General features: G+C 73.7%; 58 protein-coding genes and 1 pseudogene (2 of these 59 only partly in view). 21 read left to right on the forward strand and 38 right to left on the reverse strand.

Annotated features, from left to right (window positions below; all coding sequences use genetic code 11):
- Both ACFY8W_RS02780 and ACFY8W_RS02785 read left to right on the forward strand, forming a co-directional pair.
- Positions 1-400, forward strand: partial view of an MFS transporter gene (locus tag ACFY8W_RS02780; RefSeq protein ID WP_391099324.1) — the end only. It extends 803 nt beyond the left edge of the window; the window shows 400 of its 1,203 coding nt (coding positions 804-1,203); its start codon lies beyond the left edge, outside the window; its stop codon occupies positions 398-400.
- Between the two features lie 33 nt (positions 401-433).
- Complete coding sequence (locus ACFY8W_RS02785; protein ID WP_391099326.1) at positions 434-856, forward strand: heme-binding protein; 423 nt, start codon at positions 434-436, stop codon at positions 854-856.
- An 84-nt stretch (positions 857-940) separates the two neighbouring features.
- On the opposite strand, the gene ACFY8W_RS02790 is transcribed toward ACFY8W_RS02785, so the two are convergent.
- Together ACFY8W_RS02790 and ACFY8W_RS02795 are read right to left on the reverse strand one after the other, a co-directional pair.
- A complete protein-coding gene (locus ACFY8W_RS02790; RefSeq protein ID WP_391099329.1) occupies positions 941-1,459 on the reverse strand; it encodes a HEAT repeat domain-containing protein in 519 nt (172 codons plus the stop codon).
- Between the two features lie 226 nt (positions 1,460-1,685).
- Complete coding sequence (locus ACFY8W_RS02795; RefSeq protein WP_391099332.1) at positions 1,686-2,318, reverse strand: type III effector protein; 633 nt, start codon at positions 2,316-2,318, stop codon at positions 1,686-1,688.
- Between the two features lie 128 nt (positions 2,319-2,446).
- On the opposite strand from ACFY8W_RS02795, the gene ACFY8W_RS02800 reads away from it, so the two are divergent.
- The 3 genes from ACFY8W_RS02800 to ACFY8W_RS02810 all read left to right on the forward strand — a co-directional run bounded on the left by ACFY8W_RS02800 (position 2,447) and on the right by ACFY8W_RS02810 (position 3,868).
- Entirely contained in the window at positions 2,447-2,878 is a 432-nt protein-coding gene (locus ACFY8W_RS02800; protein ID WP_391099335.1) for an Hsp20 family protein, read from the forward strand.
- A 100-nt stretch (positions 2,879-2,978) separates the two neighbouring features.
- Positions 2,979-3,374 (forward strand): DUF2267 domain-containing protein, encoded by a 396-nt coding sequence (locus ACFY8W_RS02805; protein WP_391099338.1) that lies wholly within the window; start codon positions 2,979-2,981, stop codon positions 3,372-3,374.
- A 113-nt stretch (positions 3,375-3,487) separates the two neighbouring features.
- Positions 3,488-3,868 (forward strand): DUF2267 domain-containing protein, encoded by a 381-nt coding sequence (locus ACFY8W_RS02810; RefSeq protein WP_391101684.1) that lies wholly within the window; start codon positions 3,488-3,490, stop codon positions 3,866-3,868.
- Positions 3,869-4,171: 303 nt separating this feature from the next.
- On the opposite strand, the gene ACFY8W_RS02815 is transcribed toward ACFY8W_RS02810, so the two are convergent.
- Positions 4,172-4,837, reverse strand: a complete 666-nt coding sequence (locus ACFY8W_RS02815; RefSeq protein WP_391099341.1) for a Tat pathway signal sequence domain protein — start codon at positions 4,835-4,837, stop codon at positions 4,172-4,174.
- 483 nt (positions 4,838-5,320) lie between these two features.
- Here ACFY8W_RS02815 and ACFY8W_RS02820 point away from each other — a divergent pair, with 483 nt between their 5' ends.
- From ACFY8W_RS02820 to ACFY8W_RS02830, 3 genes are all read left to right on the forward strand, one after another.
- Positions 5,321-6,244, forward strand: coding sequence for a TetR family transcriptional regulator (locus ACFY8W_RS02820; RefSeq protein ID WP_391099344.1), 924 nt, complete (start codon positions 5,321-5,323; stop codon positions 6,242-6,244).
- 187 nt (positions 6,245-6,431) lie between these two features.
- Positions 6,432-7,085, forward strand: a complete 654-nt coding sequence (locus tag ACFY8W_RS02825; protein ID WP_391099346.1) for a DUF6230 family protein — start codon at positions 6,432-6,434, stop codon at positions 7,083-7,085.
- Positions 7,086-7,087: 2 nt separating this feature from the next.
- Positions 7,088-7,561 carry a DUF6114 domain-containing protein gene (locus ACFY8W_RS02830; protein ID WP_391099349.1) on the forward strand — a complete coding sequence of 158 codons (474 nt, stop codon included), beginning with the start codon at positions 7,088-7,090 and terminating at the stop codon, positions 7,559-7,561.
- Between the two features lie 137 nt (positions 7,562-7,698).
- Here the strand turns inward: ACFY8W_RS02830 and ACFY8W_RS02835 are convergent, their stop codons facing one another.
- A complete protein-coding gene (locus ACFY8W_RS02835) occupies positions 7,699-8,598 on the reverse strand; it encodes a GNAT family N-acetyltransferase (protein ID WP_391099351.1) in 900 nt (299 codons plus the stop codon).
- Positions 8,599-9,044: 446 nt separating this feature from the next.
- Positions 9,045-9,395 (reverse strand): winged helix-turn-helix transcriptional regulator, encoded by a 351-nt coding sequence (locus ACFY8W_RS02840; protein ID WP_391099353.1) that lies wholly within the window; start codon positions 9,393-9,395, stop codon positions 9,045-9,047.
- A 117-nt stretch (positions 9,396-9,512) separates the two neighbouring features.
- On the opposite strand from ACFY8W_RS02840, the gene ACFY8W_RS02845 reads away from it, so the two are divergent.
- Positions 9,513-10,412 (forward strand): NAD(P)-binding domain-containing protein, encoded by a 900-nt coding sequence (locus tag ACFY8W_RS02845; RefSeq protein WP_391099356.1) that lies wholly within the window; start codon positions 9,513-9,515, stop codon positions 10,410-10,412.
- A 21-nt stretch (positions 10,413-10,433) separates the two neighbouring features.
- On the opposite strand, the gene ACFY8W_RS02850 is transcribed toward ACFY8W_RS02845, so the two are convergent.
- Positions 10,434-11,600 carry an alpha-hydroxy-acid oxidizing protein gene (locus ACFY8W_RS02850; protein WP_391099358.1) on the reverse strand — a complete coding sequence of 389 codons (1,167 nt, stop codon included), beginning with the start codon at positions 11,598-11,600 and terminating at the stop codon, positions 10,434-10,436.
- A 130-nt stretch (positions 11,601-11,730) separates the two neighbouring features.
- Complete coding sequence (locus tag ACFY8W_RS02855; RefSeq protein ID WP_391099360.1) at positions 11,731-12,312, reverse strand: Type-2Aa cytolytic delta-endotoxin; 582 nt, start codon at positions 12,310-12,312, stop codon at positions 11,731-11,733.
- Positions 12,313-12,548: 236 nt separating this feature from the next.
- On the opposite strand from ACFY8W_RS02855, the gene ACFY8W_RS02860 reads away from it, so the two are divergent.
- The gene (locus ACFY8W_RS02860) at positions 12,549-13,688 is read left to right on the forward strand and encodes a beta-propeller fold lactonase family protein (protein ID WP_391099363.1); all 1,140 of its coding nucleotides are present in this window, start codon (positions 12,549-12,551) and stop codon (positions 13,686-13,688) included.
- A 227-nt stretch (positions 13,689-13,915) separates the two neighbouring features.
- Positions 13,916-14,398, forward strand: coding sequence for an NUDIX domain-containing protein (locus tag ACFY8W_RS02865; protein WP_391099366.1), 483 nt, complete (start codon positions 13,916-13,918; stop codon positions 14,396-14,398).
- Between the two features lie 360 nt (positions 14,399-14,758).
- Here the strand turns inward: ACFY8W_RS02865 and ACFY8W_RS02870 are convergent, their stop codons facing one another.
- The gene (locus ACFY8W_RS02870) at positions 14,759-15,157 is read right to left on the reverse strand and encodes a methyltransferase domain-containing protein (protein WP_391099368.1); all 399 of its coding nucleotides are present in this window, start codon (positions 15,155-15,157) and stop codon (positions 14,759-14,761) included.
- A gap of 28 nt (positions 15,158-15,185) precedes the next feature.
- On the opposite strand from ACFY8W_RS02870, the gene ACFY8W_RS02875 reads away from it, so the two are divergent.
- The 3 genes from ACFY8W_RS02875 (at position 15,186) to ACFY8W_RS02885 (ending at position 17,683) form a co-directional block, all read left to right on the forward strand.
- Positions 15,186-15,875 (forward strand): MerR family transcriptional regulator, encoded by a 690-nt coding sequence (locus tag ACFY8W_RS02875; RefSeq protein ID WP_391099370.1) that lies wholly within the window; start codon positions 15,186-15,188, stop codon positions 15,873-15,875.
- 25 nt (positions 15,876-15,900) lie between these two features.
- A complete protein-coding gene (locus tag ACFY8W_RS02880; protein ID WP_391099372.1) occupies positions 15,901-16,773 on the forward strand; it encodes a DUF6585 family protein in 873 nt (290 codons plus the stop codon).
- 112 nt (positions 16,774-16,885) lie between these two features.
- A complete protein-coding gene (locus tag ACFY8W_RS02885) occupies positions 16,886-17,683 on the forward strand; it encodes a VOC family protein (protein WP_391099374.1) in 798 nt (265 codons plus the stop codon).
- A gap of 70 nt (positions 17,684-17,753) precedes the next feature.
- On the opposite strand, the gene ACFY8W_RS02890 is transcribed toward ACFY8W_RS02885, so the two are convergent.
- The 10 genes from ACFY8W_RS02890 to ACFY8W_RS02935 form a co-directional block, all read right to left on the reverse strand.
- Positions 17,754-19,346 carry a hypothetical protein gene (locus ACFY8W_RS02890; RefSeq protein ID WP_391099376.1) on the reverse strand — a complete coding sequence of 531 codons (1,593 nt, stop codon included), beginning with the start codon at positions 19,344-19,346 and terminating at the stop codon, positions 17,754-17,756.
- A gap of 166 nt (positions 19,347-19,512) precedes the next feature.
- Complete coding sequence (locus ACFY8W_RS02895; RefSeq protein WP_391099379.1) at positions 19,513-19,707, reverse strand: hypothetical protein; 195 nt, start codon at positions 19,705-19,707, stop codon at positions 19,513-19,515.
- 125 nt (positions 19,708-19,832) lie between these two features.
- Positions 19,833-20,504 (reverse strand): ATP-binding cassette domain-containing protein, encoded by a 672-nt coding sequence (locus ACFY8W_RS02900; RefSeq protein ID WP_391099381.1) that lies wholly within the window; start codon positions 20,502-20,504, stop codon positions 19,833-19,835.
- Positions 20,497-21,468: an oligopeptide/dipeptide ABC transporter ATP-binding protein gene (locus ACFY8W_RS02905; protein WP_391101687.1), complete on the reverse strand. Its 972-nt coding sequence runs from the start codon at positions 21,466-21,468 to the stop codon at positions 20,497-20,499. Before ACFY8W_RS02905 ends, ACFY8W_RS02900 begins: the two co-directional genes overlap by 8 nt.
- A 101-nt stretch (positions 21,469-21,569) precedes the next feature.
- Positions 21,570-22,454 (reverse strand): ABC transporter permease subunit, encoded by an 885-nt coding sequence (locus ACFY8W_RS02910; protein WP_391099384.1) that lies wholly within the window; start codon positions 22,452-22,454, stop codon positions 21,570-21,572.
- Positions 22,447-23,439 (reverse strand): ABC transporter permease subunit, encoded by a 993-nt coding sequence (locus ACFY8W_RS02915; RefSeq protein WP_391099387.1) that lies wholly within the window; start codon positions 23,437-23,439, stop codon positions 22,447-22,449. The genes ACFY8W_RS02910 and ACFY8W_RS02915 overlap by 8 nt, the downstream gene beginning before the upstream one ends.
- Positions 23,436-25,070, reverse strand: coding sequence for an ABC transporter substrate-binding protein (locus tag ACFY8W_RS02920; RefSeq protein ID WP_391099389.1), 1,635 nt, complete (start codon positions 25,068-25,070; stop codon positions 23,436-23,438). Before ACFY8W_RS02920 ends, ACFY8W_RS02915 begins: the two co-directional genes overlap by 4 nt.
- Before the next feature lie 120 nt (positions 25,071-25,190).
- The gene (locus ACFY8W_RS02925; RefSeq protein ID WP_391099391.1) at positions 25,191-26,276 is read right to left on the reverse strand and encodes an acyl-CoA dehydrogenase family protein; all 1,086 of its coding nucleotides are present in this window, start codon (positions 26,274-26,276) and stop codon (positions 25,191-25,193) included.
- On the reverse strand, positions 26,273-27,466 hold the full coding sequence (locus ACFY8W_RS02930) for an acyl-CoA dehydrogenase family protein (RefSeq protein ID WP_391099393.1): 1,194 nt from the start codon (positions 27,464-27,466) through the stop codon (positions 26,273-26,275). Before ACFY8W_RS02930 ends, ACFY8W_RS02925 begins: the two co-directional genes overlap by 4 nt.
- Positions 27,463-28,431: a zinc-binding dehydrogenase gene (locus ACFY8W_RS02935; protein WP_391099395.1), complete on the reverse strand. Its 969-nt coding sequence runs from the start codon at positions 28,429-28,431 to the stop codon at positions 27,463-27,465. Before ACFY8W_RS02935 ends, ACFY8W_RS02930 begins: the two co-directional genes overlap by 4 nt.
- Before the next feature lie 117 nt (positions 28,432-28,548).
- Here ACFY8W_RS02935 and ACFY8W_RS02940 point away from each other — a divergent pair, with 117 nt between their 5' ends.
- Positions 28,549-28,950: a hypothetical protein gene (locus tag ACFY8W_RS02940; RefSeq protein WP_391099397.1), complete on the forward strand. Its 402-nt coding sequence runs from the start codon at positions 28,549-28,551 to the stop codon at positions 28,948-28,950.
- A gap of 74 nt (positions 28,951-29,024) precedes the next feature.
- Here the strand turns inward: ACFY8W_RS02940 and ACFY8W_RS02945 are convergent, their stop codons facing one another.
- Positions 29,025-29,609 (reverse strand): cupin domain-containing protein, encoded by a 585-nt coding sequence (locus ACFY8W_RS02945; RefSeq protein ID WP_391099400.1) that lies wholly within the window; start codon positions 29,607-29,609, stop codon positions 29,025-29,027.
- A gap of 64 nt (positions 29,610-29,673) precedes the next feature.
- Here ACFY8W_RS02945 and ACFY8W_RS02950 point away from each other — a divergent pair, with 64 nt between their 5' ends.
- Entirely contained in the window at positions 29,674-30,810 is a 1,137-nt protein-coding gene (locus ACFY8W_RS02950) for an FAD-dependent oxidoreductase (protein WP_391099402.1), read from the forward strand.
- A gap of 217 nt (positions 30,811-31,027) precedes the next feature.
- On the forward strand, positions 31,028-31,807 hold the full coding sequence (locus ACFY8W_RS02955; RefSeq protein ID WP_391099404.1) for a VOC family protein: 780 nt from the start codon (positions 31,028-31,030) through the stop codon (positions 31,805-31,807).
- A gap of 181 nt (positions 31,808-31,988) precedes the next feature.
- Here ACFY8W_RS02955 and ACFY8W_RS02960 read toward each other — a convergent pair whose 3' ends face one another.
- From ACFY8W_RS02960 to ACFY8W_RS03015, 12 genes are all read right to left on the reverse strand, one after another.
- Positions 31,989-32,747, reverse strand: a complete 759-nt coding sequence (locus ACFY8W_RS02960) for a PIG-L family deacetylase (protein ID WP_391099406.1) — start codon at positions 32,745-32,747, stop codon at positions 31,989-31,991.
- Between the two features lie 48 nt (positions 32,748-32,795).
- Positions 32,796-33,689 carry an SIS domain-containing protein gene (locus ACFY8W_RS02965; protein WP_391099408.1) on the reverse strand — a complete coding sequence of 298 codons (894 nt, stop codon included), beginning with the start codon at positions 33,687-33,689 and terminating at the stop codon, positions 32,796-32,798.
- Between the two features lie 98 nt (positions 33,690-33,787).
- Positions 33,788-34,933, reverse strand: a complete 1,146-nt coding sequence (locus tag ACFY8W_RS02970; protein WP_391099411.1) for a substrate-binding domain-containing protein — start codon at positions 34,931-34,933, stop codon at positions 33,788-33,790.
- 169 nt (positions 34,934-35,102) lie between these two features.
- A complete protein-coding gene (locus tag ACFY8W_RS02975; protein ID WP_391099413.1) occupies positions 35,103-36,416 on the reverse strand; it encodes an alpha/beta fold hydrolase in 1,314 nt (437 codons plus the stop codon).
- A gap of 125 nt (positions 36,417-36,541) precedes the next feature.
- Positions 36,542-36,928 carry a VOC family protein gene (locus ACFY8W_RS02980; RefSeq protein WP_391101689.1) on the reverse strand — a complete coding sequence of 129 codons (387 nt, stop codon included), beginning with the start codon at positions 36,926-36,928 and terminating at the stop codon, positions 36,542-36,544.
- A 169-nt stretch (positions 36,929-37,097) separates the two neighbouring features.
- Positions 37,098-37,946: an ammonia-dependent NAD(+) synthetase gene (nadE, locus tag ACFY8W_RS02985; RefSeq protein ID WP_391099415.1), complete on the reverse strand. Its 849-nt coding sequence runs from the start codon at positions 37,944-37,946 to the stop codon at positions 37,098-37,100.
- Between the two features lie 215 nt (positions 37,947-38,161).
- Entirely contained in the window at positions 38,162-39,280 is a 1,119-nt protein-coding gene (locus ACFY8W_RS02990) for a molybdopterin-dependent oxidoreductase (protein WP_391099417.1), read from the reverse strand.
- A 118-nt stretch (positions 39,281-39,398) separates the two neighbouring features.
- A complete protein-coding gene (locus tag ACFY8W_RS02995) occupies positions 39,399-40,994 on the reverse strand; it encodes a molybdopterin-dependent oxidoreductase (RefSeq protein ID WP_391099419.1) in 1,596 nt (531 codons plus the stop codon).
- 106 nt (positions 40,995-41,100) lie between these two features.
- Positions 41,101-42,015 carry an ABC transporter permease subunit gene (locus ACFY8W_RS03000; protein ID WP_391099421.1) on the reverse strand — a complete coding sequence of 305 codons (915 nt, stop codon included), beginning with the start codon at positions 42,013-42,015 and terminating at the stop codon, positions 41,101-41,103.
- Positions 42,012-42,677, reverse strand: a complete 666-nt coding sequence (locus ACFY8W_RS03005) for an ABC transporter permease subunit (RefSeq protein WP_391099424.1) — start codon at positions 42,675-42,677, stop codon at positions 42,012-42,014. Before ACFY8W_RS03005 ends, ACFY8W_RS03000 begins: the two co-directional genes overlap by 4 nt.
- A 10-nt stretch (positions 42,678-42,687) precedes the next feature.
- On the reverse strand, positions 42,688-43,539 hold the full coding sequence (locus tag ACFY8W_RS03010; protein ID WP_391099427.1) for a transporter substrate-binding domain-containing protein: 852 nt from the start codon (positions 43,537-43,539) through the stop codon (positions 42,688-42,690).
- Between the two features lie 96 nt (positions 43,540-43,635).
- Positions 43,636-44,391, reverse strand: a complete 756-nt coding sequence (locus tag ACFY8W_RS03015; RefSeq protein ID WP_391099429.1) for an ATP-binding cassette domain-containing protein — start codon at positions 44,389-44,391, stop codon at positions 43,636-43,638.
- A 249-nt stretch (positions 44,392-44,640) separates the two neighbouring features.
- Here ACFY8W_RS03015 and ACFY8W_RS03020 point away from each other — a divergent pair, with 249 nt between their 5' ends.
- Positions 44,641-45,099 (forward strand): cyclic nucleotide-binding domain-containing protein, encoded by a 459-nt coding sequence (locus ACFY8W_RS03020; RefSeq protein ID WP_391099432.1) that lies wholly within the window; start codon positions 44,641-44,643, stop codon positions 45,097-45,099.
- Between the two features lie 85 nt (positions 45,100-45,184).
- Here the strand turns inward: ACFY8W_RS03020 and ACFY8W_RS03025 are convergent.
- Positions 45,185-45,499 (reverse strand): annotated as a pseudogene (locus ACFY8W_RS03025) (GNAT family N-acetyltransferase); the annotation flags it as partial.
- 170 nt (positions 45,500-45,669) lie between these two features.
- Between ACFY8W_RS03025 and ACFY8W_RS03030 the strand changes: the two are divergent.
- From ACFY8W_RS03030 to ACFY8W_RS03040, 3 genes are all read left to right on the forward strand, one after another.
- Positions 45,670-47,025: a diacylglycerol kinase family protein gene (locus ACFY8W_RS03030; RefSeq protein ID WP_391099434.1), complete on the forward strand. Its 1,356-nt coding sequence runs from the start codon at positions 45,670-45,672 to the stop codon at positions 47,023-47,025.
- On the forward strand, positions 47,018-47,656 hold the full coding sequence (locus ACFY8W_RS03035) for a phosphatase PAP2 family protein (RefSeq protein ID WP_391099436.1): 639 nt from the start codon (positions 47,018-47,020) through the stop codon (positions 47,654-47,656). The genes ACFY8W_RS03030 and ACFY8W_RS03035 overlap by 8 nt, the downstream gene beginning before the upstream one ends.
- A 100-nt stretch (positions 47,657-47,756) precedes the next feature.
- The gene (locus ACFY8W_RS03040; protein WP_391099438.1) at positions 47,757-48,188 is read left to right on the forward strand and encodes a TIGR03618 family F420-dependent PPOX class oxidoreductase; all 432 of its coding nucleotides are present in this window, start codon (positions 47,757-47,759) and stop codon (positions 48,186-48,188) included.
- A gap of 52 nt (positions 48,189-48,240) precedes the next feature.
- Here ACFY8W_RS03040 and ACFY8W_RS03045 read toward each other — a convergent pair whose 3' ends face one another.
- The 6 genes from ACFY8W_RS03045 to ACFY8W_RS03070 form a co-directional block, all read right to left on the reverse strand.
- Positions 48,241-48,957, reverse strand: coding sequence for an FCD domain-containing protein (locus ACFY8W_RS03045; RefSeq protein ID WP_391099440.1), 717 nt, complete (start codon positions 48,955-48,957; stop codon positions 48,241-48,243).
- Between the two features lie 40 nt (positions 48,958-48,997).
- Positions 48,998-49,984 (reverse strand): ornithine cyclodeaminase family protein, encoded by a 987-nt coding sequence (locus ACFY8W_RS03050; protein WP_391099442.1) that lies wholly within the window; start codon positions 49,982-49,984, stop codon positions 48,998-49,000.
- Positions 49,981-51,030, reverse strand: coding sequence for a proline racemase family protein (locus ACFY8W_RS03055; RefSeq protein WP_391099444.1), 1,050 nt, complete (start codon positions 51,028-51,030; stop codon positions 49,981-49,983). The genes ACFY8W_RS03050 and ACFY8W_RS03055 overlap by 4 nt, the downstream gene beginning before the upstream one ends.
- Positions 51,027-52,031: a proline racemase family protein gene (locus ACFY8W_RS03060; protein WP_391099447.1), complete on the reverse strand. Its 1,005-nt coding sequence runs from the start codon at positions 52,029-52,031 to the stop codon at positions 51,027-51,029. Before ACFY8W_RS03060 ends, ACFY8W_RS03055 begins: the two co-directional genes overlap by 4 nt.
- A gap of 17 nt (positions 52,032-52,048) precedes the next feature.
- Positions 52,049-52,969 carry a dihydrodipicolinate synthase family protein gene (locus ACFY8W_RS03065; protein WP_391099450.1) on the reverse strand — a complete coding sequence of 307 codons (921 nt, stop codon included), beginning with the start codon at positions 52,967-52,969 and terminating at the stop codon, positions 52,049-52,051.
- A gap of 76 nt (positions 52,970-53,045) precedes the next feature.
- On the reverse strand, positions 53,046-54,087 hold the 3' portion of the coding sequence (locus ACFY8W_RS03070; RefSeq protein WP_391099452.1) for an FAD-dependent oxidoreductase. Its footprint extends 455 nt past the window's final position; the window shows 1,042 of its 1,497 coding nt (coding positions 456-1,497); its start codon lies beyond the right edge, outside the window; its stop codon occupies positions 53,046-53,048.

The raw sequence follows: 54,087 nt of genomic DNA on the forward strand, positions 1-54,087 counted from the left end.
CGTCACCCTGGGCGGGCTCGCGATCGTCCTCGCGCTCTTCACCGTGGCCGCCCACGACAAGATCCTCGCCGCGATCGCCATCGTCCTCGTCGGGGCGCTCGGCTTCGCCACCGTGCCGCCACTGCAGAAGCGCGTCCTCGACCAGGCGCACGGCGCGCCGACCCTGGCCTCCGCCGTCAACATCGGCGCCTTCAACCTCGGCAACGCCCTCGCCGCCTGGCTCGGCGGCGTCGTCATCGCCGCCGGGCTCGGCTACACCTCCCCGAACTGGGTCGGCGCCGTCCTCGCCGCCGCCGCTCTCGGCCTCGCCTTCTGGTCGGCCGCGCTGGAGCGCCGGGCCCCCGCGCCCACGCCGGCCGAGGCGGCCGTCACCTCCGCCCGTACCCCTGTCCACCACTGACCCACCGCACCCCACACCTCAAGGAGAAGCGCCATGAGCACCACCACCGTCACCCCGCTGGGCACCGCCGACGCCGAGGTCCTGATCACCGCCGCCCGCCGCGCGGCCGAGGCCGCCGGGGTCACCGTCAGCATCACCGTGCTCGACGCCGGCGGGCACCTGCTCGCCTTCCGCCGGGACGACCGGGCGGTGCTGATCTCGGGCGAGACCAGCACCCGCAAGGCGTACACCGCCCTCCAGCTCAATGCCGCCACAGCCGACCTGGTCGACCTCGTCAAGCCCGACGGCCCGTTCCACTCGCTGCCCACCGCCCTCGACCGGCCGCTGCTCTTCATCGCCGGCGGTCTGCCGATCCACCGCGACGGCCGTCTCATCGGCGCCATCGGTGTCGGAGGCGGCGCCCCCGAGCAGGACCACTCCTTCGCCGCCACCGCAGTCGAGGCACTGTCGCGCTGAGTCCTGGTGAGAGGGGTCTTCGCCGGAACGCCCGGCCGAGGAAACTCGGCCGGGCGTTCCGGATGAACGGCTGCGAATCGGCGGTCAGAGCTCGCCGCGGCGTGCGAGCTGCTTCAGCGCGTTCTCACGGATGATCGCGTTCTCGTCGTCGCGCAAGCCCTCGAGGGCGTCCCGGGCCTCGGGTCCGGGAACGGCGCCGAGAGCCCAGATCGCCTTCACCGCAAGGGCCCGGTTCTCGTCCCAGTCCAGGTACTCGGGAACCCAGCGAGTCGCCTCGACCAGCGCCGGCACCATCCTGGGCGAGCGGAACTTGCCCAGCATCCGCACGGCGTCCTCGTGGCGTGTGTGCCAGTCGGCACGGGACAGCTCGATCAACGGCTCCAGGAACTCCTCGCCCGAGGCGTCGGCGGCGGCCTTCACGATCAACGCCATCTCGACGTCGTCGGCATCCCGGCGCTCCATGGCGTCCCGGAGCAGCCGGAGCGCCAGGGCCCCACCGTCGGACTCACCGAAGTGGGCGAGCACCTCCTCGAACGTACGCCTCCGGCCCTTACCCGGTACGAGCACCAGACCCATGACCAGATCCTGCTCCTCTGGGGTCATCGCCTGACCACCTTCCATGCGGTGATGTTCCAGCAAGATCATTCTCGGCACTGTCGGCCGCCCGGGCCGGGCATCGGTTCGGCCGGGACATGCTCCCGTCCTGCCGTGGGCAGTCCCCTCCCCGGCCCGGTCGCCGCCCTCGCCGAGCGCCTGCGCGGACGCGGTCGGATCGACCGCGGCTCGACGGCTGGGGAGCTCGCGGCATGCCGTAGCGCAACGACCGGGTTCAGGGAGGCGTGAGGGTGTCGAGCCGGGCGGCGAGGTCGGGGTGGGCAGCGGCCAGGTGCGGGCGGGTGGCGGCCAGGGGGGCGATGAGGTCGGCGGGATCGTCGTGGGCGAGTGCCGCGTGGAGCTCACCGAGCGGGCGGCGGGCGGCCGGAGGAAGGTCGGTGAGGGCGGTGATCTGGCCGGCGAGGCGGCGCAGGTCGGCGGCGTTGGTGCGGGCCCAGGTGGCGGTCGTGCGTTCGGCGGCCCGGGCCTGTCGGGTGGCCGTCACGCGCTGCTCGCCGGTGGACCCGGCCGGGCCGGGACGGCCGCGCAGGTAACGGCGCTCGGCGGCCTGGCGGCTGGCGACGCCGAGCGGGTGGGCGAGGTCGGCCCAGCTGGCGCCCGCGTCCCGGGCCGTTTCGATCAGGCCGGTCTCCCACCCGGCGAGCTGCTCGCGCACCTGCCGCAACAGCAGCAGGGAGGCAAGCGCCTGCTCCGGCCCGGGACCGGGCCCTTCGGCCGGGTCCGGGCACTCTCGCTGGGCATCGCGCAGGGCGTCGTCTATGGCGTTGAGGGCCGCCGCGGCGGCGAGGAACGACGCCGGGCTGGGGGCGTTCGTACGGGTCGTGGACGGTTGGTCGGCTGCGTTCACGGTCACCTCCCTCGGGTTGTCATCAGGTAGACGACATCGTGTTTGTCATCCATCGGATGACATGTTACAACGGTGTCAGTGAGGCGCATTGGCAGTAACTGCCCGAACCTGCTGGAGGTGTTTTCACGATGTTGATGCGCACTGACCCCTTCCGTGAGCTGGACCGGCTGGCGCAGCAGCTGATGGGCCCGGGCACGTGGTCCCGGCCGTCGGCGATGCCGATGGACGCCTACCGCGAGGCCGACGAGTACGTGGTGGCCTTCGACCTTCCCGGCGTGACCGCGGACGCGATCGACATCGACGTCGAGCGGAACATGCTCACGGTCAAGGCCGAACGCCGGCCTGTGGCGAAGGCCGACGACGTGCAGATGGAGCTGTCCGAGCGGCCGCTGGGCGTCTTCTCCCGCCAGATCGTGCTCGCCGACACCCTCGACACCGAGCACATCCAGGCCGATTACGACGCGGGCGTGCTCACTCTGCGCATCCCGATCGCCGAGCGCGCCAAGCCTCGGAAGATCTCCATCGGCGTCGGATCCGGCCGCAAGGAGATCTCCGGCTGAGACCGGCCGGACCGGTACGGAGGGCGGGGCCCGATCTCCCCTCACCCCGCCCTCCGCACTCCTCCCGGGGAGGCCGAAGAAGAAAGGGGTGCCGGCTGAGATGACCCTGCGACGCGAAGCATTCCTCGGTCACGTGACCGAACGCGGCAAGTACGACACTCCGGAGGAAGCCGAGCGCGCGGCCCGTGTGGTGCTCGCCCTGCTCGGCGCGCATCTGGTCGGCGGCGTCCGCGCCCGGCTGGCGGCGCGCCTGCCGGAGGACTTCGCCCTGATCCTCCTCAACCCGCTCCAGAGCGCCGAACCGCTGTCGCCGGAGCGGTTCGTGCGGGCGACCGCGGCCTGGATCGAAGGCGCCACCGAGCAGACCGCGACGTGGGATGTCAGCGCCGTGCTGTCCACGGTCGCCGACACCGCCGGCGACGACCTCCTCAAGGAGATCCTGCTCCAGCTCCCGGCCGGCTACGACCTGCTCTTCGGCCACACCCGGCCCACCTGACCATCCCGCACGCCGGTGCCCGGACACCGGCCACAGCAAGAAAGGCAACCACCCCAGTGATCTCCGAGCGGCACGCACTGTCCCGGCAGCCGTACGGTGCGGCATACGAGCAGATGCTGGAGAAGGTCCGTTACGAGGGCGCCTACCCCACCCGCGAGAGGGCCGACGAAGCCGTCCGCCTGGTTCTTTCCGGACTGGGGCGCCAGCTGACCGGCGACGAGCGCGTCGACCTGGCCGGCCGCCTGCCCCTGGAGGCCGCACGCGTGCTGACCGCGCAGATCCCCGACAACCAGCCGCTGACCGGCTGGGCCTTCGTCAAGGACCTCGCCGCCCGCACCGGTGCCTCCTTGGCCACCACCCGCTGGGACACCGGTTCCGTCCTCTCCGCCGTCGCCGACCATGCCGGACCCGACCTGATGGCCCGCATCCTGCACCAGCTCCCCACCGGCTACGCCCTGCTGTTCGGCCGCGCCGAACTCACCCCCGCCGCGTAGACGGCGACGTGCGTGCTCGGGGCGGGCGCGACCACCTCCGCGTCACTGTCCGGATCGCGCCGGCGGCAGCGCCCCACCGGCGTCCCGGCACATTCCCCCCTCCCGGTGGTGCGCGGCGCACCTGTCGCCGCCGACCGCCCGAACCCCCTGCCGGCCGGCGCTCGGCGCTCGGCGCCCAGCGCTCCGGGAGGGCGCGGATCATTATGGTGAAGGGGCGGCCCCGGAAGCCCTGAGGCTCCGGGGCCGCCCTCCGGTGGTGCGGAGCGGCGCTCCGCTGACGTCAGTTCACCGACGCCACCGGTTTCAGTTCACGAACACCACCGGGCTGCCGGCCTGGCTGGTGTCGAGCACCGGCCCGTACTTCGCGCTGAAGTAGCCGCTGGCCGGACAGGTGCCCGGTCCGCTGTACTTGCTGAACAACTGGTCGGTGAAGGTGAGCGAGTTGTCGGCGTTGGACGGTGTCGCCGTGAGGCTGTTCGCCCGGTAGACGCAGGTCGTCGTACCGAGGATCGTGCTGATCTTGAGGGTCGTCTGGATCGGTCCCGCGGCGCCCGCGGTGACCGTGAGCGAACCGCCGGAGGTGACGGCCGCTGCGAACGGCAAGTTGTTGACGGTGATGCTCTGCACGCCCGTGGCGCCGACGATGTTGGTGGTGCAGCTGCTGAGGGTGTGTGCCGTAACCGTCTCCGTCGCCGTGCCGGGAGCGGCCGGGTTGCCGTCCACGGTGGCGGTGAAGGCGGACGTGTTGCAGGTGATGCCCGTGCTGCCGCCCTGAGTGGTGGCGATCCTCGCCTTCGTACCGGAGGCGAGGGAGGCGGACAGGACGTCTCCGGTCGCGACGGCGGTGCCGCCGGCGCTTCCGGTGGTCAAAACCTCGCCGGCGGAGGCGGTCGCGGAGGCGGAGGCGGTCACCGCGAGCACGGCGGCGACGGCGGCGCCGAAGGCAGCGGAGAGAGCACGCTTGTCCATGGGGGTTCCTTTCGCACGAAGGCGGAGGGTGGAAGAACTCGGCGGTCGGCGTGGGTGGTTGCGCGGGTACGTGCGCACGTGGGGACGTACGCTCGGAGGGGGTACGGAGGCGCTCGCCACGCGGGGATCACGTCACGCACCCGCCGCCGGGGCACACGTCCGGGCACGGCGTACGGGCACGGGGCCGGCGTACGGGTGCGGGGAAACGGGTGCCCGGGCACGGTGAGGCAGTGGCGTGGTGACGCGGCGGCGCCATGACGGCGACGGCCGCCGCCGGAGGGATCCGGCGCCACGGATCTCCGGCAGCGGTGTCGCGATACGGGGTGGAGCGTAATACTCGGTGTGCGGTGCGCGGCGGCGGCGCATCCCGTCCCACAGGGGTGCGGCTCCGCCGGTGCTCGCCCGGAACACCGAGAGGAAAACCCACGAGGGTTGTAATCCTGTCGAGTATGTGACGTCAACAACCGCAGAAGGATGTGGCCGATGACGAGCGTTCGCGGCGCCGAGGAGGATCTGGTCCTGCCGGGGGCCCGCACGGGCCGCGAGCCCGAGCGCTCGCTGCGTCCGGGGCCGCGCCGGTTGAGCCCCGAACAGGTGGCCTCGCGGCAGCGCGAGCGGCTGCTCGACGGGGTGGCCCGCACGGTCGCGGCGAACGGCTACACGGGCGCCCGGATCAGCGACATCTGCCGGGCCGCCGGAGTGACCCGACCGGTCTTCTACGAGCTGTTCTCCGGCAAGGAGGACGCGGTGCTCGCCGCCTTCCGGGGCGGTACGGAGACGGTGGTACGGGCGATGCAGCGGGCGTACGAGGAGCGGGGCGGCGCGGTGGCCTGGCCGGCCGCGGTGCGGTCCGGCCTCGAGGTGCTGCTGACCCTGCTCGCGCAGAACCCGGCCTTCGCCACCATGGTGGTGGAAATCGAGTCGGTGGGGCCCGCCGGGCGCCGGGCGCGCTCCGAACTTCTGGCCAGTTTTCGCCGGTTCTTCGCCGACGCGCCACCCGGTCCGCCGGAGGTGGCACGGGCCGAGCTGGTGGACGCGGTGGTCGGCGCCGTCCACGCGGCGGTGTTCCGGGCGGTGGACGAGGGCCGGTTCACGGAGACGGCGGGGACACCAGGGACAGCGGGCGCACCAGGGGCGTCCGGGATGGCAGGGACAGCAGGGTCGGCCGGGACGACCGGGACGACCAGGACCGCAGGGGCTGCGAGGACGACAGAGGCGGGCGACGGGCTGCGTGGGCTCCTGGACGTGCTGGTGCACGTCGTCGTGTCGCCTTTCGGCTGCCCGGAGGTACCGGCCGGACCGGAACGACCGGACGGCGGGACCGACGGCGGGACCGACGGCGGGGCAGTCGGCGACGTCGCCGGACGTCGTCCCGGAACCGCAGCCGGAGTCGCGCTCGACTCCTGACGGAGCGTCAATAGCCATTTGTTACTGACCGGTTGACGCGCCCCGTAACCGCGCGTACGGTCCGTTTCGGTTCCCTGCGGCACCGCCGCCTCCGCACGAGTCCGGGAAGACCCAGGTGGATGGGGAACCGTCCGCGCCAGGACGTCGTCGCCGCGCTCCGTTACCCCAGTCATGTCAGGAGCGACGCATGGCCCTGCCCGAAGGCACCACCGCACCCGGGTCGACGCCCGACCCGGCCGATTCCGCAAGACGCGGCGGCGTCCGCTACCGCCGCGCCGCTCTGATGGGCGTTCCCGCCCTCCTCGCCGCCTCGACCCTGGTGGTGCTCACCGCCCAGGGCGCGCTCGCCGCCCAGTTCGCCATCTCCGGAATGCCGTTCACCGTGACCGCCGACTCCCTCGAGGGCCGCGGCTTCGGACAGTTCGGCGCACTGGACAACATGGCCGAGGGGAGCCCGAACGCGGGCGACACCGGCGGCCAGGTGCTGGTCATCGTGACCGCGTTCCGCGAGGCGAAGCTGACCAACCTGTGCCAGAGCGTGGAGCTCGGCGGCACGCACCTGCTGATCACCGCGGGCAACAAGGGCATCCCGGTCAAGGCCTCCGGCCTGACCACCGACTCGACCGAAATGGCCGCGAAACTGGCCGAGTTCGAGAACATCGAGATCGGTGGGGACGCCAGCACCTTCGACAAGCCGCCGGTCAAGGGCCCGCTGGGCTCGTTCGGCCAGCAGGCCGACACCGTCAGCATCAAGAACGTACGGCAGAACAACTACGCCACCACCGCGACCCGGTTCACCCTGCCCGATCTCCACATGGGCTTCAGCTCGAGGGGCTGCTGAGGATGACGTCGGGCACGGACGAGGCCGCGCCGCCGACCGGGGAGGACTCCCGGCGGGCGGCGCGGCCTGACGGCCGCCGGCACCCGTGGCGGACGTTCCGGCGCTGGCGGCACCGGCGTCCCTTCGGGGCGGGCCTCGCCCTCGCGCTCGGCGGCGCGGAGATCCTGCTGACCCAGCGGGCCAGCGTCTCGGTGATCCTCACCGCCGGCGCCGACAGCCTCGCGGGCTACGTGCTGCCGATCATCATGACGGTCTGCGGGCTGCTCATCGTCTTCAACCCCCGCCAGCGGCTGTTCTATTCGGTGATCGGTGTGCTCGCCTCGCTCGCGAGCTGGGTCACGTCCAACCTCGGCGGCTTCTTCGTCGGCATGCTCCTCGGCCTGGCCGGCAGCTCCCTGGCCTTCGGCTGGCTGCCGGACCGGCCCCGCAGGCGGCGCCGGCTGCGCCGGGGCCACCGTCCCGAGGAGGCCGCCTAGCGCTCCGGCCGGCCGCAGATCTGATGTCGCCGGTGGGAGCCCGTACAGGAACGGGCGTGGCCACCGTTGATGGTCGTCGGCATGTGCGGTCCGGGTCCGTCCTCGGACCCGGACCGCTCACCGTGTGCTGCTCCTCGCTAGCCCGCCCGGCCCGCCGGGTGGAAGTTGACACGTTCACGGACGACGGGGAAGCCGGCCTTGGCGAAGTTCGCGGCCATGGGGAAGTTGGCCTGGTCGGTCGCTCCGCCGATGAACTCCGCGCCCTCCTCGGCGAGGACGTGGGTGCACTCCGCGAGGAGGTCGTAGGCGTAGCCGCGACCGCGATGTTCCGGAACGACCCCGATGAAGGCGATGGTCGGGCCGGAGGGGTTGTGGGCCGGGATGTGGATGCCGGCCAGGTCGCCCTCCTCCGTGTACGCGGTCTGCCACCACTCGCGCGGCGAGGGGCACCAGTGGAAGAAGTCGAGTTCCTCCTGGGCGGCCCGGTCGATGCCGCCCTCCTCGACGGCCCGGAGGGCGTGGGCGTCCAGGGTGACGGAGTGGATGCGGCGCAGCGCGTCGAAGAACACGGCGTCGTCGGGTTCGGCGCGGAACTTCAGGCGTCCGGGCCGCTCGGGCAGCCCCCGCTCCGGGGTCCAGCGGTACAGGAAGCGTTCCACCAGGGGTTCGTACCCTGCGGCTCGTGCGGCGGCGAAGCGCGCCTCGGCAGCGGCGCGCAGGTCGGTCTTCTCCCGCCAGCCGCCGGGCAGGTTGATCTCGAGTTCGACCTGCCAGGGGGCGGAGCGCAGGAGTTCGGCTCCTGCCTCCTCCTCGCCCTCGGCCACGTCGAACCAGTTGATGTTGACGGGCTCCGAGTCGTCGGGGCCGCCCCACCACGCGCCGCGTGCGACGACCTCGCCGTCGCGCAGGGCGACGCGCTTCCACTCGGGGCGGAACCGGGTGCGCCGATGGCCTTCACGGGCGCCCATGGGGTCGGGGAGTGCGTCGAAGAGATGGGCGTCGCTCGCGGAGAGCGAGCGGATGACCGTACCGGTCATGAATTCCTCCGGGATCAGGCTGCTGGGAGCGCTCCCGGTCAGAACTGACGAACCACGCCGGGACAGCGGAAGAGGGAGCGCTGGATGGGTGTGAACTGCACGGCACTCGCCTCCTTCCCGTTCGTCTCTGGGCGTCGAGCCACACAGTACGTGGTCTTCCGTGGGTCCGTCCACGGATATCCGCGCCCGTGAAGGAGGGCTTCACGGGGCGATGCGGAGCGCTCTCCGAGGCACCGGAGTCCCTGGGCCCTCGGCGGACTGCCTGCGGAGGGATGTCCGGTACCGCCGCGGCCCGCCGTCACACCCACTTTTTTGTGGGTACTTGTCGCGCGACGGGCCACGGGAGAGCCTTGTGGTGGCCGAGGGAACGGACAGCGGAAGGAGGATGACGAGGCGTCATACGCCTCGGGAGCGTCGGAAGAGTCGCTCACGGAGCGTCGGGAGCCTCAGGAGACGGCTCGCTCCGCGGCCAGCCGGTCGAGCCGGCGATGCCCCCACTCCGAGACCGCAGCCAGCGCCACGGAGAGCTCGCGGCCCTCGTCGGTCAGCGAGTAGACGGTCTTCGGCGGCACCACGTCATGGGCCTCGCGGTGCACCAGACCGTCCGACTCCATCTCCCGCAGGGCCTGGGTCAGCACCTTCTCGCTGATCGCCGGAACCTTCCGGCGTAGTTCGCCGGGCCGGTGCGGGCCTGACTCCAGCAGCCAGAGCAGCAGGGTCTTCCACTTGCCGTCGATCACCGCGACGGCGGCCGTGACCCCGCACACGTCCGTGTCCCTGGCTCGCACGCGCCCCATCGTCCTCGTCCGTCCCTTCCTTCGGCATGCCGGTCTTCTCCGGCTCGATTCGGTTACCGCGACCACCGCGGCCACCTCGATCGCCTTACCCATTCTCATTTACAAGGGAGTTCAGCCATGTCTTCTTCCCCGCAGTCCGTCACGGAGCCGGCCGCCGTCACCGTGATCGGTCTCGGTCCCATGGGCCGGGCGCTGGCCGGCGCTTTCGTGGCCGCCGGTGTGCGCACCACCGTGTGGAACCGCACTCCTGGTCGCGACCGGGAGCTGGTCGAGCGCGGCGCCATCGGGGCCGCGAGCGCCGCGGAGGCGGTCGCCGCGAGCCCGCTGACCGTGGTCTGCCTGGTCAACTACGACGCCTCGGACGCCGTGCTGCGCCAGGAGCCGGTCGCGGCCGCGCTCAAGGGCCGCACCCTGGTGAACCTCACGGCCGACACCCCGGAACGGGCCCGGGACACCGGGGTCTGGGCGGCCGGGCACGGCATCTGCTACCTCGACGGGGCGATCATGACGCCGACTCCGACCATCGGCACCCCGCACGCGGTGTTCCTCTTCAGTGGTCCCGAGGAGCTGCACCAGGAGCACCGGCCGGTGCTCGACGCGCTCGGCGGCACGCACACCCACCTCGGCGAGGACGTCGGCCGGGCCGCCGCGTACGACATCGCGCTGCTCGACATCTTCTGGACGGCCATGGCGGGGTACGTGCACGCGTTGGCCGTGGCGGGCGCCGAGGGCATCTCGCCGCGCGAACTGGCCCCGTTCGCGCAGGGCATCGGCGCGATCCTGCCGCCGCTGTTCCAGGAGTGGGCGGAGGACGTGGAGAGCGGCGGATACACGGGCGAGGGCAACCCGCTGACCTCCGCGGTGTCGTCCATGGCCCACATCGTGCACGCCTCCGAGGCCCATGGCATCGACGCGGGCGTGATGCGCGCCGCCGAGGGCCTGGCCCGCAGGACCGTGGGGCTGGGCCATGGAGCGGACGGCTTCTCCCGGATCGCGGAGGTCCTCGGCCGGCGCTGATCCCGCGCCGTGCCCGCGCGCTCAGAGCCTGCGCAGCGCACCCTCCGCGCGCAGGTCGGCGAGGGCCGGGTAGCCGTCGACGGCCATGATCAGGTCGGTCTCGGCGAGCAGCGAGCGCAGCACGTGGACGATGCCGTCGGTGCCGTCGAGGGCCAGGCCGTAGGCGTACGGGCGGCCGACGGCGACGGCGGTGGCACCGAGCGCCAGCGCCTTGACCACGTCGGCACCGCTGCGGACGCCCGAGTCGAAGAGCACGGGCAGTCCGTCGGCGGCGGCGGCCACCTCCGGCAGCGCGTCGAGCGCGGGCAGTCCGCCGTTGGCCTGGCGGCCGCCGTGGTTGGAGCAGTAGATCCCGTCGACGCCGCCGTCCCGGGCGCGGCGGACGTCCTCTGGGTGGCAGATGCCCTTGAGGATCAGGGGCAGTTCGGTGAGCGAGCGGAGCCACGGCAGGTCGGCCCAGGTCAGCGGCTTGCCGAAGATGCCGGTCCACTCCAGGACGGCGGCCTGCGGGTCCTCTTCGGGCGCCTTGGCGAGACGGGCCCGGAAGACCGGGTCCGAGGTGTAGTTGGCCAGGCAGTGGCCGCGCAGCTGGGGGAAGTTGCCGGTGGCCAGGTCGCGGGGGCGCCAGCCGGTGACCCAGGTGTCGAGGGTGACGACGATGCCGCGGTAGCCGGCCGCCTCGGCGCGGTGCACCAGGCTCTCGGCGAGCGCGCGGTCGGTCGGGGTGTACAGCTGGAAGAGGCCGGGGGTGTCGCCGAACTCGGCGGCGACGTCCTCCAGCGGGTCGACGCCCAGCGTGGAGGCGATCATCGGGACGCCGGTACGGGCGGCGGCGCGTGCGGTGGCGAGGTCGCCGTGCCCGTCCTGGGCGCACAGGCCGATGACGCCGACGGGCGCCATGAGCAGCGGGGTGGGCAGGTGGAGCCCGAACAGCTCGACGGAGAGGTCCCGCCGTTCGGCGCCGACCATCATCCGGGGCATCAGGCCCCAGCGCCCGAAGGCCTCGGTGTTGGCCCGCTGGGTGCTCTCGTCGCCCGCGCCGCCGGCGACGTACGACCAGACGGAGGGCGGAAGCGCGGCCTCGGCGCGTCGTTCGAGCTCGGCGAAGTCCATCGGGAGCCTCGGCAGGGTGCCGAACAGCCCGTTGAGGTAGATCTCGTTCTGGTAGTCGCCGAACCGCTGGTTCATCGTGCCCCTCGCCCTCACCCTCGCGCCCGCGCTCGCCGGTGCCCCGGCGGGCCCCCGGCACGGACGCTACCTTCCGGTAGGGCGGTTGACCACGGCCCGGGACGGCGGGCCTCGATCGGTCGCGGAAGGGTCAGGCCGCGGCGGGGGCGAGGTCCTGGCGGACCACGATCGCGTTGAGCCGGATCGCGAACGGCACGGTGTCGGTCATCACGAGGGCTCCGACGCGGGCCTTGTCGCGGCCGATGGTGACGTCGATGCAGAAGGCGACGGCGTACAGGTAGGCGCCCGTCTCCTCGTCCTGGAGGGCGAAGAACACGTCACGGTAGTAACGGGTGCGCTCCGTGCCCTCCTCGTAGTACGAGAGGCCCGGCAGGCCCTCCTGGTCGGCGAGGCCCGTGAACGCGCCGACGAGCTCGCGCTCGACGGTCCCCCAGAAGGCGGCCTCCGCCGCCTCGGGCGGCAGCGCCTGGCGCACCGCCTCCTTGAGGGAGAGGACCATCACCAGGACGGGTGCCTCGTCCTGGAGACCCCAGCCGCGGACCATCCTGACGATGTCGCTGTCGGGGAGCGCGGCGGCGGCGTCGCGGATGTGGTCGAAGTCGAAGTTGACGGTGGCGGGGGCGATCGCGTCCTGGAAGGCGCGGGCCAGGGCCTCCGCCTGACCGAGGTGGGCCGGGGCCACCTCGATGACCGTCTTGAAACTGGCGGCCAAGACTCCTCCTTAAACATTTTGTTGATCGAGGGGGCGTCAGTATGCCGCAGCGGCGCCGGGCGGGTGCGGCCGGGGCGTGCGGGACGGATGCCGGGGTCAGCCGAACGGTTGACCCGCGCGGGCGGAAACGCCCTGAGCATGGGAGACGGGGCCGGACCCGTCCGCCTGGTCCCCTCTCCCCCTCGCGGCGGCTGCCCGCCCGCCGCCCGACCGCTCACGTTCCTGGGAGCCCGCCGATGAACCGATCCCGCGCCCTCGCCGTGCTGGCCGCCTCCGTCGCCCTGCTCGCGGGATGCGCGCAGGGCGGCGGCGAGCCCGCCCGGACCGCCGGGAACAGGCCGGCCGCGGCCGCGCCGGCACCCTCCGCCTCGGGTGCCGGATCCGGGACCACCGGCGGCACCACCCCATCGGGCACCCTCCTCGTCGCCGACTTCGGCTCCGACACCGTCACGTTCGTCGACCCGGCCCGCGGCGCGTTCGCCTCCGTCGAGGTCGGCACCGCGCCGTACGGGCTCGTCGTCGGCGCCGACGGCCGTGCCTGGGTCGCCACCGCCGAGGGCGTCGCGGTCGTGGACACCCGGACCCGGGCGCGCCTCGCCCTCGTGCCGTACCGCACGGCGACCGGCCCGGCGACGACGGGCGAGTACCGGGGCGGCGGCATGGGCATCGCGCTCTCCCCCGACGGACGACGGGTGTACGTCGGCGTCAACGTGCCCGGCGGCAACGGCACCCTGGAGGTGATCGACACCGCGGCCCTGGAGGTCACCGACCGGGTCCCGGTCGGCCGGCGGCCCTTCGACGTGGACGTCTCGCGCGACGGCTCCGAGGTGTACGCGACGAACCACGACTCCTTCGACGTCACCGTGGTGCGGGCGGACAGCCTGCGCACCCGCCGGATCGAGGTGGCCCCGTACGGCACCGAGGGCGGGCTCGGCTCCTGGCTGAAGCCGCACTACGCCGCCGTGCGCCCCTCCGACGGGCGGCTGCTGCTGCCCTTCGAGGGCGAGAAGCTCGTCGTGGTCGACCCGGCCACCGGGCGCTCCGAGGTCCGGCGTACGACGGCGAACACCCACCAGCACGGCACCACGGTCACTCCCGACGGCACCCTGCTCACCGTCGGCACGGGCCCCGTCGACCCGGCCACCGACCGCGGCCCCTCGCTCACCGTCCGGGCGCCGGACGGCACCGAGCGGGTCTTCCCGCTGGACGGCCCGCACGAGGACGTCGCCGTGTCCGACGACGGCCGCACCGCCTATGTGACAGGCGGCTTCACCCGCGACGGGTACTGGGACGGCCTGACCGTCGTCGACCTGACGGACGGTTCCTCGCACCGGCTCGCCGCCGGTTCGCGGCCGCTGGGGATCGCGGTCTTGTAGTCATGACGGGAAGCGCAGGAGCCGCAGGGAGGGCGGGGCCGGTCCGGGCAGGGGCCGTCGGGGAGCGCAGGGCCGGTCCGGGCAGGGGCCGTCGGGACCGCAGCAGCCACCGGCGCTGCAGGAGCCGTCCGGAGTGGTCGGTGCGGTCGGGCGCGGCAGGAGCCGTCCGGGCTGTCGGTGCCATGGTGTTGGGTGGGAGGCGCACCGGCCCCGTACGAGGAGACGCCATGACCGACCCCGCCCACCGCAACGTCCAGCCGCCCGCGGCCCAGGCCTCCCTGGGCGCGGGTGTCGTGGTGACGGACGCGGCCGGCCGCGTCCTGCTCGGGCTGCACCGCTCCGGCGTCTGGGAGCTGCCCGGCGGCAAGGTCGACCCGGGCGAGTCCATCGAGCAGGCCGCCGTGCGTGAACTCGCCGAGGAGACCACGCTCGTCGCCGACCCGGCCGACGTGTCCGTGATCGGCCTGGTGCTCGACACCGAGACCTCGGCCGAGCTGACCCGGCTGACGGCGGCGACGGTGGTCCACGCCCACACGGGCACCCCGGCCGTCGCCGAGCCCGACAAGATCGAGCGCTGGGAGTGGTTCGCGCCGGACCGGCTGCCCGAGGCCCTGTTCGTGCCCTCCGCCCAGGCCCTCGCATTCTGGCGGCCCGAACTCCCGCTTGCTCAGGGCCCGTTCCACCGATACGGCATGACGCCGCGCCGCTGAAGCGCGACCGGGACGGCGTCAGGGCCGGGTGGCCGCGGCCAGGAACATCGGCAGCGCCAGGAAGAAGCGGTCGGACGCGACCCGGCACCGCTGGTCGCTCAGCCAGGCGTCCGCGTCCGCCGCGGGGACGGCGCCCGTCGCACGGGCCGACTCCGCGAGACCGGCGACCAGCGGCAGCCCCTCCGGGCCGGTCAGGACGGCGGTGCGGACCTCGGCCGTGACGTCCGTGAACCCGGTGTCGAGGAGCAGGTTGCGGTAGCCCCGGGCGGCGCGCGGGGACGGGATCCGGTCGGCGCGGGCGTGGACGAGACGGCGGGTGAGGACGGGATCGCCGGAGTCGAGGACGAAGGCGTCCCAGTCCTAGCCGACGAGCAGGATCCGGCCGCCGGGCGCGAGGACCCGGTGGGCCTCGGCGGCAGCGTGCCCGGGCTCGGCGAGCTCGTGGTACAGCTTGTCGGCCCGGTATCCGTCCAAGCTGCCGTCCCGGAAGGGCAGTTCACCGGCGGAGGCATGATGGAACGTGAGCCCGGGGTGGCGCGCGCGGGCCACCGCGAGCGCTTCCGGGGCGAGATCGGCGCCCTCGGCGCGCACGCCCCGCCCGGCGAGTTCGGCGACGGCGCGGCCCGTGCCGCAGCCGACGTCGAGGATCCGGGAGCCGGGGGCGGCGCCGAGGAGCTCGTAGCCGGCGGTGCGCAGCCGGCGCGCCGACGGCAGGTCGTCGAAGCGATCCAGCAGGGACAGGAGGTGAGTCGTGGACATGGGTGCCACGCTGCCGGTTCATGTCGACATGAAGTCAAGCGGACCGGCCGACGCAGCCGGAGACGCCGGCATGGACTCCGGCGTCCGGATCGGCATCGGCGCGCTGGCCGACCGCTTCGGCCTCGCGACGCACGTACTGCGGCACTGGGAGAGCGTCGGACTGCTCGGTCCGGCGCGGGACGCGGCCGGCCGGCGGGTGTACGGGACGGCGGACGTCGTCCGGACGGCGGTGATCCTGCGCGCCAAGGACGCGGGGCTCGGACTGGACGCGATCCGCGCGGTGCTCACCGCCGGCGGCGACCCCGAGGCGCGCCGGGAGGTGCTGCGCGGGCGGGCCGAGGCGCTGCGGGCCGACATCGCCCGCGCGCGGGCGAGGCTGGAGCTGATCGAGTGCGCGCTCGGGTGCGACCACCCGGACATCGCCGACTGCCCGCACTTCCGGCGGATCGTCGGAGGGACCGGAGGGAACGGAGGGACCAGAGGGAACGGAGGGACCAGAGGGAACGGAGGGAACAGAGGGACCGGAGGGAACGGAGGGAACGGAGGGAACGGAGGGAAGGTACGAGTCGGTGAGACCTCAGCCACGGACCGGACCGCGGACACCGGACAGGTCGGCGAGACCGCGGACACCGCACGGGCCGTCGTCACCGATAAGGCCGCCGGTACCGCCGGCACCTTCGGCACCGCACGGACCCTGGCACGGCCCCCCGACCGCTGACATCATGCCGTCGGGGGGATGCGCTATGGAGCGGCTCGACCGGGTGACGGTGCCCCCGCCGGACGAGGCGGCGACGCGTGCCGCACGCGCGGCGGGACTGGGTGTCTACTTACGGGCTTTCCGGGCCCGGCACTGCGACGACGCACGGGCATCGGCTCGGCCGGGGCGGCGACGCCGCCGGACGCTGCTCCTGATCCTCCTTGCGGCGGCCGGTCTCGCGCTCCCGGCGGTCGCCACCCGCTTGGTGGGGGTCTGGCTCGGCGTACCGCTCTTACTGGTGCCGTTCGGCGCGCTCGGCTGGTTCCTCCGGCGCTCGTTCCGGCCGCCTCCGGCGGGGCTGCGGCCCGACGAGTACGTGTACCTGTACGAGCGGGGCCTGGTCTGTCCCGGTGAGGGAGGGGCTGCCCGGGCGGTGCCCTGGCGGGCCGTGACGGCGATGCACCAGGACGTCACCCGCACCCATGTGAACGGCTGCTACACGGGCACGCACTACGCGTACCGGCTGCTGACGGGCGGGCGGCAGGGGGTCACCGTGGGCGGGTTCCTGAACGAGGAGACGGTGGCGGGGCCCGCGGACTCGCAGATCCGCGAACTGGCCCAGATCGTCCTGGACGAGACCGTACGCCGCGCGCTGCAGCCGGCCGTGACCGCCCTGGAGGCCGGCGAGCGGGTCGCGTTCGGCGAGGTCGCCGTAGACGGGCGGGGCATCGCGCTGCCGTCCGGGACGGCGGCCTGGGAGCGGGTGCGCGGCTGCGAGTGGCGCGGGGACGGTCTGGTCGTGGTGCGGACGGCCGGGGCGGGCCGCTGGGCCCGTGAGGCGAAGGACATCCCCGATTTCCCGGTGTTCTGGACGCTGGTCAAGGAGCTGTTCCCGCACGCGCGGGAGTACCGTCGCTGAATGTTCACTCGAACACCCGTCCACCACCGTGCGTCACCGAGCGGAGCCGGGCGGACGTGGCTAGCGTGGCGTACAGACAACGACGTCAACGATCCGGAAGAGAGTCATCGTCATGACCTCACGAAATCTGGGCGCGCCGTGCTGGACCGACGCGATGTTCACCGACCTCGAGGGTGCGAAGTCGTTCTACGGCGACGTACTGGGCTGGACCTTCGGTGAGGCCTCCTCGGAGTACGGGAACTACACCCAGGCGTACAAGAACGGCAAGGCGGTCGCGGCGGTCGTCCCGCCGATGCCCGACCAGGACGGCGAGACGCACTCGGCCTGGTGTCTGTACTTCGCCTCGCCGGACGTGGCGGCCACCGCCGAGAAGATCAAGGGCGCGGGCGGCACGCTGCTGATGGAGCCCATGCAGGTGGGCGACTTCGGCTCGATGTGCCTCGCACAGGACCCCACGGGCTGTGTGTTCGGCGTGTGGCAGGCCGGTGTCCACGAGGGCTTCGAGCTGCAGGGCGAGACGGGCAGCTACGTGTGGGCCGAGGTGTTCACCCGTGAGCCGGCGAAGGCCGACGCGTTCTACACGGAGGTCTTCGGCTACTCGTCGAAGAAGATCAAGGACGAGCACATGGACTACCGGGTCTTCGAGCTCGGTGCCGACCAGGTGCTCGGCCGCATGGTGATGACCGCGGACGACTTCCCGGCCGAGATCCCCGCGTACATCCAGATCTACTTCGCCGTCGACAACTGCGACAAGGCCGTCGAGGCCGCCGAGGCGGCGGGCGGCCGCAAGGTCTTCGGCCCGATGGACAGCCCCTTCGGCCGCTTCGCGGCCCTGCTCGACCCGCAGGGCGCGGCGTTCGCGGTGATCGACGTGCGGACGACGGTCGGCGAGATGCCCGAAATGGAGTGATCTCCGCGGTGCCCCCCACGGGATGCGGGTGCCCGGGACCGCGGGGTCCCGGGCACCCGTGTGCGTGGGCTCAGCCGCCGTCGCGGACGGAGACGATGCCGTTGAAGACGCCGACGTACGCGGTGCCGTCCGGGCCGATGGTGATCGGCGCCCAGTTGTTGTCGTAGGCGGGGCCGGTGCCGGTGAAGCGGGACCAGGCGCGTGCGCCGGTGCGGAAGTCGACGGCGGTGAGGTACCAGGCGTCGATGGCGAGGAGGTGGGGGCGCTTCTCGTAGAAGTAGAGCAGGCCGTTGGCGGTGGAGAGCTTCGGCACGGTGGACGGCGAGCGGACGTCGCTCTCCCAGACCGTGTCGCAGCCGCTGCCGTCGGGCCGGACGTCGATGCGGGTGACGCCGCCGACGACGCTGCGGCCGAAGGTGAGCGAGGTGGGGTTCTCGTAGCCGTAGTTGTTCTCGACGACGAGGCTGTCGCCCCAGCTGATCAGGGAGTTGTCGGTGGTGGAGGCGCCGGCGCCGAAGACCGGGACCTTGCAGACGAGGCGGTCGGCCTCGGCGACGTCCGTACCGCGCCGGTAGACGAGCACGTTCATCCGGTCGTCGGCGTTGTCGGTGATGGCGACGTACCGCGCACCGCGCCGGCCGAAGAGGTCGGGCGTCGTGCCCGAACCCTGGTTCACGGAGCCGGGCTTGGTGCCGGTGCCGCGGTCGTAGGTCTGCCGCCACTGGACGCGGGGGGTTCCGTCGGCGTCGGCGCGGAAGCTGTAGAGGGCGTGGTCGGAGACGATGGAGACGCCGTCCTCGGCGACGGAGAAGGAGTTCTGGATCTCCTCGCCGTCGAGCCGGACGGCGCGCAGCGCGCCGGTGGCGGGATCGACCGTGCCGACCCGGCCGAGGCGGGTGACCCACCAGATGCGGCCCTGCCAGTCGGGCATCACGGAGGTGACGGGGTCGCAGACGCCGCTCGGGAAGAGGTTGGTCCAGCTGACGCAGTCGTGCGGGACGAGCGAGGTCAGGTCCCAGTCGTCCTCGACCACGAACTCCCAGGCCCCGTCGGCCTTCTGACGGTGCGCGATGCGCAGGACGTGCTGACGGGAGTCGGCGAGCACGACGCGGTCGCGGTCGTCGAGGTAGAAGTAGGCGCCGCCGGAGGTGTCCTTGAAGATCTTCTCGAAGTCGAGGCGGGTGATGGCCTCGACGGTCGACGAGCGCTGGGGCAGCTGGTACTCGGCGAGGGTGCCCAGGGTCCGCGGGTCGAGCAGCTTCAGCAGGAAGCCGCTGAAGGTGCCGCAGACGGTGACGAGGCGGCCGGCGGCGTCGAAGGTGACGGTGGCGCACTCGCCACCGAGGGCGGCGATCTTCTCGCTGTCGGCCTTCGGGTCGCGGCCCAGCGGCCCTGAGTAGGGGTGGGTGCCGCTGCCCGCGGCGTCGGCGTGCATGCCGCTGCGGCCGTTGGGTGCGAGGTACGGGTGCTGGGGCGGGGCCTCGCCGGGGACCGGTCGCGCGGTGGCGGGGGCGCCGTCGTAGTGGTCGACGAGCCGGTGGCCCGGGGCGAGCGGTATCTCGTCGGCGAGGGCGACGGGTGTGGCGAGCGCGAGGGCGGTCGCGCCCACCGCCGCGATCAGCGCGAGTGCGCGGGCTCGTCGGCGGGGTGGTCGGGTGGTCAATGCGGCTCCTCGGGTCCGTACGAAGGTCGCGCCGGCGGCCGACGCTAGGCCCGAGTGCTTGAGATGTACATGGAAATGCGCGCGGTTTCACGGGCACTTCATGACCTTGAAACGCTGGTGCGCGCCGAGGTCTGCCCTCAGAAGTCGAGGCTCGGGGCCTCGGCCCTCAGGGCTTCAGGCTGGACACCACGTTGGCGGTGGCCGCGACGCCGTTCTGGATCGTGGGGGCCATGCTGGTGCTCGCCAGGAAGAAGCCGAGCAGGGCGCAGACGATGGCGTGCGAGAACTTCAGACCTCCGTTGCGGAGGAAGATCACCGCCAGGATCAGCAGCAGCAGGACGACGGAAACGGAAATGGCCACCGGACTCACCCTCCTCGCGCCGCACCGGAATTGCGGCTTTCGGCGGACAGTGTGACGTAAGGGACGATCCGGACGGCGGTATGGCGGGGCGGCCATCCGGGTGACTTTCCGGAGCAGGCCGTTCCTCAGGCGCCGGCCAGGGCTTCTGCCAGGTCCGCCCACTCGACCGTGCGGTCGCACCAGCGTTCCAGGAGCACCCGGTCGTGGCCGACGGCGAGCAGCCCCGCGCCGGTCTCGGCGCGGTACGTCTCGACGGCGGCCACCAGGGCCGCGGTCGTCGACGCGTCGAGCATCGCGGTCATCTCGTCGCAGACCAGCCAGCGGGGGCGCAGCACCAGCGCGCGGGCCAGGCAGGCGCGCTGCAGCTGTCCGTCGCTGACCTCGTGCGGGCGGCGGGCGAGCAGGTCCTCGGTGAGGCCGACGGCGGGCACGAGTTCGGCGAGCCGCGCGGGTATCTCGCCGCGTCGCCCGGTGGCCCTCAGCGGCTCGGCGACGAGGTCGGCGAGCCGCAGCCGCGGGTCGGCGGAGAGCCGTGGCTGCTGGAAGACCACGCCGACCGCGGTGCGCTGTTCGCGCGGGGCGCGGTGGCGCCAGGCCCGTACCGGCGTGCCGTCGAGGACGACGCGGCCGGCGTCCGGGCGGTGCAGCAGGGCGGCGACCCGGGCCAGGGTGGACTTGCCGCAGCCGCTGGGGCCGAGCAGGCCGACGGACTCGCCCGCGCCGACCGTCAGCGAGACGTCGTGGAAGACCGGCGCGCGGCGCTCGTACCCGGCGGTGACGGAGTGGAGTTCAAGCACGGGTCGCTCCCAGGGGATGGTGGCAGGCGGCACCCGCCAGGAACTCCGGCCGCACCGCGCAGGCCGCGCTCGCCCGGGCGCAGCGCGGTGCGAAGGCGCAGCCCTCGGGCAGGTCGGACAGTTCGGGCGGCAGTCCGGGCACGGGGGTGAACTCCCGCTCGGGCAGGGCGTCGAGGAGTCCGCGCGCGTACGGGTGCCGGGGTCCGGGTTCGCCGAAGAAGCGGGCGGCGGGCGCGATCTCGACGATGCGTCCGGCGTACATGACGGCCACCCGGTCGGCCACCCGGCGGGCTGCCGCCAGGTCGTGGGTGATGAGCAGCAGCGCCTTGCCGCCGTCCGCGTGACGGCGCAGCTCGTCGGCGGTGCGGTCGACGAGTTCGCGGTCGAGTCCGGTGGTGGGTTCGTCGGCGAGCAGCAGCGGCGCGTCGCCGATGAGGGCGAGGGCGGTGGCGGCTCGCTGGGCGAGGCCTCCGGAGAGTTCGTGCGGGTAGCGGTCGAGGTGTTCGGCGGGGAACGCGGCACGCTCGGCGGCGGCTTCCGCCACGGCGCGCCGCTCGCGTCGCGGGGTGGCGGTGAGGGCCCGCACGGTCTCCTCCAGGTGGGCCCGTACGGTGCGCACCGGGGTGAGGTGGGCGGCCGGGCTCTGCGGTACGAGGCCGATGCGGCGGCCGCGTACGGTCCGGGCCAGCGTCCGCTCGTCGGCGGCGAGCAGGTCGAGGGCAGGACGTTCCCCGGCGCCGGCGTGCGGTCGGCCCCCACCGTGCCGGTCGCCGCCGTGCGGGCCGGGGCCGCTCGCCAGCAGCGCCGTGCCCTCCGTCTCCGCGTTGCCGGGGAGCAGGCCGAGGAGAGCGGAGGCGAGGACGGACTTGCCGCAGCCGCTCTCGCCGACGAGGGCCAGGCACTCCCCCGCCGCGAGGTCGAAGTCGGCGTCGGTGACGGCCGCGACGCTCCGGCCGCCGCGCATCCGGAAGCGTACGGTGAGGCCGCGGACGCTGAGGACGGCGTCGGCGGCGCGTTCGGCGGTGACGGCTTCGAGCGCCCGTACGAGGTGTGCGTCCGGGGCGGTCACAGCATCAGCTCCGATCGGCGGCGCGGGTTGAGCCGGTCGCGCCAGACGCCGGCGAGACCGGCGACGGCGAGGGTCGGCACGATGAGGAAGAGGCCGGGGAAGAGGGTCGGCCACCAGTCGCCGGCGAGCAGCGAGGAGCGTGCGCCCTGCACCAGGTTGCCGAGGCTGGCCTGGTGGCTGGGCAGGCCGAGACCGAGGAAGGACAAGGCCGACTCGTGCCACATGGCGTGCGGCACCATCAGCACGGCGGCGAGCCCGGCCTGGGGCAGCACGGCCGGCAGCAGGTGCCGCACGGCGATCCGCCACCGGGACGCGCCGCCCGAGATCGCCGCGTCGACGAAGGGCCGGGAGCGCAGCGAGAGGACCTCGGAGCGGACGATCCGGGCGGTGGAGAGCCAGTGGGTGACCGCCACGGAGACGATCACGGGCCAGACCCCCGGCCGGAACATGGCCACGACGAAGATGCCGAGCAGCAGGTGCGGCACGGACGAGAAGGCGTCGACGATCCGCATGACGAAGCGGTCGACGCGTCCGCCCAGCGCGCCGGCCGCGCCGCCGACGGCGGTGCCGACGACGGTGGCGGCGAGGGCGGCTACCAGGCCTACGAGGAGCGAGACGCGCAGCCCGTAGACGCAGCGGAGCAGCAGGTCGCGGCCGACGTCGTCGGTGCCGAAGGGGTGTTCCCAGGACGGCGGCAGCAGTTTCCGTGCCAGGTCGACGGCCTGTTCGTCGAGCCGGACCAGCGGCGGGACGAGGAGGACGGCGAGGGCGACGGTTCCGAGGGTCAGGACGGACGCCCACAGCCGGATCCGGCGGGTGGCGTCGGCCGGGGCGGCGGCGCGGGGCCGTCGGCGGGTGGTCGCGCGCAGCGTGTCAGCCATCGAATCCCACCCGGGGGTCGGCGAGCCCGTAGAGGAGGTCGGAGAGGAGGTTGCCGAGCAGCACGGCGGCGGTGGCGAGCACGGTGAGCGCGGCGAGCAGCGGGAAGTCCGCGGAGACGGCGGCCTGGACGGTGGCGGCGGCGATGCCGGGCCAGCTGAAGACCGTCTCCACGAGCAGGGCTCCGGTGATGAGTTCGGGCACGCGGGAGCCGACGAGGGTGAGCACGGGCAGCATGCCGGAGCGCAGCGCGTGGCCGGTGAGGACGGTGCGTTCGGCGAGACCGCGGGCGCGGGCGCCGCGGACCGGGTCCTCCTCCAGGGCGTCGCCGACGCCCTGGCGTACGTACAGGAAGAACCACGGCAGTTGGGAGATGCCGAGGACCAGGGCGGGCAGCACGAGGTGGGTGGCGACCTGGCCGGCGGTGACGGTGTCGCTGGCGGTGTCGGTGAGGCCGCCGGCCGGCAGCGCTCCGAGCTCCAGGGCGAAGATCCAGATGGCGAGCAGGCCGAGCCAGAAGGCGGGCGCGGCTTCCAGGGTGTACGCGAGGGAGCTGACGGTCCGGTCGAGGAGGCCGCCGCGGCGGCGGCCGGCCAGCGCGCCGAGCGTGGTGCCGAGGGCGATCGCGACGAGGAAGGCGGTGGCGGCGAGCAGCGCGGACCAGCCGACCCGCTCGGCGATGACGTCGGCGACGGGCTGGCGCATGACGCCGGAGTCACCCAACTCGCCCCGGACGGCCCGGGTGAGCCAGTCCCACCACTGGGTGGGCCAGGGCCGGTCGACGCCGAGGTTGGTCCGGATCTGGTCGAGGTTCTCCTGCGAGGCGGTCAGTCCCGCGGTGCCCGCGTAGGCCTTGACCGGGTCGAACGGGGAGGCGGCTGCGACGGCGAAGACCGCGAGGGTGACGCCGAGGAGGACGGGGACGGCGGCGAGCGCGCGCCGTCCCGTCATCCGTGTCATGGCCGCCCAGGGGAGGCGGCGGCTCACTCGGTGCCCGTTCCGCCGCTCTTGGGCTTCCAGTCCTCGATGTTCCACCAGGGGCCGGAGCCGAGGCCGTGGTCGTGCGGCTCGACCTGGGTGGTGAGGCCGCCGGCCGCGGTGTCCCAGCGGTCGTTCACGACGTAGAGGTGGTCGACGTGGGTGAGGAAGGTGTAGCCGGGGTTCTTGACGAGCTCGCGCTGGACGGTGTCGTACGCGGCCTTGCGCCTGGCCGGGTCGCCGGTCCGGCGGCCGTCCTCCAGGGCGCGGTCGACGGTCTTGTCGTCGTAACGGGCCATGTTGTTGAAGCCGTCGCCGCCGAGGGTGGACTTCAGGAGCAGGTACTGGTCGAAGTCGGGGTCGCCGGGCGAGCCGCCGCCGGCGAGGACCGCGTCGGTCTTCATCCGCGGTTCGATGACCTCCCAGGTGCCGGCCTGGGTGGTGATCTCGATGCCGGCCTTCTTGGCGTCGGAGGCGTAGGCGAGCGCGTGGTCCTGGCGGAGCCGGTCGCCGGAGGGGTACCAGAGCGGGAAGGCGGCCCGGACGCCGTTCCTGACGCGGACGCCGTCGGGGCCGGGCTTCCATCCGGCCTCGTCGAGGATCTTCCGCGCACCGGCGAGGTCGTGGCGGCGTTCGGTGCCCTTGGCGAACCAGGGGCTGTCGGTCGGGACGGGTCCGTAGGCGGGCCTGCCGGCGCCGTCGAGGATCTTGTCGACCATGGTCTGCCGGTCGACGGCGACGTCGAGCGCGCGGCGGACGGCCGGGTCGCCGGCGACCCGGTTGTGCGTGGGCAGGGTGACCGTGCGGTAGTCGTAGGTCGTGGCGGTGTAGGTCTTCTTCGCCTTGTCGCCCTTGAATCCGGCGGCGAGGTCGGGCGGGAGGATCGCGGCGTCGAGGTCGCCGGCGCGCAGCCGGGTGGCGCGGACGTCGTCGTCCTTGACGACGGCCATCGTGAACTTCTTCACGGCCGGGACGCCGCCCCAGTAACGAGGGTTGGCCTGGAAGGTGAGCTTCTCGCCCTTGGACCAGCCGGTGAGGACGTACGGGCCGGTGCCGACCGGCCTGGTCGTGAAGGAGCCGGTGTTGACGTCCTGGCGGCCGGCGACGTGCTCGGGCGCGATGGCGAGGACGGTGCGCTCGGCGAAGGGGGCGTACGGGTACCTGAGCGTGAAGACGACGGTGTCGTCGCCGGTGGCCCTCACGTCCTCGAGGGCGTCGAGTTCGGTCCGTGACGGGTTGTTGGTCCTCGGGTCGAGGATCGTCCGGTAGGTGAAGACGACGTCCTTCGCCGTGAAGGGCTTCCCGTCGCTGAAGGTCACGCCCCGGCGCAGCTTGTAGGTGTACGTGAGGCCGTCGGCGCTGACGGTGGGCAGCGACGCGGCCAGGGCGGGCCGCAGCCTCATGCCGGCGTCGAAGGCGAGGAGCCCGTCGAAGATCTTGGAGTTGCCGTCCTTGCCGTAGCCGAGGAGGGGGCTGAGGGTCTCGGGCTCGAAGGCGATGCCGACGACGGCGGAGTCCTCGGTGCTGCGGGATCCGGCGCCGCCGCCGGGGTTCGAGCAGGCCGCCGCCGTGAGGGCGGTGGCCCCGGCGAGCATCGCGGCGGACGCGCGTCGGACCGGTCGGGCGGCCGTCCTGGCCATGGTGTCCACACCCCTTTTGAAGATCATCTGTTATTGCGAAGACTTCGCAATTAAACAGTATGTAAAGGGGTGCGGACACATGGGCCCCTTACCGACCGCTCCTGCGGCCGCCGCGGACGCTCACCTCGGCGCCGGCAGGTCCACCAGGTCGGCGACGGTGTCCTGGTGCCGGCCGGCCGAACCCAGGGCGATCGCGTCGGACTTGGCCCGCTTGAGCGCCAGGTGCGCCGGGTGCTCCCAGGTCATGCCGATGCCGCCGTGCAGCTGCACGCACTCCTCCGCCGCGTGGACGGCCACCTTCGAGCAGTAGGCCTGGGCGACGGCGACGGTCAGGGCGGCGTCCGGGGCCCCGGCCGCGAGGGCGTCGGCGGCGGCGCGGGCCGCCGCCCTGGCGCCCACGAGCTCCAGCCAGAGCTGCGCCATCCGGTGCTTCAGCGCCTGGAAGGAGCCGACCGGCCGGTTGAACTGGTGGCGCTCCTTCGTGTGCCGGACGGTCTCCTCCAGACACCACTCGGCGATCCCCAGCTGCTCGGAGGCGAGCAGCCCGGCGCCCGCGAGCAGCCCCTGCCGGACCGCGGCGCCCCCGTCCTCGGCGCCCGCCAGCCGGACACCCGCGGCGCCGCTCGCGTCGACGACGGCCAGCGGGCGGGTCAGGTCGAGCGAGGACTGCCGGGTGACCACGGCGTCGGCGGCGTCGACGGCGTACAGCCCGTCCGGACGCGGGACGAGGAGGACGTCGGCCGCGGCGGCGTCCGCGACGGCGGGCACACGGCGGGCGGGTTCGGCCACCGCGCCGGGTGCGGTGGCGAACGGCACCGCCAGCACGGCGACGCGTTCGCCGCTCGCCAGCCCGGCGAGCAGGTCGGCCGCCGGGCCGTCCTCGGCACCGAGCGCCAGCAGCGTCCCGGTCGCCACGACCGCGCTCGTGAGATACGGCGCCGGGGTGACCGCCCGGCCGAGTTCCTCGAGGACCACGGCCGCCTCGCGGTGGCTCGCGCCCTGGCCGCCCAGCTTCTCCGGGACGAGCAGCCCGGCGGCGCCGATGCCGCCCGCGAGGGCCTCCCACAGTCCGGGGAGGTACGGGCTCTCGCCCTCGATCCGGCCGAGCACCGCCTGGGCGTCGGCCCGGTCGGCGAGCAGCGCGCGGACAGCGGCCCGCAGGTCGTCCTCGGTCTCCGAGTAGAGCAGATCCGGCTGTCGCGTCATCGGGCGAGGTCCTTCCAGGCGACGTCCTTGTCGTTGCGGGGCTCGGGCGGCAGGCCGAGGACCCGCTCGGCCACGATGTTGAGAAGCACCTCGGTGGTGCCGCCCTCGATCGAGTTGCCCTTGGAGCGCAGATAGCGGTAGCCCGCGTCGCGGCCGGTGAAGTCGACGAGGTCCGGCCGGACCATCGCCCAGTCGCCGTACAACAGGCCCTCGTCGCCGAGGAGTTCGACCTCCAGGGCGCTGATGGCCTGGTTGAGCCGGGCGAAGCCGAGCTTCATGGCGCTGCCCTCGGGGCCGGGCTGGCCCGCGACGAGCTGCTGGCGCAGCCGCTCACCGGTGAGGCGGGCGACCTCGGCGTCCACCCAGAGGTCGAGGAGCCGGCGGTGCAGGTCGTGGGTGCGCAGGCCGGGGCGGGCGCGCCAGGTCTCGGCCGCCTTGCCGATCATGCCGCCCTCGCGGGGCAGCCGGGCGCCGCCGATGGAGACCCGCTCGTTCATGAGGGTGGTCTGGGCGACCCGCCAGCCGTCGCCGACCTCGCCGAGGCGGTGGGCGTCGGGGATGCGGACGTTCGTGAGGAAGACCTCGTTGAACTCGGCCTCGCCGGTGATCTGGCGCAGCGGCCTGACCTCGACCCCCGGGTCGGTCATGTCGCAGACGAAGTAGGTGATGCCCCGGTGTTTGGGCACGTCGGGGTCGGTACGGGCGATGAGGATCGCCCAGCGGGCCACATGGGCGCTGGAGGTCCACACCTTCTGCCCGTTGACCACCCAGTCGTCGCCGTCGCGGACGGCGCGGGTGCCGAGGGCGGCGAGGTCGGAGCCGGCGCCGGGCTCGCTGAACAGCTGGCACCAGACCTCCTCGCCGACCCACAGCGGCTTCAGGAAGCGCTCCTTGACCTCCTCGGAGCCGTAGGCGAGGAGGGTCGGGGCGGCCATGCCGAGGCCGATGCCGATCCGGCGGGGATCGTTGTCGGGGGCTCCGGCGGCGGCGAGTTCGGCGTCGACGACGGCCTGGAGCGACCGCGGGGCGCCGAGGCCGCCGAGGCCCACCGGGTAGTGCACCCAGGCGAGCCCGGCGTCGAAGCGGGCGCGCAGGAACTCGGTGCGGCCGGTGGTCGCGGGCGGGTGATCGGCGAGCAACCGGCGGGTGCGGTCGACGAGTTCGGCGGAGTCGAGCGCGGTCTGCGTCATGCCCGGGATCCTTCCGGGAGGACGACGAGGCGGCCGGTGGTGACGCCCTCGGAGAGCCGCTGCACGGCGTCGGCCGCGCCCGTGAAGGGCACGCGCTCGCTCACGTACGGCTTGATCAGACCCTTGGCGGCGAGTTCGGTGAGGTTCTCGTGGCAGCGCAGGACGGCGGCCGGGTCCTTGAGGTTGTACAGACCCCAGTGCAGACCCACGATCGAGTAGTTCTTCACGAGGGCGTGGTTGAGGGCGGGGCTGGGAATGCTGCCGCTGGCGAAGCCGACGACCACGATCCGGCCCTCGAAGGCGACGAGCTTGGCGGACTGCTGGTAGGCGGCGCCGCCGACCGGGTCGTAGACCACGTCGGCGCCCCGGCCTCCGGTGGCCTCCTTGACGGCGGCGACGACGTCCTGCGCGTGCCGGTCGACGACGGTGTCGCAGCCGAGTCCGCGGGCGACGGAGGCCTTGTCGGCGCCGCCGACGACACCGATGACGGTGGCGCCGGCCGCCTTGCCGAGCTGGACGGCGGCGCTGCCGACGCCGCCCGCGGCGGCGTGCACGAGCAGGGTCTCGCCCTCCTTCAGGGCGGCCCTGCGGTGCAGGCCGAACCAGCCGGTCTGGTAGCCGATGTGGAGGGCTGCGGCCTCGGCGTCGTCCAGCGCCTCGGGCGCGGGGAGCAGCGCGGCCGCGTCGGCCACCGCGTACTCGGCGAGTCCGCCGTGCGGCAGGACGGGCGTCGCGATCACGCGGCGGCCGTCCTCGGTCTCGCCACAGATCTCGACACCGGGCGTGAAGGGCAGCGGCGGGCGCACCTGGTACTGGCCCCGGCACAGCAGCGCGTCGGGGAAGTTGAGGCCGGTGGCGCGCACCTTGAGCAGCACCTGGCCCTCGCCGGGCACGGGCCTGTCGGTCTCGTCGAGCTGCATCACCTCGCCCGGTTCGCCGTTCTCGTGCACTCGCCATGCCTGCATCCGGAGCCTCCAGGTGCCGTCGTCCGTCCTGCGTGGTCGACGGCATACTAAGCGGTCGCTTGGCTTCATGGAACCAGCCGCGCGAGACTCTTTCCGCCGCTGCTAGATTCGTCCGCCATGCGATCACGCGAGTACGACCTCGAGTTCCGCGCCACCGCCCGGCGGACGAGCGCCTGGGGTGTCGGCCTGCTGGCCGTGGCGACGCTCCTGTGGACCTGGTGCGCCCTGCTGCTCCTCACGCCGTACGAGGTCGAGGACAAGCCGAACGGCCGGAGCACCCGGGAGTGCGAGTCCCGGCTCCTGACCGAATACGGCACCGCCAACGAGGGCCTGCAGAGGGGCGACTGGTGCCAGGACGAGCGTGACTGGCCCGAGGCCCTGCTGATACTCGGGCTGTCCGTGCCGGTCTCCGTCGCCGGCACGGCGCTCTACGCCATCGGAACCGTGAGCAGCCGGATGAGCGCCCACTCCGAGGCGATGCGCGAACTGGACGGGCTCGCCGACGCCCGCGGGGCGTAGGGGCCGCGCCGTCCGTCCCCGCCCCGGTCCGGCCCCGCCCCGGTCCTGCCCCGGCCCGGGGTCCCGTCGGGCGCTCAGGAGCTCTTCGGACGTGCCCGTACGTGCATGCGCTCGCCCTGCGGCCCGTACAGGCTGAGGAACTCCACCGGCCGGTCCCCCGCCGGGCCGAACCAGTGCGGCACCCGCGTGTCGAACTCGGCCGCCTCGCCCGCGCCGAGCACCACGTCGTGCTCGCCGAGCACGAGCCGCAGCCGCCCGGAGAGCACGTACAGCCACTCGTAGCCCTCGTGGACCCGCGGGTCGGGCACCTCGGAGCCGGGCTCCTGGACGACCTTGTACGCCTGGAGCCCGCCGGGCTGGCGGGTGAGCGGGTACATCGTGCGGCCGTGACGGACGATCGGCCTGGCCTTGACGCGCGGGTCCCCGACCGGCGGGGCGCCGACCAGCTCGTCCAGCGGAACCTGGTGGGCGCGGGCGATCGGCAGCAGCAGTTCGAGGCTGGGCTTGCGCTGCCCGGACTCCAGGCGCGAGAGCGTGCTCACCGAGATGCCGGTGGCGGTGGAGAGCTCGGCGAGGGTCGCCCCGCGCTCCCGGCGGATGCGGCGGAGCCGGGGGCCGACCTCGGTGAGGACGGCTTCGATGCGTTCGTCTTCGGTCATGGCCCCATTGCAGAAACGGCAACTTCGTTTGTCAACCGCGCTCCGGGCGAGCGACGCTCGCGGCATGAGCGAACACAGCGTGCAGAACGTCCAGGACGTGCGGAACCCGCGGAACGACTACGACGTGGTGGTGGTCGGCGGCGGCGCGGCCGGCCTGAGTGCGGCCCTGGTCCTCGGCCGGGCCCGGCGCACCACCCTGGTGATCGACGCGGGTGAGCCCCGCAACGCGCCCGCCGCCCACATGCAGGGCTATCTCGGCCTGGACGGCATGGGTCCGGCCGACTTCCTGGCGGCCGGGCGGCGGGAGATCGCCGCGTACGGAGTCGAGTGGACGAAGGGCCTGGTCACGTCCGTGACGCGGGAGGCGCCCGGGCCCTCCGAGGAGCGCACCTCGGACGGCGGCCCGTCCAGCGGTTCGGACGGCGGCTCCGGCGGCCCGTCCAGCGGCTCCGGCTTCCCGTCCGGCGGCCCGTCCAGCGGCCCGTCCAGCGGCTCGTCCAGCGGCTCGTACGGCGGTCCCGGCGAGGGCTTCGCGGTGGGTCTGGCGGACGGACGGGCGGTCCGCGCGCGCCGGGTGATCGTCACCACCGGCCTGGTCGACGAGCTGCCGGCGATCGACGGTCTCGCCGAACGCTGGGGCCGTGACGTGATCCACTGCCCGTACTGCCACGGCTGGGAGGTGCGGGACCGTGCCTTCGGTGTGGTCGCGCATCCGGTGATGCCCGCGCACCAGGCACTGATGGTCTCGCAGTGGTCCGACGACGTGACCCTCTTCCTGCACACCGCTCCGGAGCCCTCGGCCGAGGACTCGGCGCGGCTCGCGGCGGCCGGTGTCACGGTCGTGCCCGGCGAGGTCGCCGGGCTCGTGGTCGAGGAGGACCGGATCACGGGCGTACGGATGGCGGACGGGCGGGTCGTGGCCCGCGACGTGGTGTTCGTCGGGACCCGGACCGTGCCCCGCGACGGACTGCTCACGGCGCTCGGCGCGGCCACGCACGAGACTCCGTTCGGCACCTTCGTCACGGTCGACGAGACGGGCCGCACGAGCGTCCCCGGCGTCTGGGCGGCCGGGAACGCGATCGGCGCGCACGAACAGGTGGTGAACGCGGCGAGCGGCGGCTACCGGGCAGCGGCCATGGTCAACGGCGACCTGCTGATGGCGGACCTGGACCGGAAGGCCGGGGCGGGGGCCGGAGCCTGAGCACCCCGGGCGGAAGGCCCGGGCAGCCGGCGGGGCCCGCTCGGCGGCGTCCGGGAGGGTGCGGCCGGGCCGGGCCCGCTGCGCCGTGCGGATGAAACCCGGCGGGCGGCGCTGCACGGACCTGACCCGGCGGCAAGGATCGGCCATGGTGGCCGGAAGACCCCGCCGCCCGCCGTCACGGCACGGCCTCCCCACCGGAAGGACGGGACTCACCCCCATGCTCGGTACGGACTTCACCACCGGCTCGCCCGACTGGCTCGACCTCGGCAGCCCCGACCCGGACGCCGCCGCCGTGTTCTACGGCCGGGTCTTCGGCTGGGACTTCTCCTCGGCCGGCCCCGACGCCGGCGGCTACGGCTTCTTCCAGCAGGACGGCAAAACCGTCGCCGCGCTCGGCCCGCTCACCGAGGAGGGCGCGAGCAGCGCCTGGACCGTGTACTTCCACACGCCGGACGCCGAGGCGACCGCCCAGGCGGCCGAGGACAACGGGGGCACGGTGCGGCTCGCCGCGTTCGACGTCATGGACGCGGGCCGGATGGCGGCGCTGACGGACCGGGGCGGCGCGCAGTTCGCCGTGTGGGAGCCGGGCAAGGTCAAGGGTCTGGAGCGGACCTCGGAGCGCAACACACTGCTGTGGGTCGAGCTGCACACCGTCGACCCGGAGGCCACCCTCGCCTTCTACCGCGCGCTGTTCGGGTGGCGCTGGGAGGAGATGGAGGCGCCGGGCATGACCTACCGGGTGATCTCGACGGCCGAGGGCGACCTGAAGGACGCCTCGTTCGGCGGCGCGGCGCCGCTCCAGGGCGGAGCGGACAAGTCGCGCTGGATCCCGTACTTCATGGTGTCGGACCCCGACACGACCTCCACGACGGTCCAGGAGAGCGGCGGTTCGGTCCTGATGCCGCCGGCGGACGTCCCGGACGTCGGCCGGATCGCGTGGTTCGCGGACCCGTTCGGCGCGCCGTTCGCGGTCCTGAAGCCCGCTCCCGGCATGTGAGCCGTCACCGACCGCGGCGCCGGTGACGACGCCCGGGACCGGTGACGACGTCTGGGGCCCGTGACGACGCCCGGCGCCCGTGACGACGCCCGGCGCCCGTGACGACGCCCGGCGCCCGTGACGACGCCCGGCGCCCGTGACGGCGCGTCGGCGCCGGACGGGCCCCGGCTGCGGCCGGCCGTCAGCGGGCGTAGACCTCGAAGGCCACCGCCGGCCGGCCGCCGAAGCGGTCCGCGGCGCGGCCGGTCGACTCGGCGACGAAGGACCGGCAGTACTCCTCCACGTCCTGCTCGGTCAGCGCCTCGATGTACGTGCGGTGGGCGCGCAGCGAGAGCACGGCGCGCTCCAGGCCCGGGCCCGCGTCGACGGCGTGGGTCGGCAGGTTGGAGCCGGCCACGGCCACCCAGCGCACGCCGTTCCACGGCTCCAGGCCCTGCTCGGTCAGCTCGGGGAAGATCCAGCGGTTGCCGGCGTCCGCCGCCGCGTCCAGGGTGGCGCGGCCGACGGCACGGTGGTCGGGCGTGTTCCAGAAGCCGCCGGGCTCCGGGCCCCAGGTGTCGCGGTGGTTGAGGGTGATGACGAGCTCGGGCCGGTGGCGCCGGATCGCGGCGGCGATGTCGCGGCGCAGCCCGAGGCCGTACTCGATCACGCCGTCCTCGTGGTCGAGGAAGTCCACCGTCTCCACGCCCACGATCGCGGCGCTGTCCCGCTGCTCCTGCTCGCGCAGCGGCCCGCAGGTGGCCGGGTCGAGCGAGTCGATGCCGGCCTCGCCGCGGGTGACGAGGACGTAGGCGACCTCCTTGCCCTCGTCGGTCCAGCGGGCGACGGCGGCCGCGCAGCCGTACTCCAGGTCGTCGGGGTGGGCGACGACGGCGAGGGCGCGCTGCCAGTCGGAGGGCATCTCGGCCAGCCGCGGGGCCTGTTCGGTTTTCTCGATCATGGACGCAGGATACGAGCCCGGGGCGGCGCCGTCCGGGTGATCTTCCGGTCAGCGCGCTCCGGCGAGGATGACCGAGCGGGTGAGGTTGCGCGGCCGGTCGGGGTTGAGGCCGCGGCGGCCGGCCAGGGCGACGGCGAGCAGCTGGGCGCGCACCAGGGCGGCGACCGGGTCGACGGCGTCGGCGACGAACTGGGCGCCGGTGGCGTCGACTTCGTCGGCGAGGCCGGGCGGCACGGGGCCGAGGCACCAGACCAGGCTGCCCGCGTCGCTGATGCTGATCGGCCCGTGCCGGTACTCCATCGCCGGGTACGACTCCGCCCAGGCTCGGGCCGCCTCGCGCAGCTTGAGCGCGGCCTCGTCGGCGAGGCCGACGGTCCAGCCGGTGCCGAGGAAGGTGAACTGGCCGTGCCGCTCCCAGGCGGCGGGCAGCGGCTCGTACAGGGCGAGTTCGGCGTCCGTGACCGACGCTTCGAGGTCGACGCCCAGGCCGGCGCGCAGGAGTTGCAGGGCCGTGGTGGCGAACCGGGTCTGGACGACTGAGCGTTCGTCGGCGAAGCCCAGGTCGAGGACGGCGTCGGCGTGGTGTCCGGCCGGGCTGTCGGGGACACCGGTGAGCGCGAGGGTCGGGATCCGCCCGGCGGCGCGGGCGAGCAGTCCGGCGACCTCGGTGGTGGTGCCGGAGCGGGTGAGGGCGACGATCCGGTCGTAGCCGCGGCCGAGCGGGGTCGGGTCGGAGGCCGGGAAGGCGTCGGTCTCGCCCTCGCCGAGCGACTCGCGCAGGGCGGCGTAGGCGCGGGCGATGAAGTATGAGGTGCCGCAGCCGACGACGGCGATCCGCTCGCCGGTGAGGGGCAGCAGCCCGGACCGCTCGGCGGCGGTCTCGGCGGCGCGCCGCCAGCAGTCCGGCTGGCTCGCGATCTCGGTCTCGACGTGAGTGGTCATGTCCGTCCTCTCCAGGCACGCCGAGACACCTTCTCGGGGCTCGGACTCGGGGCTCGGACCGATGTCTATCCCGCGCGGGAGGGCCGCACCATGAGCAATCAGTGAGCACCGCTTGGACTTTTGTACGCGACGCCGCCGCGGTCGGCCCCGCAGGAGGCACGGACCACGAGGCGCGGCCGCAGCTGCACCTGGTGGAGCGGTGAGGCGTCGCCCTCGGCCAGGCGGCGCAGCAGGACCTGTGCGGCGAGCCGGCCGACCTGGAACTTGGGCGGCGACACGGCCGTCAGCGGGGTCTCGGCGACATCGGCGAACTCGTTGTCGTAGCTGACCAGCGCGAGGTCGTCGGGGACCCGGAGGCCCGCACGGCGGGCGGCGGCGAGCACGAGCGCGGCCTCCCGGTCGCCGAAGCAGAGGGCGGCCGTGACCCGCGCGGCGCGCAGCGCGGCGACGGCGGCGTCGGCGCGCCCGGCGCTCCACCCGTCCATGGCCTCGCGCTCCTGGTGGGGCCCGGGCAGTCCGAGGTCGGCGACGGCCCGGGCGAAGCCGGACACGACGGGCGCGGTGGTGGGCGCGTCGGAGCGCACCACGAGCCCGAGCCGCCGGTGTCCGAGGCCGCGCAGATGGCGTACGGCGTCGTAGGCGCCGCCCTCGTGGTCGGTGCACACGTGCTCGGTGGGGTCGCCGGGGCCGTGGGCGGCGAGCCGCCGTTCGACGAGGACGGCGGGGACGGGCAGGGCGAGCAGTTCCTCGGCGCGCCGGCCCGGGTCGGTGGCGGTGTGCAGGGTGGGCACGAGGAGCAGTCCCCGGACGCCGGAGCCGAGGAGCCGGGTGACGGCGGCGTCCTCCTCGTCGGGGTCGTAGTGGGAGCAGGCGAGCAGCAGCCGGGCGCCGGCGGCGGTCAGTTCCTGCTCGATGCCGTGCAGGACCCGTGGGTAGTAGAAGGCGGTGTCGGGGACGAGGACGCCGACCACCGTCCGGTCGGCGCGGGCCGGTTCGGTGCGCCGGGCGGCGAAGGTGCCGGCGCCCTGGCGGCGTTCGACCAGGCCGAGGTCGACCAGCTCCTCGTAGGCCCGGCGGACGGTCGTCACGGAGAGGCCGGTCTCGGCGGCCAGGGCCCGCTCGGTGGGCAGTTTGGCGCCGGGCGGCCAGGTGCCGTCGAGGATGCCCTGGCGCAGCCGGGCCGTCAGGGCCCGGAACTTCAGCTCGCGTCCGGACGAGGGAGCGGGTATCCCGTCGTGTGCCATCGGGCCCCCTGGTGCTCCGACTGCCGACCGGTCACCGGCCGGATGCCGACCGAATGCGGAATGGTCATCGACGATCGCGGACCGACCACGGACCGGTCGTCGACCGATTGCGCGCGAATACTATCCCCGCGCCCGGGAATTGCTCCCGGGCGCGGAGTGACCGGCTCCGTCAGAGTTCGTCGCGGACGAGCGCGAGGAGCCGGTCGAGGACGCGCGGTCCGCCGGCCCGCACGCCGTCGTGCTCGAACTCGTCGGTGACCCAGGTGCGCAGGCCCCGGATCGCCCGCGCGGTCTCCAGGGAATGGGCGGTGTCCACGTACATGTCGTCGTGGTAGACGGCCGCGGCGACCGGCACCTCGTTGGCGGCGAGCCGCGCCGGGTCGTAGAGCGGCGCCCAGTCGGCGCGCGCGGCGAGGTGCTCGGCGGTCTCGCGCAGCGGGCGCAGCGCCGGGTCGGCGGTGAAGTGCCAGGGGTGGATGCTCTCGCCGGTGAACAGGACGGGCCCGTCGCCGGTGAGCGCCTTCGCCGCGTCGAACTCGGGGAACTCGGTCCGCACGCGCTGTGCGGCCCAGTCGGTCGGGCCGTGGCCCCGGCTCGGGCCCTGGGCGTAGATGACCTCGTGGAGCACCGCGTACAGCGGGTGTCCGGCGTACGAGAGCTGGGCCTGCACGTCCTCGAGGAAGGCGTCGGACAGGGCGGGACCGGCCGTCGTGGGGACGAAGGCCTCCTCCAGGAGCAGGTGGAGCTGGTGGCTGCCGCTCCCGGCGCCGAGGAGGATGCCCAGCGACTGGAAGGCCTCGGGCGTGAGCGTGCCGCCGCCGGGCAGGGCGACCTCGTGCTCGTGGAGGTGCGCGGCGATCCGGCGGACCCGCTCGACGTCGTCGGGATAGCGGGCGTAGTGGGCCTCGTTCTTGCGGCGGATCCGCGGGAACGCGGCCCGGTAGACCTCGTCGGCGGTGGCGTGCAGCGACGGCAGTCCGCCGGTGACGAGGACGGTCGCCAGGCCCTCGGGCGCGGTGCACAGGTAGTGGGTGGCGCAGAAGCCGCCGAAGCTCTGGCCGAGGACGGTCCAGGGGGCGCCTCCGGTCAGTTCGCGGCGCAGCAGCTCGCAGTCCCTGACGATGGAGTCGGCGCGGAAGTGGGCGAGGTAGGCGGCCTGCTCCGCCGGGGTGCCGCGCAGCGGCAGGGTCTGCCGGTTGGCCGGGGTGGAGTGCCCGGTGCCGCGCTGGTCGAGGAGGAGGACGCGGAACTCCTTCACGGCACGGCCGAGCCAGGCCTGCGGCCCGATGAACCGGCGCGCGCCGAAGCCGGGCCCGCCCTCCAGGTACAGCAGCCAGGGCAGGTCCGTCCGGTGCGCCTTGTCGCCCGCGACGACCTCGCGTCCGTAGAGCTCGATCGTCTCGCCGTCGGGGCGCTCGTGGTCGAGGGGGACGGTGAAGCGGCGGTCGGTGAGGACGAGACCGGGCTGGCGATACGTGGACAAGGCTTCCTGCTCCTGTTCGTGACACCGGGACCCGTGTCCGGGCCCCGTGCCGGACACCCTCGTCCGACACCCCCGCCGGGCCAGTGGATCACATGACGGGGGTGCGCCGCCGCGCGGGGGCCGGATCAGTCCTGGAGCACCGCGATGACGTTCTTCGCCGGGTCGGTGAACCAGGCGATGGCCGGGCCGTTCGTGTCCCGGCAGATGCCCTTGTCGTCGAACTCGAAGCCCGGGTAGCGCTGGAACTCGACGCCCTTGTCCTTCAGGGCGTCGACGGCGGCGTCGATGTCGTCGACCTGGAAGTTGAGGACGGTGAAGCTCGCCGGGCTGTGCTGGTCTCCCTTCGGGTAGACCAGGACCCTCGCGCCGCCGGCGAGGGTGAGGAACAGCATCCGCATGTCGCCGGAGCCCTCCTCGCCCGCCTGGAGACCGAGCGTGTCGCCGTAGAAGGCGCGGGCCGCGTCGAGGTCGTCGACCGAGAAGCTGCTGAATGCCGGGGTGCTGCCGAACAACACGGGTGGTTCTCCCTTCGGTGGGACGTCTGCTGACGTCACCTCAGGGCACACCACCGCCCGCTCGCCCGGCGGCCCCCGCCACGCGGAAACGGCCGGATGGTCCCCCGCCCGTCACCCGGGGGTGACGGGCGGGCGCGGCGCACCCGGTGGTGGTGCGGGAAGGGGCTCAGGGCGCGATCGGCAGCCGGCGCTTGTGGTCGGTGAGCTCGTAGCGGCGGACGATCGACGCGAAGGCGGCGTCGCCGACCGGCTTGCCCTCCAGGAAGTCGTCGATCTCGTCGTACGTGACGCCGAGCGCGTCCTCGTCGGGCTTGCCCGGGTCGAGGGTCTCCAGGTCGGCCGTCGGCGTCTTCCAGACCAGCTCGGCGGGGGCGCCGAGCTCGTCCGCGACGGCGCGCACGCGGCGCTTGGTCAGACCGGTGAGCGGCACGACGTCGGCGGCGCCGTCGCCGTACTTGGTGAAGAAGCCGGAGACCGCCTCGGCCGCGTGGTCGGTGCCGACCACGAGCCCGTTGTACGCGCCGGCGACGGCGTACTGGGCGATCATCCGCTGCCGGGCCTTGATGTTGCCGTGCACGAAGTCCTGGTGGTGCGCGTCGCGGAAGGCGACGCCCGTGGCCACGGTCGCGTCGAGGGCGGCGTCGCTGGCCGGCCTGATGTCCACGGTGAGGACCTGGTCGGCCCGGATGAAGTCGAGGGCGAGCTGGGCGTCGTGCTCGTCCGCCTGGACGCCGTACGGCAGGCGCATGGCGTAGAAGGTGGCGTCGTGGCCGGCGGCGCGGGCCCGCTCGACGGCGAGCTGGCAGAGCCGGCCCGTGGTGGTGGAGTCGACGCCGCCGCTGATGCCGAGGACCAGGCAGCGCAGTCCGGAGGAGGTGAGGCGCTCGGTGAGGAAGGCCACCCGGCGCTCGATCTCCGCGCGCGGGTCGAAGGTCTCGGAGACCTCCAGCTCCCGGGCGATCTGCTGCTGCAGGGCGGTGGTCTCCGGGTCGGTCACGGAATGCTCCTCGGTCATGCGGTGGTGTGCGGCGGACGTCCGTGAACGACTCTAACCCGGGCCGCCCGGACGCAACCGGGGCGGGCGGCACGGTGCCTCCGGTGCCCTCGGAGCCACGGCGCCGGGCGCGGCCGGGCCGTTTCCTCCGGGTCAGGGCCGGACAGGCCGCGGCGTCCGGTGCGGTGCGTCGCAGGGCGCCGCGTCGCGACGCAGGAAGGATCCGGAAGACACGCCTAGGGGAGGCAGTGCACCTCGACACGCTGGACCAGGTTGTTGGCGAAGCCGCCACGGTTCCAGGGCGCCGTGAGCGGCTGGGTGTGGCCGGCGGCGTCGGTGGCGCGGACGGTGAGCCGGTGCGTGCCGGGTGTCGCCGTCCAGGTGGTGCGCCAGGCGGCCCAGGCCCAGGGCCGCTCCGGATCGGCGGCCACGTCGGTGTCGGTCCAGCTCTCCTCGCCGTCGTCGCTGAGCTCGACGCGGACCACGGGCGCGTGCCCCGACCAGGCGCGGCCCGCGAGCTCGACCGGGCCGGGCCGGACGACCCGGGCGCGGGTCATGAAGTCGGGGAAGCCGGGCGGGATCATCAGGGCCCGGGGGGCGATGACGGTCACGGGCTCGCCGGGCTCGTCCGCGCGCTGCCGGAAGCGGTAGGAGACGGACTGCTGGAAGCCGGTGAACGGCGTGTCGGTGACGGTGATCGCGCGCAGCCACTTCACGGAGGCCATCCCGTACCAGCCGGGCACGACCAGGCGGAGCGGGCTGCCGTGCTGGGGCGGCAGCGGGCCGCCGTTCATCGCGTACGCGACGAGGACCCCGCGGGCCGGGTCGGCGGCGAGCGTGAGCGGCAGGGCGCGGCGGTAGTCCTGCTCGGTGCCGCGCTCGACGCCGTGGTCGGCGCCGGTGAAGACGACGTCGACGGCGCCCGCGCGGGTGCCCGCCTCGGCGAGCAGGACGTCCAGCGGGACGCCGGTCCAGTCGGCCGTGCCGACGGCCTCGACCAGCCAGGGCTGGCTGACGGGACGGGGCGCGAGTCGGGCCCGGCCGTTGCCGGCGCATTCCAGGGTGACGCGGTGGGTGACGGCGGGTCGGTCGCGCAGCGCCGCGAGGTCGAGCGAGAGCGGCCGGTCGACCAGGCCGTCGACGGTCAGCCGCCAGTCCCCGGTGTCGGCGGCCGGGATGTCGTAGTGGACCAGGACGTAGTGGAGGCCGGGCGGGCTGGTGTCGTAGCGCAGGGCTTCGAGGGGCAGGCCGTGGTTGCGGGCGGCGAGGGCCAGCTCGGCGGTGCTGATCCCCTCGTCGGGCCCGGCGACGCGGCTCGGCGCGTTGAGGTCGCCGAAGTCGGTTGTGCCGTCCATGTCCTCATGGTGCGCCGATCGCGCGCGGGCGGCACCCGGGCGAGAGGGGGTGACCCCGTCGACCGGGCCGGATGAGGAAGCGGCGGCCGGTGCACGGGGCATCCCAGGACCCGGACCTTCACGCCGGGTCGACGGTGACGACGACGGAGTGCAGTCCGGTCGCGCCGTCCGGCATCGTGCCGGTGCGCCGCTCGGTCTGCACGGCCCCGGTGCCGTCGGTTGCGCGCACGGTGAGGGTGTGGCGGCCGGGGGCGGCCTGCCAGCGGTGGAGCCACTGGCGCCAGGTGTCGCGGCTGTCCTCGGTACCGAGCCCGGCGTCCTGCCAGGGCCCGTCGTCGACGCGTACCTGGACCCGCGAGATGCCCCGGTGCTGGGCCCAGGCGACTCCGGCGACGGCGACCGGCCCGGCGGTCACGCGGCCGAAGGGGCGCGGGGTGTCGATCCGCGACTGGGTCTTGACCGGCGCCTCGGCGGCCCAGCCGCGCGGCACCCAGTAGGCGTCGTACGCGTCGAAGGTCGTCAGCTCGACGGACGAGATCCACTTGCAGGCCGAGACGTAGCCGTAGAGGCCGGGGACGAGCATGCGCACCGGGAAGCCGTGGGCGAAGGGCAGCGGCTCGCCGTTCATGCCGAAGGCGAGCAGGGCGTCACGGCCGTCCATGACCTCCTCCACCGGCGTGCCGATGGTCATGCCGTCGACGGAGCGGGCGACGAGCTGGTCGGCGGGCCCGCCGGCCGAGGGCGGGCGCACCCCGCACTCGCGCAGCAGGTCGGCGAGGCGGACGCCGAGCCAGCGGGCGTTGCCGACGAGCGGGCCGCCGACCTCGTTGGAGACGCAGGCGAGGGTGATGTCGCGCTCGACCACCTCGCGGCGCAGCAGCTCGGGCAGGGTGAGGACGCGTTCGTGGGCCACTCCCCTGCCGTGGATCCGCAGCCGCCAGGTGCCGGCGTCGACGCGCGGGACGACGAGGGCGGTGTCGACCCGGTAGAAGTCGCGGTTCGGGGTCACGAAGGGGCTGATGCCCTCGACGGGGAGCTGGGCGCCGGGCGGCACGGCGGGCGCGGGCGAGGCCGGCCGGGGCAGCCGCAGGGCGTTGCGGGAGGCCGTGGCGTGCTCGGAGCGCGTCGAGCCCACGGTGCGGCCGAGGACCAGAACGCCGGTGGAGCCGGCCGCCACGCCCGCCGCGGCGACCAGGAAGCCGCGGCGGCCCGCGCCCCGCGGGGCGGCCGGACGCGGGCGGGTGAGCCGCCGCATCAGGACGTACAGCAGGGCGGCGGCCGCGGCCGCGCCCACGAGCGAGGGCAGCGCGTCGCTCGCGGACCCGGAGTCGGGCCGGGTGACGGCGGCGAGCGCCCCGACGGCACCGACCACGGCCACGCCGGCGAGCGCGGCGGCCGTGCTGCGCAGCGCCAACCGGCCGAGACCGGCCGCGAGTGCGGCCAGCAGCACCAGGATGCCGAACTCCAGGACGGCTTTGTCGCTCTCGCCGAACGTCCGGATCGCCCATTCCTTGACGCCGGTCGGCGTGAGGTCGACGACGGCGTCCCCGACGGCCGGCACCGGCCCGGCCTCGGGCCGCACCACGACGGCGACGAGCCCGGCTGCCGCGAGCCCGCCGTACCCGGCGAGGATCCCGGCGAGCGAGGCGAGCAGCCGGTCGGTGCGGCTGTGTGGCGTGGACGGCGGACTGGCTGCGGGCGGCGTGTCGGTCATGCCCTGGATTCTCGGCACGGCGGAGGCCGGGACTGAGCACGCGGTCCGGGCCCTGCGGCAAGGCCCGCGGCCCGGTCCGCGTCAAGCGCGGCCGGGTCCGCCTCCCTCACTGCCGGTCACCGGGCTCCGGTGGGTGTTCGCCCGGGCGGGCGAGTTCCTCCACCGCCTCGACGCCCACCACCGCGCCGGTGGTCCTCTTGCCACGGCGCAGCCGGCCCTCCAGCCAGGAGGCGAAGGAGGTGAGGAGGAAGTTGAGGACGACGAAGACGACGGCCACGATCGTGAACGACGCGATGGTGTTCGCCCCGTAGTTGGCGCTCATCGGGCGGACGGAGGCGAGGAGCTCGGAGAAGCCGAGCATCGCGCCACCGAGCGCGGTGTCCTTGACGATCACGACGAGCTGGCTGACGAGCGCCGGCAGCATGGCGGTGACGGACTGCGGCAGCAGCACGTTCGTCATGGTCTGGCCCTTGCGCATGCCGATCGCCTTGGCCGCGTCGGTCTGCCCGGCCGGCAGGGCGAGGATGCCCGCGCGGACCACCTCGGCGAGGACGGACGCGTTGTAGAGGACGAGGCCGGTGACGACCGCGTACAGCGGCCGGGTCTCGGGGCTGACGTCGGTGAACTCCGAGTAGGCCGCGTTGGCGAAGAGCATCAGGATCAGGACCGGGATGGCGCGGAAGAACTCCACGACCGTCCCGGCCGCCGCCCGCACCCAGGCGTGGTCGGAGAGCCGGGCGATGCCGAACAGCGCGCCCAGCGGCAGGGCGATGACCATGGCGAGGGCGGCGGCGATCACCGTGTTCTTCAGGCCCGGCAGGATGTACGTGTTCCAGACCCTGGGGTCGGTGAAGAACGGCTCCCACTTGTCGCCCTCGAGCTGGTTCTTGGCGGCGAGGCTGTCCGCCACCCACCAGACGACCGCGGCCACCGCGACGAGGAACAGCACGGTGTAGAGCACGTTGCGGCGGCGGGCGCGCGGACCGGGGACGTCGTAGAGGACGGTGGGCTTCTCCTTCATCGTTTCACCGCCACCTTCTTGGCGACCCAGCCGAGGAACAGCCCGGTGGGCAGGGTGAGGCAGATGAAGCCGAAGGCGAAGATCGCGGAGATGAGGATCAGCTGGGCCTCGTTCTCGATCATCTCGCGCATCAGCAGGGCGGCCTCGGCGACGCCGATGGCCGCCGCGACGGTGGTGTTCTTGGTCAGGGCGATCAGGACGTTGGTGAGCGGGCCGACGACCGAGCGGAAGGCCTGGGGCAGCACGATCAGACGCAGGGTCTGGGTGAAGTTGAGCCCGATCGCGCGGGCGGCCTCGACCTGGCCGAGCGGCACGGTGTTGATCCCGGAGCGCAGCGCCTCGCACACGAAGGCCGAGGTGTAGGCGATGAGACCGAGGACGGCGAGCCGGAAGTTGATGGTGGTGAAGTCCTTGGCGCCGAGGCTGACGCCGAGGGTCTGGAAGAGGCCGAGCGAGGTGAAGACGATGATGACGGTGAGCGGGATGTTGCGGACGATGTTGACGTAGACGGTGCCGAAGCCCCGCATGAGGGGGACGGGGCTGACCCGCATGGCGGCCAGCAGCGTCCCCCAGACGAGGGAGCCGATCGCGGAGTAGAACGTCAGCTGGACCGTGGTCCAGAAGGCTCCCAGGATGTCGTAGCCCTCGAGGAAGTCGAACACGGCGGCCTTCTCAGGGAACCACGACGCCGATCTGCGGGGCCGGTTCGTTCTTGTATCCGGCGGGTCCGAGGTTCTTGTCCACGGCGGCCTGCCAGGAGCCGTCGGCGACCATCTTCTCCAGCGCCTTGTTGATCTGGGCCTTGAGTTCGCTTCCCTTCTGGACGCCGATGCCGTAGTTCTCGTTGCTCATCTTGAAGCCGCCCAGCTTGAACTTGCCCTTGAACTCGGGCTGCGCCGCGTAACCCGCGAGGATCGTGTCGTCGGTGGTCAGGGCGTCGATGACGTTGTTCTCCAGGCCGGTCAGGCATTCGGAGTAGCCGCCGTACTCCTGGAGCTGGGCGTTCGGGGCGAGCTTCGTCTTGACGTTCTGCGCAGAGGTGGAGCCGGTCACCGAGCAGAGCTTCTTGTTGTTGAGGTCGGCCGGCTTGGTGATGGAGTTGTCGTCGGCCCGGATCAGCACGTCCTGGTGGGCGAGCAGGTAGGGACCGGCGAAGTCGACCTTCTCGGCCCGCTTGTCGGTGATCGAGTACGTGGCGGCGATGAAGTCGACGTCGCCGCGCTGCAGCAGCGTCTCGCGGTCGGCGCTCTTCGCCTCCTTCCACTCGATGTCGCCCGGTTCGTGGCCGAGCTCCTTGGCGACGTACGTCGCCACGTCCACGTCGAGGCCGGTGTACTTGCCGTCCGGCGTCTTGAGCCCGAGACCGGGCTGGTCGAACTTGATGCCGACGGTGATCTTCTCGCCGTCTCCGTCGCCCGATCCGCCGCCGCCGTCGTCGCTGCACGCGGCGGCGGTGAAGGAGAGGACGACCGCGGCGGCCGCGGCGATGGCGAGCCTGCGGTTCCTGAGCGGGTTCATGGTCATCACCCCACGCTGATTACGGTGGTACGAGTACGGGTCTGTGGTGCGGTCGTCGGTACGGGTCGGTGGTGCGGGTCGGTGGCGCCGTCGGCGGTCCGGTCAGTGCTTGAGGATCTTGGACAGGAAGTCCTTGGCGCGCTCGCTGCGCGGGTTGCCGAAGAACTCCTCGGGGGTGGCCGACTCGACGATCTTCCCGTCGGCCATGAAGACCACGCGGTTGGCCGCCGAGCGGGCGAAGCCCATCTCGTGGGTGACGACCACCATCGTCATGCCGTCCCTGGCCAGCTGCTGCATGACCTCCAGGACCTCGTTGATCATCTCCGGGTCGAGGGCCGACGTCGGCTCGTCGAACAGCATCACCTTGGGCTCCATCGCGAGCGCGCGGGCGATCGCCACGCGCTGCTGCTGACCGCCGGACAGCTGCGCCGGGTACTTGTCCGCCTGGTTGGCCACCCCGACCCGCTCGAGCAGGGCCCGGGCGCGCTGCTCGGCCTTCTTGCGGTCCGTCTTGCGGACCTTGACCTGGCCGAGGGTGACGTTGCCGAGCACCGTCTTGTGCGCGAAGAGGTTGAACGACTGGAAGACCATGCCGACGTCGGCACGGAGCGCGGCCAGCTCCTTCCCTTCGGCCGGCAGCGGTTTGCCGTCGATGGTGATCGTGCCGGAGTCGATGGTCTCCAGGCGGTTGATGGCACGGCACAGCGTGGACTTGCCGGACCCGGAGGGCCCGATGACGACCACGACCTCCCCGCGGTGGATGGTGAGGTCGATGGACTGGAGCACGTGGAGCGTGCCGAAGTGTTTGTCGACGTCTTCGAGGACGACGAGTGCGTCGCCCCCTTGCGGGACGGCCATGGCACCCTCCTGGGTCCGCCCCCGTGTTGCCGCTTCCTCCCCACGTTCATGCTCCGCCCTCCACTGGGGGAGCGCACGCCGGGACCCCCTCACCGTATGCGCACGGTGACGGTGCCGCGACCGGGCGTCCGGCCGTCACGGGGAGGCGTACGGCGTCCGTGTGACGGGGCGGGTGCGGTGTCGGCGTACGGCGGGTGTGCGGCGGACACTGGAGTCGGGACGCACCGCCGCAGCACCGAGGAGGCCGTCATGAGCACCGCCGCACCGAAGGTCAGCACGCTGCCGCCCGAGCACCGGGAGCGACTCATGGCCTTCGCCGACGACGTGTACTTCGAGTCCGGTCACCGGCTGTTCGAGGAGCAGGACCGGGCGGACCGGTTCTGGATCGTGAAGACGGGCGCGGTCACCCTGGACGCCAAGGTCCCGGGGCGCGGGTCGCCGGTCATCGAGACGCTGCGGCACGGCGAGCTGGTGGGCCTGTCGTGGCTGTTCCCGCCGTATCTGTGCCAGTCCGGCGCCGAGGCGATGACGCCGGTCAGGGCGTACGAGTTCGACGGTGCGGCGGTGCGCTCGATGTGCCACACGGACCCGGGCTTCGGCGCCTCGGTGATGTTCTGGGTGGGCCAGATCCTCGCCCACCGCCTCCAGGTGACCCGGGTCCGCCTGCTCGACCTGTACGCCCCGCACGGCAGCGGGATCCTGGCCTGAACGCGCGACGGTCGGGGGCCTCACCGGCCCCGGACCGCCGGTCCGGCCTGCCTAGGGCAGCGACCTGACGTGCCAGTCGAGTGGCGCCCTCGGCCCGGGCGTGGCCGCAGGCGAGGAGCACGGCCCGGGTCGCGAAGCCGCGGCCGCGGGCCTCCGGTTCGAGGACGAAGCCCAGGTCGACGTCGTGGCCCGCGAGGTCCGCGGGCTCCGCCGCGGCCGGGCGCACCTGGATGGCGCCGACCAGTCGCCCGGCCCGGATGCCGAAGGTGCGCGCGGGCCCGTGGGCACGCCAGGGCGCGCCGGGAGGGGACGGAACGGCACAGAGGAGGCGGGCCGCGTCGGCGGGGTCGAGCGGCGACAGGGTGACGACCCCGTCGGAGAGCTTCGCATCATCACGCACCCGAGCGATCTTGTCGTCAATCCGTCCGTGCCACAATCGGTATCCGGACGATCCGGACGGAGACGCGCGGGCTCCTGTCGGGGCATCACCCGGACGGCCCCGCGCGGACGGTGTGACACACCGCGAAGCCGCAGGCTGGGGCGGGGGTCACGGACGCGGGAGGGCGGACGGTGAGCACGGAGGACCGCTATCAGGTACGGAGGCGGGCTCGGGCACGCCTGTTCGCGCGGTGCGCGCTGCTCGCCGCCGTCCTCGCGGTGGTCTCTCTCTTCGTGCCGTTCGGCAGCGGCGGACTGCTGATCATCGCGAGCGGCCTGGTGGGACTGGCGCTGTGCGCGGCGGGCATCTGGTGGTTCCTCGCCCACCGCGGGCCGGTGCGGCTCCTGGGCGCGCTGCTCGCGGCCGCCACGCCGGTCGGTGTGCTGCTCCTCTACGTCGACCGCGGTCTGTGGCGCTCCGCCCTCACCTCGCTGCTGCTGTGGACCGCGGCCCTGTTCTGCGCGCGGTCGGCGCTGCGCCGTCCGCACCACGGCCGGCGCGCCCGGCCCGCGCCGCGGCCCCGACGGGCCGTGCTCGTGATGAACCCGCAGTCGGGCGGCGGCAAGGTCGGCCGGTTCGGGCTGGTCGAGAAGGCGGAGCGGCTCGGCGCGAAGGTCGTGCTGCTCGACCCGCCGGACCCCGACGGGGAGCCCACCGACGTGACCGAAATCGCGCGCGCGGCGGTCGCGGACGGCGCCGACCTGCTGGGCGTCGCGGGCGGCGACGGCACCCAGGCGCTGGTGGCGGCGGTGGCGGCCGAGCACGACCTGCCGTTCCTGGTGATCAGCGCGGGCACCCGCAACCACCTGGCCATGGACCTCGGCCTCGACCGCGCCGATCCGTCCCGCTGTCTGAGCGCCCTCACCGACGGCGAGGAACTGCGGATCGACCTCGGCGACGTCGGCGGGCGGCCGTTCGTCAACACGGTCTCGTTCGGCGTGTACGCGGACGTCGTGCAGAGCCCCGAGTACCGTGACGCCAAGGCGGGTACGGCGCTGAGCATGATTCCGGACCTGCTGGCCTCGGACACCGGGCGCCGCCTCGACGCCCGCGCCGACGAGACCGCGCTGCGCGACCAGCAGGCGCTGCTCGTCAGCAACAACCCGTACAACTCGCCCGACCCGTTCGGCGGTGGGCGCAGACCGCGACTGGACGGCGGCCTGCTCGGCGTCGTCGCCGTCCGGGTGGAGGGCGCGGCGCAGGCGGCCGACCTCGCGGTCCGCGGCTCCCAGTCCACCGGTCTGAACGTGCTGACGGCCCACCGGGTGGAGGTCACCGCCGACACCGGCACGCTGCCCGTCGCGGTCGACGGCGAGGCCCTGACCCTGCCCACCCCGGTCGTCTGCACCCTGCGCCCGCGCGCGCTGCGCGTCCTCGTCCCCCGCGACCGGCCCGGCATCGTGCCGGCCGCCCCTCCGACGAACTGGAACCGGATCCTCGTCCTCGCCTTCGGCCGCCGCATTCCTCGAGGAGGCTCCCATGGCTGAACCGCCCGCCCCCGGTGGGACCACCCCGCCGCCCGACGGCACGGACCGGAGCGGTTCGCCGCTCCGCGCCGTGCTCGCCGACCTGAGCGCGGTGGACGGCGCGCTGTACGCGGCGGTCGCCGCGACGCCGACACCGGCCCTCGACCGGGCACTGCGCCGGCTCTCCCATGCCGCCGACCACTCCAAGATCTCGCTCGCCGTGGCCGCGGCGCTCGCCCTGCCCCGTGGGCGTCCGCGGAGGGCGGCGGCAGCCGGGGTCGGCGCGGTCGCGGTCGCCTCGGCCGTCGGCAACCTGCTCGGCAAGAGACTCGTGCGCCGTCCGCGGCCCGACCGCGAGGCGGCCCGGGTCACGGTGGACCGGCACGTGCCGATGCCGAGTTCGGCCTCCTTCCCGTCCGGGCACACTGCCTCGGCGGTGGCGTTCGCCACGGCCGTGGGCGTGGTGCTGCCTCCGGCGGCGGTCCCGCTCGGCGTCCTGGCCTGCGCGGTGGGCTACTCCCGCGTCCACACGGGCGTCCACTACCCGGGTGACGTCGCGGCCGGCGCGGTCCTCGGCCTGGCGAGCGCGGCGACGGCCCTGATGGCGGCGGAGGCACTGCTGTCCCGGCCGCTTCCCTGGCCCCGCTCCTGACGTCCTGCGCCCTGCTTCGACGCCTCGGGCGCCCGCGGCGCGTGTCCCGGTCGGCTCGTGGCGGGAACAAAGCGGTGGGGCGCGGGACTTGAAGGAGGACATGACGACGACATCCTTCGACGCCCGCGACCTCCTCGCCAAGAGCCGGCTCGGCGTGCTCGCCACCCTCAAGGCGGACGGCCGTCCGCAGCTCTCCCCCGTGATGCCGTACTACGACGCCGGGACCGGGACCCTGTACGTGTCGATGACCGAGGGCCGCGCCAAGACGGCCAACCTGCGCCGCGACCCGCGCGCCGCCCTGGAGGTGACGAGCGAGGACGGCCGGTCCTGGGCGACCGCCGAGGGCACGGTGACGCTGGTCGGACCCGGGACCGATCCGCACGGGCCCGAGGTCGAGGCGCTCGTGGAGTACTACCGGCTCGCCGCGGGTGAGCACCCGGACTGGGACGAGTACCGGACGGCGATGGTGGCCGACCGGCGGGTGCTCATGCGGATGCCCGTGGACCACGTGTACGGGCAGTCCTTGCGCTGAGCCCGCGGCGGGCCCCGGTGGACGGCCGGCCGCGGGCCGGAACCGCGGCGGGTCAGTTCTTGCGGACCGGGCCGAGGCGGCCGGCGGGGCGCTCGACCGGCTCGTCGCGGGCCTCGGCCCACAGCGAGCGGACATGGCCGAGGTGGCGGAGCATGCAGGCCTCGGCGCCCTCGCGGTCGCCGGAGATCATCAGGTCGAGCAGCTCCAGGTGTTCCTCCGCCGAGGAGACCAGCTTGCCGGCCTCGTCGAGGCCGGTGAGCCCGTAGAGCCGGGAGCGCTTTCGGAGGTCGCCCACGGTCTCCACGAGCCGGTCGTTCCCGGCCAGGCCGAGCAGCGTGAGGTGGAAGAGGCGGTCGGCCTCCAGGTAGCCGATGAGGTTGTGCTCGCGCGCCTTGACGACGATGTCCTCGGCGAGCGGGCGCAGCTCCTCCAGCTGTTCCCGGGTGGCGAGTTCGGTGACCCGGCCGACCGTGGGGACCTCGATCAGCATGCGCAGTTCGGTGCACTGGTCGAGCTCGCGCTCACTGACCTCGGTGATCCGGAAGCCCTTGTTGCGGACGGGCTCGACCAGGCCCTCGCGGGCGAGGTCGAGCATCGCCTCCCGCACCGGGGTGGCCGACACGCCGAGTTCGGCGGCCAGGCCGGGCGCCGAGTAGACGCTGCCCGGCCGGAGTTCGCCCGCTATCAGGGCGGCGCGCAGCGCGTGGCCCACCTGGTCGCGGAGCCGCTCCTGGGCCTTGATGAGACTGTGCTGCTTCAGGTCACCCACGCTGATCCTCCGAGAACTCGCAGGAGGACAGCGTACAATGTCACGTTTCTCCGTCGGACGCCGCTCGGTACAGGGCGACGGCAACGGCGAGATCCTCCCAGGCCATGCCCACGCTCTTGAAGAGCCGCGGCGTCTCGGGATCGGGCGGGGCCGCCCGGCCGGTGACCAGTTCGGCCAGGTTTCCCGCGATGTGCCCCGGCCCGACGGCCCCCTCCGCCTCCGGGATCAGCAGGTCGCCGGCCTCGCGTGCCGCCACGGCGCGCGACTCGACGTACACCGCCGCCCGCCGCACGAGGGCCGAGTCGGTCTCCCGGGCGTCCGGTTCGTGCGAGCCGACGGCGACCACCGTCGCCCCGGGGGCGACGAGCCGCCCGTCGAACAGGGGCGTACGGGCGGTGGTGCAGCACACCACGAGGTCCGCCTCGGCCACGTCCCCGGCTGCGCCCGTACGGGCCTTCGGCACGCCCAGGTCCCGGGCGTGCGCGACGAGCCGGGCGGCACGCTCCTGGTCCCGCCCGACGACCACGGCCTCCGTGACCTCCCGCACCGCGAGCACCGCCTCCAGGTGCCCGTACGCCTGCGGACCCGAGCCGAAGAGCACGAGCCGCGACGGGCGGCCGGTGCCGGTGAGGTGACGGATCGCCAGGGCGGAGACGGCCGGCGTGCGCAGGGAGGTGAGCGCGGCTCCGTCGATCACGGCCAGCGGCCGCAGCGTCGGACCGTCCAGGAGCAGATAGCTGCCGGTGATGCGCGGCAGCCCGAGGGCCGGGTTGCCGGGCGCCACGCCGGCGACCTTCACCCCGGCCCAGGAGGCCGACGCGGCGGGCATCAGCAGCAGTTCGCCGGCCGGCACGGGCACGGCGGTGCGCGGCGGGCAGTCCTCCGGGTCGAGCCCTTCGCGGAGCACCTCGGCCAGTGCCTCGACGGCGCCGCCCGGCGTGAGCAGCCGGGCGACGGCCGGGGCGTCGAGCGGGGTTCCGAGCGGAGTGCCGAGCACGGCGTCGCGCCGGATCGGGTCCGGGCTCACAGGGCGAACCCGGTACCGAGGGCGTCGTCCGGGTCGAGCAGGAAGCGGTGCTCGCCCGTGCGGTGGGCCGTTCCGGTCACCTCGGTGACAAGGCCGCGCCCCGTCGTGGCGGCGGGCACCGTCCGCCCGGTGAACACCGTGCCGGCGACGGACTCGTGGGTGAGCACGTCGCCCGCGCCCAGCCGGCCCTCGTCGGCGAGGAGGGCCAGCCGGGCGGAGGTGCCCGAGCCGCAGGGCGAGCGGTCGATCTGGCCGTCGGCGAAGACGGTGACGTTGCGCTGGTGCGGGCCCCGCGGGGTGTCGGGCAGTTCCTCGTGGAGGATCACGCCGTACACCCCGGAGAGCAGCGGGTCCTCGGGATGCCGGGTGGCGGGGTGGCCGGCGAGGGCGTCGCGGATCTCCCGGCCGGCCCGGGTGAGCGCGGGAAGCGCGGCCCGGTCGACGGTCAGGCCGAGGGTGTGCGCGGGCAGCGAGGCGTAGCAGGCGCCGGCGTGCGCGAGGTCGACCTCGACCGTCCCGAGGCTCGTGGTCACCGGTACCTTGCGGGCCGACACCCGGGCCGGCACGTTGCGGAAGGTGACGCCGGTGGTGCGGCCCCCGGCGCGGTGGACGGTCGCGGTGACCCGCCCGGAGGGGACGTCGATGCGGACCTGTACGTCCCGGTCGCCGGGTGCGGTGACGAGGCCGGAGTCGACGGCCCAGACGCCGAGGGCCATGGTGCCGTGGCCGCAGGCCGTCGAGTAGCCGTCCTTGTGCCAGAACAGCACGCCCAGGTGGGCGCCGTCGTCGTCCGGCGGCACGACGAAGCCGCCGTACATGCCGGCGTGGCCGCGGGGTTCCCGGACGAGCAGTCGCCGCAGCTCGTCCAGGGCACCGGGCCGCGGGGCGGTGCCCGAGCCTCCCGGGCCCAGGAGGGTGGCCCGGCGTTCGGCGACGGTGTCGCCGGGCAGCGGGGGCAGGCCCTCCGAGACGATCCGGAAGGGCTCGCCCGCCGTGTGGTAGTCGGTGGTGCGGATCTCGGTCGGGCGGAAGTCGGTCGGGCTCACAGGAGGAACCCTCCGGGGAACGGGTCGGTCGGGTCGAGGAAGTACTGCGCGGTGCCGGTGATCCACGCCCGCCCGGTGACCGTCGGCACGACGGCGGGCCGGCCTCCGACCGTGGTCTCGGCGACGAGCCGGCCGGTGAACTCCGTACCGATGAAGGACTCGTTGACGAAGTCGGTGTCGAGCGGCAGCAGTCCGCGGGCGTGCAGCTGGGCCATGCGGGCGCTGGTGCCGGTGCCGCACGGGGAGCGGTCGAACCAGCCCGGGTGGATGGCCATGGCGTGCCGCGAGCGGCGGGCGTCGGAGCCGGGGGCGGCGAGGTAGACGTGCTTCACGCCGCTCTGGGCGGGGTCCTCCGGGTGGACCGGCCGGTCGGGGCCCTTGTTGATGGCGTCCATGACGGCCAGGCCCGCGGCGAGCAGGTCCTCCTTGCGGTCCCGGTCGAAGGGCAGCCCGAGGGAGTCCAGCTCCACGAAGGCGTAGAAGTTGCCGCCGTAGGCCAGGTCGTAGGTGACCGTGCCGAGGCCGGGCACCTCGGTCTTGAGGTCGAGGCCGACGGAGAAGGCGGGCACGTTGGTGAGGGTGACGGCGGTGGCCGCGCCGTCCTCCACGCGGACGTCGACGCCGACGAGCCCGGCCGGGGTGTCGAGCCGGACGGTGGTGACGGGCTCGGTCACCGGGACCATGCCGGTCTCGACGAGGACGGTGGCGACGCCGATGGTGCCGTGACCGCACATCGGCAGCAGGCCCGACACCTCGATGAACAGGACGCCGTAGTCGGCGTCGGGGCGGGTGGGCGGCTGGAGGATCGCGCCGCTCATGGCGGCGTGTCCGCGCGGCTCGTACATGAGGAGCGTGCGCAGGTGGTCGAGGTGCTCGATGAAGTGCAGCCGCTTCTCGGCCATGGTGGCGCCGGGGACCACTCCGACGCCACCGGTGATCACCCGGGTGGGCATGCCCTCGGTGTGCGAGTCGACCGCGTGGTAGACGTGACGGGTGCGCATGGGTACGTCCTGACCTCTCAGTGGTGGCCGTCGGCCAGGGCCTTCTCGGTGGCGGCGCGCACGGCGGCCGCCGTGGCGCCGGTGAGCGGGAGGCGGGGCGGCCGGGTGGGGCCGCCGGGCCGGCCGGCGAGGTCCATGGAGGCCTTGATGGCCTGCACGAACTCCGTCTTGGAGTCCCAGCGGAGCAGCGGGTGCAGCGACTTGTAGAGGGGCAGGGCGGTGGCCAGGTCGCCGGCCACGGCGGAGTGGTAGAGCTCGGCGCAGGAGGCCGGAAGCGCGTTGGGGTAGCCGGCGATCCAGCCGACCGCGCCCGCCAGCGCCAGTTCGAGCAGGACGTCGTCCGCGCCGATCAGCAGGTCGAGGTCCGGGGCCAGTTCGGCGATCTCGTAGGCACGGCGGACGTCGCCGCTGAACTCCTTCACCGCCACGATGTGGCCGGCGCCGTGGAGCCGGGCCAGGAGGGACGGGTTCAGGTCGACCTTGGTGTCGATCGGGTTGTTGTACGCGACGATCGGGAGGCCGGCCTTCGCGACCTCCGCGTAGTGGGCGAGGACCGCGGGCTCGTCGGCGCGGAAGGCGTTGGGCGGCAGCAGCAGCACCGAGCCCGCGCCGGCCTCGGCGGCCTGCTCGGCCCAGCGCCGGGACTCCGCGCTGCCGTAGGCGGCGACGCCGGGCATGACCCGCGCGCCGTCACCGGCGGCCTCGACGGCCGTACGGACCACCTGGGCCCGCTCCTCGTCGGTGAGGGTCTGGTACTCCCCCAGCGACCCGTTGGGTACGACGCCGTCGCAGCCGTTCTCGATCAGCCAGCGGACGTGCTCCGCGTAGGCGTCGTGGTCGACCGAGAGGTCGGCGCGCAGCGGGAGGGCGGTGGCGACCATGATGCCGCGCCAGGGGCGGGTGGGGCTCCAGTGGGAGGCGGTCACGCTCTCGCTCATATCGGCAACTCTCCTTAGTAGTGTGTGACATTTTATTGAGTGGTGTACGTCGGTCACAAGACCGCGGTGCGGGAAATCAGCTCAGGTCGGTGGGCAGCGAGGCCAGTTGGCGCAGCGGGACCGGGCAGGCGAGGGGGCGGCGGTCGGGCGTCGGAGCCGCGGTCGCGCCTGCGGACGTGGACGGGCCCTCCGGCGTGGCCGCATCCGCGGTCGTCGTGGCACCGCACAGGGCCGCGACGGCCGGTCCGCACATCCTGCCCTGGCACCAGCCCATGCCCGCGCGGGTCAGGAGCTTCACCGTCCGCGCGTCACGCGCGCCCAGCTCCGTGACCGCCTCACGGACCTGACCGGCCGTGACCTCCTCGCAGCGGCACACGTCGGCGGCGTCGGCCAGCCAGGCCGTCCAGCCCTGGCCGGGGCGGTGCGCCGAGCCCATCGCGTCGGCGAAGGCCCGGAGACGGACGCGGGCGCGTCGCAGGGCTTCGGGGGTGGTGGGCGCGGTGACACCGGGGCTCGCGGCATGGGCGGCTTGTGCGGCACGCGCGACCGAGTGGGCCGCCAGGGTGCCTTCCACCACGGCCAGTTGGGCGCCACCGATGCCGCCGGTCTCGCCCGCCGACCAGATGCCCGGCACCGAGGTGCGCAGCTCGTCGGTGAGCGCGAGGGCGACCGTGCCGTCCGCCGCCGTCCGGGTCGCGCAGCCCAGCGCGGTCGCCAGGGACAGCTCGGGGACCAGGCCGTGGCCGACCGCCACCGCGTCGCACGGGATGCGGCGGGCGGTGCCGGGCACCGGGCGCCAGTCGCGGTCCAGGCGGGCGACCGTGACGGCCTCCACCCGGTCGGTGCCGTGCGCCTCGACCACGGCGTGCCGGTTCAGCAGCCGGGTGTGGTGGCGTACCAGCGCGGTGCCGTAGCGGGCACCTTCGACGAGCTTGGCCGGGTTGCGCAGGAGCGTGGTCGCGTGGGTGGCGTAGCCGCCGTATCCGGACGCCTCGACGACCGCCGGGACCCGCGCTCCGGCGGCCGAGAGGGAAGCGGCGACGGCGAGCAAGAGGGGACCGCTGCCCGCGACGACGACCCGCCGGCCCGGCAGCACCAGGCCGCCCTTGAGCATGGCC

Origin of the sequence: Streptomyces sp. NPDC012637, assembly GCF_042954805.1 — a bacterium.
In the GTDB taxonomy this organism is placed as follows: domain Bacteria; phylum Actinomycetota; class Actinomycetes; order Streptomycetales; family Streptomycetaceae; genus Streptomyces.

Bases quoted from the DNA above. Each gene is read 5' to 3' on its own strand.
- ACFY8W_RS02785 (WP_391099326.1), top strand. From the start codon at position 434: ATGAGCACCACCACCGTCACCCCGCTGGGCACCGCCGACGCCGAGGTC.
- ACFY8W_RS02790 (WP_391099329.1), bottom strand. From the start codon at position 1,459: ATGACCCCAGAGGAGCAGGATCTGGTCATGGGTCTGGTGCTCGTACCG.
- ACFY8W_RS02800 (WP_391099335.1), top strand. From the start codon at position 2,447: ATGTTGATGCGCACTGACCCCTTCCGTGAGCTGGACCGGCTGGCGCAG.
- ACFY8W_RS02805 (WP_391099338.1), top strand. From the start codon at position 2,979: ATGACCCTGCGACGCGAAGCATTCCTCGGTCACGTGACCGAACGCGGC.
- ACFY8W_RS02810 (WP_391101684.1), top strand. From the start codon at position 3,488: ATGCTGGAGAAGGTCCGTTACGAGGGCGCCTACCCCACCCGCGAGAGG.
- ACFY8W_RS02815 (WP_391099341.1), bottom strand. From the start codon at position 4,837: ATGGACAAGCGTGCTCTCTCCGCTGCCTTCGGCGCCGCCGTCGCCGCC.
- ACFY8W_RS02820 (WP_391099344.1), top strand. From the start codon at position 5,321: ATGACGAGCGTTCGCGGCGCCGAGGAGGATCTGGTCCTGCCGGGGGCC.
- ACFY8W_RS02825 (WP_391099346.1), top strand. From the start codon at position 6,432: ATGGCCCTGCCCGAAGGCACCACCGCACCCGGGTCGACGCCCGACCCG.
- ACFY8W_RS02830 (WP_391099349.1), top strand. From the start codon at position 7,088: ATGACGTCGGGCACGGACGAGGCCGCGCCGCCGACCGGGGAGGACTCC.
- ACFY8W_RS02835 (WP_391099351.1), bottom strand. From the start codon at position 8,598: ATGACCGGTACGGTCATCCGCTCGCTCTCCGCGAGCGACGCCCATCTC.
- ACFY8W_RS02840 (WP_391099353.1), bottom strand. From the start codon at position 9,395: ATGGGGCGCGTGCGAGCCAGGGACACGGACGTGTGCGGGGTCACGGCC.
- ACFY8W_RS02845 (WP_391099356.1), top strand. From the start codon at position 9,513: ATGTCTTCTTCCCCGCAGTCCGTCACGGAGCCGGCCGCCGTCACCGTG.
- ACFY8W_RS02850 (WP_391099358.1), bottom strand. From the start codon at position 11,600: ATGAACCAGCGGTTCGGCGACTACCAGAACGAGATCTACCTCAACGGG.
- ACFY8W_RS02860 (WP_391099363.1), top strand. From the start codon at position 12,549: ATGAACCGATCCCGCGCCCTCGCCGTGCTGGCCGCCTCCGTCGCCCTG.
- ACFY8W_RS02865 (WP_391099366.1), top strand. From the start codon at position 13,916: ATGACCGACCCCGCCCACCGCAACGTCCAGCCGCCCGCGGCCCAGGCC.
- ACFY8W_RS02870 (WP_391099368.1), bottom strand. From the start codon at position 15,157: ATGTCCACGACTCACCTCCTGTCCCTGCTGGATCGCTTCGACGACCTG.
- ACFY8W_RS02875 (WP_391099370.1), top strand. From the start codon at position 15,186: ATGAAGTCAAGCGGACCGGCCGACGCAGCCGGAGACGCCGGCATGGAC.
- ACFY8W_RS02880 (WP_391099372.1), top strand. From the start codon at position 15,901: ATGGAGCGGCTCGACCGGGTGACGGTGCCCCCGCCGGACGAGGCGGCG.
- ACFY8W_RS02885 (WP_391099374.1), top strand. From the start codon at position 16,886: ATGACCTCACGAAATCTGGGCGCGCCGTGCTGGACCGACGCGATGTTC.
- ACFY8W_RS02905 (WP_391101687.1), bottom strand. From the start codon at position 21,468: ATGCGCGGCGGCCGGAGCGTCGCGGCCGTCACCGACGCCGACTTCGAC.
- ACFY8W_RS02910 (WP_391099384.1), bottom strand. From the start codon at position 22,454: ATGGCTGACACGCTGCGCGCGACCACCCGCCGACGGCCCCGCGCCGCC.
- ACFY8W_RS02920 (WP_391099389.1), bottom strand. From the start codon at position 25,070: ATGGCCAGGACGGCCGCCCGACCGGTCCGACGCGCGTCCGCCGCGATG.
- ACFY8W_RS02925 (WP_391099391.1), bottom strand. From the start codon at position 26,276: ATGACGCGACAGCCGGATCTGCTCTACTCGGAGACCGAGGACGACCTG.
- ACFY8W_RS02930 (WP_391099393.1), bottom strand. From the start codon at position 27,466: ATGACGCAGACCGCGCTCGACTCCGCCGAACTCGTCGACCGCACCCGC.
- ACFY8W_RS02935 (WP_391099395.1), bottom strand. From the start codon at position 28,431: ATGCAGGCATGGCGAGTGCACGAGAACGGCGAACCGGGCGAGGTGATG.
- ACFY8W_RS02940 (WP_391099397.1), top strand. From the start codon at position 28,549: ATGCGATCACGCGAGTACGACCTCGAGTTCCGCGCCACCGCCCGGCGG.
- ACFY8W_RS02945 (WP_391099400.1), bottom strand. From the start codon at position 29,609: ATGACCGAAGACGAACGCATCGAAGCCGTCCTCACCGAGGTCGGCCCC.
- ACFY8W_RS02950 (WP_391099402.1), top strand. From the start codon at position 29,674: ATGAGCGAACACAGCGTGCAGAACGTCCAGGACGTGCGGAACCCGCGG.
- ACFY8W_RS02955 (WP_391099404.1), top strand. From the start codon at position 31,028: ATGCTCGGTACGGACTTCACCACCGGCTCGCCCGACTGGCTCGACCTC.
- ACFY8W_RS02960 (WP_391099406.1), bottom strand. From the start codon at position 32,747: ATGATCGAGAAAACCGAACAGGCCCCGCGGCTGGCCGAGATGCCCTCC.
- ACFY8W_RS02965 (WP_391099408.1), bottom strand. From the start codon at position 33,689: ATGACCACTCACGTCGAGACCGAGATCGCGAGCCAGCCGGACTGCTGG.
- ACFY8W_RS02970 (WP_391099411.1), bottom strand. From the start codon at position 34,933: ATGGCACACGACGGGATACCCGCTCCCTCGTCCGGACGCGAGCTGAAG.
- nadE (WP_391099415.1), bottom strand. From the start codon at position 37,946: ATGACCGAGGAGCATTCCGTGACCGACCCGGAGACCACCGCCCTGCAG.
- ACFY8W_RS02990 (WP_391099417.1), bottom strand. From the start codon at position 39,280: ATGGACGGCACAACCGACTTCGGCGACCTCAACGCGCCGAGCCGCGTC.
- ACFY8W_RS02995 (WP_391099419.1), bottom strand. From the start codon at position 40,994: ATGACCGACACGCCGCCCGCAGCCAGTCCGCCGTCCACGCCACACAGC.
- ACFY8W_RS03000 (WP_391099421.1), bottom strand. From the start codon at position 42,015: ATGAAGGAGAAGCCCACCGTCCTCTACGACGTCCCCGGTCCGCGCGCC.
- ACFY8W_RS03010 (WP_391099427.1), bottom strand. From the start codon at position 43,539: ATGACCATGAACCCGCTCAGGAACCGCAGGCTCGCCATCGCCGCGGCC.
- ACFY8W_RS03015 (WP_391099429.1), bottom strand. From the start codon at position 44,391: ATGGCCGTCCCGCAAGGGGGCGACGCACTCGTCGTCCTCGAAGACGTC.
- ACFY8W_RS03020 (WP_391099432.1), top strand. From the start codon at position 44,641: ATGAGCACCGCCGCACCGAAGGTCAGCACGCTGCCGCCCGAGCACCGG.
- ACFY8W_RS03035 (WP_391099436.1), top strand. From the start codon at position 47,018: ATGGCTGAACCGCCCGCCCCCGGTGGGACCACCCCGCCGCCCGACGGC.
- ACFY8W_RS03040 (WP_391099438.1), top strand. From the start codon at position 47,757: ATGACGACGACATCCTTCGACGCCCGCGACCTCCTCGCCAAGAGCCGG.
- ACFY8W_RS03060 (WP_391099447.1), bottom strand. From the start codon at position 52,031: ATGCGCACCCGTCACGTCTACCACGCGGTCGACTCGCACACCGAGGGC.
- ACFY8W_RS03065 (WP_391099450.1), bottom strand. From the start codon at position 52,969: ATGAGCGAGAGCGTGACCGCCTCCCACTGGAGCCCCACCCGCCCCTGG.